45 protein-coding genes and 1 pseudogene (1 of these 46 running past the window's edge) are annotated in these 57,671 nt (G+C 64.3%); 10 read left to right on the plus strand and 36 right to left on the minus strand.

Annotated elements, in window-relative coordinates:
• Both AAHE99_RS21495 and AAHE99_RS21500 read right to left on the minus strand, forming a co-directional pair.
• Positions 1–411: pseudogene (locus AAHE99_RS21495) on the minus strand (hypothetical protein); the annotation flags it as partial.
• Between the two features lie 227 nt (positions 412–638).
• Positions 639–1,979 carry a sigma-54 dependent transcriptional regulator gene (locus AAHE99_RS21500; protein ID WP_342119401.1) on the minus strand — a complete coding sequence of 447 codons (1,341 nt, stop codon included), beginning with the start codon at positions 1,977–1,979 and terminating at the stop codon, positions 639–641.
• Between the two features lie 122 nt (positions 1,980–2,101).
• Between AAHE99_RS21500 and AAHE99_RS21505 the strand changes: the two genes are divergently transcribed.
• Positions 2,102–2,704, plus strand: a complete 603-nt coding sequence (locus AAHE99_RS21505) for a 1-acyl-sn-glycerol-3-phosphate acyltransferase (protein WP_342119402.1) — start codon at positions 2,102–2,104, stop codon at positions 2,702–2,704.
• On the opposite strand, the gene ureB is transcribed toward AAHE99_RS21505, so the two are convergent.
• The 12 genes from ureB to AAHE99_RS21565 all read right to left on the minus strand — a co-directional run bounded on the left by ureB (position 2,682) and on the right by AAHE99_RS21565 (position 22,847).
• Positions 2,682–2,930, minus strand: a complete 249-nt coding sequence (ureB, locus tag AAHE99_RS21510; protein WP_342119403.1) for an urease subunit beta — start codon at positions 2,928–2,930, stop codon at positions 2,682–2,684. The two genes, AAHE99_RS21505 and ureB, sit on opposite strands and share 23 nt — an antisense overlap.
• 93 nt (positions 2,931–3,023) lie before the next feature.
• The gene (locus tag AAHE99_RS21515) at positions 3,024–4,775 is read right to left on the minus strand and encodes a DUF885 domain-containing protein (protein ID WP_342119404.1); all 1,752 of its coding nucleotides are present in this window, start codon (positions 4,773–4,775) and stop codon (positions 3,024–3,026) included.
• Positions 4,776–4,819: 44 nt separating this feature from the next.
• The gene (locus AAHE99_RS21520) at positions 4,820–6,013 is read right to left on the minus strand and encodes a hybrid sensor histidine kinase/response regulator (RefSeq protein WP_342119405.1); all 1,194 of its coding nucleotides are present in this window, start codon (positions 6,011–6,013) and stop codon (positions 4,820–4,822) included.
• The gene (locus tag AAHE99_RS21525; RefSeq protein WP_342119406.1) at positions 6,010–9,051 is read right to left on the minus strand and encodes an ATP-binding protein; all 3,042 of its coding nucleotides are present in this window, start codon (positions 9,049–9,051) and stop codon (positions 6,010–6,012) included. Before AAHE99_RS21525 ends, AAHE99_RS21520 begins: the two co-directional genes overlap by 4 nt.
• A gap of 61 nt (positions 9,052–9,112) precedes the next feature.
• Entirely contained in the window at positions 9,113–10,723 is a 1,611-nt protein-coding gene (locus tag AAHE99_RS21530; RefSeq protein WP_342119407.1) for a methyl-accepting chemotaxis protein, read from the minus strand.
• A gap of 3 nt (positions 10,724–10,726) precedes the next feature.
• Positions 10,727–12,361 carry a 3-(methylthio)propionyl-CoA ligase gene (locus AAHE99_RS21535; RefSeq protein WP_342119408.1) on the minus strand — a complete coding sequence of 545 codons (1,635 nt, stop codon included), beginning with the start codon at positions 12,359–12,361 and terminating at the stop codon, positions 10,727–10,729.
• Positions 12,362–12,372: 11 nt separating this feature from the next.
• On the minus strand, positions 12,373–14,772 hold the full coding sequence (locus AAHE99_RS21540) for an efflux RND transporter permease subunit (RefSeq protein ID WP_342119409.1): 2,400 nt from the start codon (positions 14,770–14,772) through the stop codon (positions 12,373–12,375).
• A 10-nt stretch (positions 14,773–14,782) separates the two neighbouring features.
• Positions 14,783–15,817: a WD40/YVTN/BNR-like repeat-containing protein gene (locus tag AAHE99_RS21545; RefSeq protein ID WP_342119410.1), complete on the minus strand. Its 1,035-nt coding sequence runs from the start codon at positions 15,815–15,817 to the stop codon at positions 14,783–14,785.
• Between the two features lie 75 nt (positions 15,818–15,892).
• The gene (locus tag AAHE99_RS21550) at positions 15,893–17,248 is read right to left on the minus strand and encodes a DUF1329 domain-containing protein (protein WP_342119411.1); all 1,356 of its coding nucleotides are present in this window, start codon (positions 17,246–17,248) and stop codon (positions 15,893–15,895) included.
• 17 nt (positions 17,249–17,265) lie between these two features.
• On the minus strand, positions 17,266–19,107 hold the full coding sequence (locus AAHE99_RS21555; RefSeq protein ID WP_342119412.1) for a DUF1302 domain-containing protein: 1,842 nt from the start codon (positions 19,105–19,107) through the stop codon (positions 17,266–17,268).
• Positions 19,108–19,200: 93 nt separating this feature from the next.
• On the minus strand, positions 19,201–20,493 hold the full coding sequence (locus AAHE99_RS21560; protein WP_342119413.1) for an anaerobic sulfatase maturase: 1,293 nt from the start codon (positions 20,491–20,493) through the stop codon (positions 19,201–19,203).
• A complete protein-coding gene (locus tag AAHE99_RS21565; protein ID WP_342119414.1) occupies positions 20,490–22,847 on the minus strand; it encodes an arylsulfatase in 2,358 nt (785 codons plus the stop codon). The genes AAHE99_RS21560 and AAHE99_RS21565 overlap by 4 nt, the downstream gene beginning before the upstream one ends.
• A 164-nt stretch (positions 22,848–23,011) precedes the next feature.
• Here AAHE99_RS21565 and AAHE99_RS21570 point away from each other — a divergent pair, with 164 nt between their 5' ends.
• A complete protein-coding gene (locus AAHE99_RS21570; RefSeq protein WP_342119415.1) occupies positions 23,012–24,076 on the plus strand; it encodes an AraC family transcriptional regulator in 1,065 nt (354 codons plus the stop codon).
• Here the strand turns inward: AAHE99_RS21570 and AAHE99_RS21575 are convergent.
• From AAHE99_RS21575 to AAHE99_RS21615, 9 genes are all read right to left on the minus strand, one after another.
• A complete protein-coding gene (locus tag AAHE99_RS21575; protein ID WP_342119416.1) occupies positions 24,021–24,665 on the minus strand; it encodes a hypothetical protein in 645 nt (214 codons plus the stop codon). The two genes, AAHE99_RS21570 and AAHE99_RS21575, sit on opposite strands and share 56 nt — an antisense overlap.
• Before the next feature lie 7 nt (positions 24,666–24,672).
• Positions 24,673–25,503 (minus strand): alpha/beta fold hydrolase, encoded by an 831-nt coding sequence (locus tag AAHE99_RS21580; RefSeq protein WP_342119417.1) that lies wholly within the window; start codon positions 25,501–25,503, stop codon positions 24,673–24,675.
• Entirely contained in the window at positions 25,500–26,669 is a 1,170-nt protein-coding gene (locus AAHE99_RS21585) for a zinc-binding dehydrogenase (RefSeq protein ID WP_342119418.1), read from the minus strand. Before AAHE99_RS21585 ends, AAHE99_RS21580 begins: the two co-directional genes overlap by 4 nt.
• A 9-nt stretch (positions 26,670–26,678) precedes the next feature.
• A complete protein-coding gene (locus tag AAHE99_RS21590; protein WP_342119419.1) occupies positions 26,679–28,418 on the minus strand; it encodes an aldehyde dehydrogenase family protein in 1,740 nt (579 codons plus the stop codon).
• The gene (locus AAHE99_RS21595) at positions 28,415–30,196 is read right to left on the minus strand and encodes a hypothetical protein (protein ID WP_342119420.1); all 1,782 of its coding nucleotides are present in this window, start codon (positions 30,194–30,196) and stop codon (positions 28,415–28,417) included. The genes AAHE99_RS21590 and AAHE99_RS21595 overlap by 4 nt, the downstream gene beginning before the upstream one ends.
• Positions 30,193–30,585 (minus strand): hypothetical protein, encoded by a 393-nt coding sequence (locus AAHE99_RS21600; RefSeq protein ID WP_342119421.1) that lies wholly within the window; start codon positions 30,583–30,585, stop codon positions 30,193–30,195. The genes AAHE99_RS21595 and AAHE99_RS21600 overlap by 4 nt, the downstream gene beginning before the upstream one ends.
• An 80-nt stretch (positions 30,586–30,665) precedes the next feature.
• Positions 30,666–32,300: a SulP family inorganic anion transporter gene (locus AAHE99_RS21605; RefSeq protein WP_342119422.1), complete on the minus strand. Its 1,635-nt coding sequence runs from the start codon at positions 32,298–32,300 to the stop codon at positions 30,666–30,668.
• The gene (locus AAHE99_RS21610) at positions 32,300–32,869 is read right to left on the minus strand and encodes a TetR/AcrR family transcriptional regulator (RefSeq protein ID WP_342119423.1); all 570 of its coding nucleotides are present in this window, start codon (positions 32,867–32,869) and stop codon (positions 32,300–32,302) included. Before AAHE99_RS21610 ends, AAHE99_RS21605 begins: the two co-directional genes overlap by 1 nt.
• Positions 32,870–32,982: 113 nt before the next feature.
• Positions 32,983–34,431 carry a diguanylate cyclase gene (locus AAHE99_RS21615; RefSeq protein ID WP_342119424.1) on the minus strand — a complete coding sequence of 483 codons (1,449 nt, stop codon included), beginning with the start codon at positions 34,429–34,431 and terminating at the stop codon, positions 32,983–32,985.
• A 113-nt stretch (positions 34,432–34,544) separates the two neighbouring features.
• Between AAHE99_RS21615 and AAHE99_RS21620 the strand changes: the two genes are divergently transcribed.
• Together AAHE99_RS21620 and ku are read left to right on the plus strand one after the other, a co-directional pair.
• Positions 34,545–35,525 (plus strand): SDR family oxidoreductase, encoded by a 981-nt coding sequence (locus AAHE99_RS21620; protein WP_342119425.1) that lies wholly within the window; start codon positions 34,545–34,547, stop codon positions 35,523–35,525.
• 1 nt (position 35,526) lies between these two features.
• The gene (ku, locus tag AAHE99_RS21625; RefSeq protein WP_342119426.1) at positions 35,527–36,504 is read left to right on the plus strand and encodes a non-homologous end joining protein Ku; all 978 of its coding nucleotides are present in this window, start codon (positions 35,527–35,529) and stop codon (positions 36,502–36,504) included.
• Here the strand turns inward: ku and ligD are convergent.
• Positions 36,501–38,933, minus strand: a complete 2,433-nt coding sequence (ligD, locus tag AAHE99_RS21630) for a DNA ligase D (RefSeq protein WP_342119427.1) — start codon at positions 38,931–38,933, stop codon at positions 36,501–36,503. The two genes, ku and ligD, sit on opposite strands and share 4 nt — an antisense overlap.
• Positions 38,934–39,122: 189 nt before the next feature.
• Here ligD and AAHE99_RS21635 point away from each other — a divergent pair, with 189 nt between their 5' ends.
• On the plus strand, positions 39,123–39,467 hold the full coding sequence (locus AAHE99_RS21635; protein ID WP_342119428.1) for a hypothetical protein: 345 nt from the start codon (positions 39,123–39,125) through the stop codon (positions 39,465–39,467).
• Between the two features lie 72 nt (positions 39,468–39,539).
• Here the strand turns inward: AAHE99_RS21635 and blaSMB are convergent, their stop codons facing one another.
• From blaSMB to AAHE99_RS21670, 7 genes are all read right to left on the minus strand, one after another.
• The gene (blaSMB, locus tag AAHE99_RS21640; protein ID WP_342119429.1) at positions 39,540–40,382 is read right to left on the minus strand and encodes an SMB-1 family subclass B3 metallo-beta-lactamase; all 843 of its coding nucleotides are present in this window, start codon (positions 40,380–40,382) and stop codon (positions 39,540–39,542) included.
• Positions 40,379–40,999: a polyphenol oxidase family protein gene (locus AAHE99_RS21645; RefSeq protein ID WP_342119430.1), complete on the minus strand. Its 621-nt coding sequence runs from the start codon at positions 40,997–40,999 to the stop codon at positions 40,379–40,381. The genes blaSMB and AAHE99_RS21645 overlap by 4 nt, the downstream gene beginning before the upstream one ends.
• Before the next feature lie 160 nt (positions 41,000–41,159).
• Positions 41,160–42,572 carry an efflux transporter outer membrane subunit gene (locus AAHE99_RS21650; protein WP_342119431.1) on the minus strand — a complete coding sequence of 471 codons (1,413 nt, stop codon included), beginning with the start codon at positions 42,570–42,572 and terminating at the stop codon, positions 41,160–41,162.
• A gap of 1 nt (position 42,573) precedes the next feature.
• Positions 42,574–45,753 carry an efflux RND transporter permease subunit gene (locus tag AAHE99_RS21655; protein WP_342119432.1) on the minus strand — a complete coding sequence of 1,060 codons (3,180 nt, stop codon included), beginning with the start codon at positions 45,751–45,753 and terminating at the stop codon, positions 42,574–42,576.
• 3 nt (positions 45,754–45,756) lie between these two features.
• Positions 45,757–46,968 carry an efflux RND transporter periplasmic adaptor subunit gene (locus AAHE99_RS21660; RefSeq protein ID WP_342119433.1) on the minus strand — a complete coding sequence of 404 codons (1,212 nt, stop codon included), beginning with the start codon at positions 46,966–46,968 and terminating at the stop codon, positions 45,757–45,759.
• A gap of 105 nt (positions 46,969–47,073) precedes the next feature.
• Positions 47,074–47,919, minus strand: a complete 846-nt coding sequence (locus AAHE99_RS21665) for an alpha/beta hydrolase (RefSeq protein WP_342119434.1) — start codon at positions 47,917–47,919, stop codon at positions 47,074–47,076.
• The gene (locus tag AAHE99_RS21670) at positions 47,916–48,089 is read right to left on the minus strand and encodes a hypothetical protein (protein ID WP_342119435.1); all 174 of its coding nucleotides are present in this window, start codon (positions 48,087–48,089) and stop codon (positions 47,916–47,918) included. Before AAHE99_RS21670 ends, AAHE99_RS21665 begins: the two co-directional genes overlap by 4 nt.
• A 167-nt stretch (positions 48,090–48,256) precedes the next feature.
• Between AAHE99_RS21670 and AAHE99_RS21675 the strand changes: the two genes are divergently transcribed.
• Both AAHE99_RS21675 and AAHE99_RS21680 read left to right on the plus strand, forming a co-directional pair.
• Entirely contained in the window at positions 48,257–49,204 is a 948-nt protein-coding gene (locus AAHE99_RS21675) for a LysR substrate-binding domain-containing protein (RefSeq protein WP_342119436.1), read from the plus strand.
• Entirely contained in the window at positions 49,201–50,151 is a 951-nt protein-coding gene (locus AAHE99_RS21680; protein WP_342119437.1) for a D-2-hydroxyacid dehydrogenase, read from the plus strand. Before AAHE99_RS21675 ends, AAHE99_RS21680 begins: the two co-directional genes overlap by 4 nt.
• Here AAHE99_RS21680 and AAHE99_RS21685 read toward each other — a convergent pair whose 3' ends face one another.
• Positions 50,152–50,382, minus strand: coding sequence for a hypothetical protein (locus tag AAHE99_RS21685; protein ID WP_342119438.1), 231 nt, complete (start codon positions 50,380–50,382; stop codon positions 50,152–50,154).
• 71 nt (positions 50,383–50,453) lie between these two features.
• Here AAHE99_RS21685 and AAHE99_RS21690 point away from each other — a divergent pair, with 71 nt between their 5' ends.
• Complete coding sequence (locus AAHE99_RS21690) at positions 50,454–50,663, plus strand: hypothetical protein (RefSeq protein ID WP_342119439.1); 210 nt, start codon at positions 50,454–50,456, stop codon at positions 50,661–50,663.
• A gap of 158 nt (positions 50,664–50,821) precedes the next feature.
• Positions 50,822–52,567, plus strand: coding sequence for an esterase/lipase family protein (locus tag AAHE99_RS21695; RefSeq protein ID WP_342119440.1), 1,746 nt, complete (start codon positions 50,822–50,824; stop codon positions 52,565–52,567).
• Positions 52,568–53,553: 986 nt separating this feature from the next.
• Here AAHE99_RS21695 and AAHE99_RS26825 read toward each other — a convergent pair.
• The 3 genes from AAHE99_RS26825 to AAHE99_RS21705 all read right to left on the minus strand — a co-directional run bounded on the left by AAHE99_RS26825 (position 53,554) and on the right by AAHE99_RS21705 (position 54,399).
• Entirely contained in the window at positions 53,554–53,682 is a 129-nt protein-coding gene (locus tag AAHE99_RS26825) for an HNH endonuclease (RefSeq protein ID WP_446728945.1), read from the minus strand.
• A 155-nt stretch (positions 53,683–53,837) separates the two neighbouring features.
• The gene (locus AAHE99_RS21700) at positions 53,838–54,041 is read right to left on the minus strand and encodes a hypothetical protein (protein ID WP_342119441.1); all 204 of its coding nucleotides are present in this window, start codon (positions 54,039–54,041) and stop codon (positions 53,838–53,840) included.
• 19 nt (positions 54,042–54,060) lie between these two features.
• Positions 54,061–54,399: a hypothetical protein gene (locus AAHE99_RS21705; protein WP_342119442.1), complete on the minus strand. Its 339-nt coding sequence runs from the start codon at positions 54,397–54,399 to the stop codon at positions 54,061–54,063.
• Between the two features lie 291 nt (positions 54,400–54,690).
• On the opposite strand from AAHE99_RS21705, the gene AAHE99_RS21710 reads away from it, so the two are divergent.
• A complete protein-coding gene (locus AAHE99_RS21710) occupies positions 54,691–56,886 on the plus strand; it encodes an AAA family ATPase (RefSeq protein ID WP_342119443.1) in 2,196 nt (731 codons plus the stop codon).
• A 558-nt stretch (positions 56,887–57,444) separates the two neighbouring features.
• Here AAHE99_RS21710 and AAHE99_RS21715 read toward each other — a convergent pair.
• A protein-coding gene (locus AAHE99_RS21715) for a LysR family transcriptional regulator (RefSeq protein WP_342119444.1) crosses the window boundary here: on the minus strand, positions 57,445–57,671 show its end. 670 nt of this gene lie beyond the right edge of the window; 227 of the gene's 897 nt are visible here — the last part of the coding sequence; its start codon lies beyond the right edge, outside the window; its stop codon occupies positions 57,445–57,447.

Below are 57,671 nucleotides of genomic sequence, written 5' to 3' on the forward strand. Positions count from 1 at the left end.
CGTGGCGCCGCCCGCCGTACCGGCCGCACCGGCACCGCCATTGGCGTTGCCGCCATTGCTGGCGACATTGCCGATATTGTTGATGGTGTTGTTACTGACCGTGCCGGTCAGCGTGCTGGTTGCCGTGGCGGAGGAACTGTTGAAGGCATTGGTCATCGACGACGTGGCGGTAGCACCGTTGTTGGCGGCCGCCGCACCTGCCGCGCTGGCTGCCGCCGCGCCGGTGCTGTTGTTGTTGGCATTGGCCTGGCTGTTGTCGTTGTTGCGGTTGGAGTTGCTTTCCTGGTTGGCGCTCGATGTGTCATTGGCTTGCGCACCCGGTCCGGTCTGGCTGTTGGTCGGCAGCGTTTCCTGGGCCATGGCAGCGCCCATCGCCAAAGCGATGGCTGTTGCTAGCAAAGTTTTCTTCATCTCGTCCTCACTCTGATGTCGTGTTATTCGAAGCCCACAAACCTGGGGCCTGAACCCTTATCGCAAGCTTGATGCCACCCCGGCTAAACCATTGATATCGCTCGGATTTGGCCGACAGGCACGGCTGGCACAGTGCTAGCGGCGGGCGCCAATGTCACAGCGATGTGACGCGGCCGTAGCGCCGCAGGCCCGGCCGCCAGAGGGAACCACGGGGGAGGAAGGCGGTGTCACATCCGTGTGACACGCCGGATGCCGTGCTTGGCCATCAGGCGGTACAAGGTCATGCGTGAGACGCCGAGTTCGCGCGCAATCGCCGTGATGCTGAGGCCGGCATCAAGCCTGCTTTGCAGCGCCGTCCGTTCGGCGCGTTCGCGTGCGCTGTCCAGCGCTTCGCCCGCTGCCACGGCGGACGTGCCCGGCGCGTCGAGCTCCAGATCGTGCGGCTGGATCAGGGCGCCATCGGCCATGACGGCGGCGCGCCGCACCCGGTTCAGCAGCTCGCGCACATTGCCGGGCCAGTCGTGGCTGCGCATGGCGCGCAAGGCGCTGCTGCTGAAGCCGCGCACGCCGCGCGCGCGTTCGGTGGCAAAACTGTGGAAGACTTCGTCGGCCAGCGATGCAATATCGTCGCGCCGCTCGCGCAGCGCCGGTACCTGCAGGGTCAGCACATTGAGGCGGTAGAACAAGTCTTCGCGGAAATGCCCGCGCTCGACGGCGTCGGCCAGCTTGACGTGCGAGGCCGCGATCACGCGCGCATCGACCGGTACGCTGCGCGTGCCGCCCACGCGGTAGATGGTCTTTTCCTGCAGGAAGCGCAGCAGGTTGGCTTGCAGCTCGAGCGGCAGGTCGCCGATCTCGTCCAGGAAAATCGAGCCGCCGCTGGCCGACTCGATCAAGCCGGTCTTGCCGGCGCCGGCGCCGGTGAACGCACCCTTCTCGTAGCCGAACAGTTCGGACTGCACCAGCGAGGCCGGGATCGCGCCGCAATTGATCGGCACGAAGGGGCCATCGGCGCGCCCCGAATGCTCGTGTATCGCGCGCGCCACAAGTTCCTTGCCGGTCCCGCTCTCACCCCAGATCAGCACCGGCGCATCGGCCCCGGCAACCTTCAGTATCTGCTGGCGCAGCAAGGTAATGGCCGGGCTATGGCCGGTCAGCCGCAAGCCCTGGCACGCCTCGGCGGTTGGGGGGCGGTGGCCGAGCGCCGCCAAGCCCAGTGCATGGCCCAGCGTATGGCTGAGGCGCGCGGCATCCAGCGGCCAGGTGTGGAAATCGACGCAATGGTCGTGCACCAGCTGGCGGAACGGCGCCTGTTCCAGGGCTTGCGGCCGGAACAGCGCCACCCAGCGCGGCCGGCTGTGGCGGCGCAGGAAGTGGTCCAGCTCGCCCAGCGGTTCACGCCAGTCGTCCAGCACCAGCAGGCCCACCGGGAAGTGCTGGCCCTGCATGGCGCTGGCGGCCGCCGCCAGGCCGGGGGCATGGCAGACCTCGAATGCACTGACAGCGGCATGCAAATCGCCCGGCAGTGCGTGGGGAGGCCCCGTGATGCACAACACTTGCCTTGACATAATTTCACCTTGCGACTGCGCCGAAACGCGCGATAGAATACTGCCGCACAATTTTTCAGCACCAACTTTGGTTACCGTAAATAACTAACAGTTAATGGTGACAATAAAACAATGGGAAGAGCATGGATCAATATAAGCTAGAGGCGAACAACCTGCCAACACTTAAGCAGCGCCTGGCTTTACGCGTCCTGGGCGCTTTCGGCTGGCAAATGAAGTTCAAGCCGCTGCCGGCGCCGCGCGGCATCGCGGTGGTGTACCCGCACACCTCGAACTGGGACTTCCTGATCGGCGTGTTCGGCAAATGGGCGCTCAACCTGCCCTTCCGCTGGCTGGCCAAGCACACCCTGTTCAAGATCCCGCTGCTGGGCCGCTGGTTCTATTACCTGGGCGGCGCCCCGGTCGACCGCAGCGCGCCGCAAGGCCTGATCCAGGCCCAGGCCGATGCGATGATGAAGGAAGACTGGTACTGGGTCGGCATCACGCCGGAAGGTACGCGCGGCTACAAGCCTTACTGGAAAAGCGGCTTCTACCAGCTGGCCATGGCGGCCAAGGTGCCGCTGGTGCTGGTGTATATCGACTACCCGAACAAGACGCTGGGCCTGACCGAGCACGTGTGGCTGACCGGCGACGAGGAACAGGATATGGCAGCCATCCGCGCCGGTTTCGAAGGCCACCTCGGCAAACACCCGGAGCTGATGGCCCCTATCGTCTTGCGCCAGCGCTGAAGCCGGCCACTTCCGCATCGCCCTCCAGGCGCACCAGGGTCACGGTGTGCGCCTTGCCCGGCTCGAAGCGCAGCGCCGTCCCCGGCGCGATATCGAGCCGCATGCCATACGCCTTCCAGCGCTCGAACTGCAGCGCCGAATCGACTTCAAAAAAATGGAAATGGGAGCCGACCTGGATAGGACGGTTCCCCTGGTTCGTAACGGTTAGCGTGGTGCGATCAGTCATACGACTCTATCTGCAAATCTCGTGCCAGTATTTCAAGGTGATTCTCCCACTTTTTTCGCACCAGCATAAGGCGTTGCACCAAGCCGGTGCAGCTTACTCCTTCGGATAGGGGCTCTTGCCGCCGCTGGCGATGAAATCGTCGATGCGCGCATGCAGCACCGGCAGCGGCACCGACCCCAGTTCCAGGATGGTGTCGTGGAAGGCGCGGATGTCGAACTTGCCGCCCAATGCCTTTTCCGCCTTGGCGCGCGCTTCGAAGATGGCCATCTCGCCCAGGTAGTAGGACAGCGCCTGGCCCGGCCAGGAGATATAGCGGTCCACCTCCGTCATCACCTCATGCGCGGACAGCGCGGTGTTGTCCATCAGGTACTGCTGCGCCCGCTCGCGGGTCCAGCCCTTGGCGTGGATGCCGGTATCGACCACCAGGCGCGAAGCGCGCCAGGCCTGGTAACTGAGCATGCCGAAGATTTCGTACGGGGTTTCGTAGATGCCCATCTCGGTGCCCAGGCGTTCCGAGTACAGCGCCCAGCCCTCGCCGTACGCCGAAATATACGCGTTGCGGAACGGCGGCCGGCCCTTCTGCTCCAGCGCCAGCGGCATCTGGAAGGCGTGGCCGGGCGCCGATTCATGCAGGGTCAGCGCCGGCAGCGAGTACAGCGGGCGCGCCGGCAGGTTGTAGGTGTTGACCCAGTAGCCGCCGGGACCGCCGCGCCCGGAGGTGTAGAACGGCGCGATCTCCGGCGCCACCGGGATGATGGCGAAGCGGCTGCGCGGCAGGCGGCCGAAGTATTCGCCGACCTTGCCGTCGAACTTCTTGGCGACCCAGGCCGCGCGCATCAGCAGTTCTTCCGGCGTCTTGGCGTAGAACTGCGGGTCGCTGCGCAGGAACTTCAGGAAGGCCGGCAGGTCGCCTTCGAATTTGACCTGCTTCATGATCTCGTGCATCTCGGCGCGGATCTTGGCCATTTCCTGCAGGCCGGTCTGGTGGATCTGTTCGGCGCTCAGGCTGGTGGTCGTGTATTCAAGAATCTTGGACTGGTAATACGCTTTGCCGTCCGGGTAGCTTTCCGCCGCCAGTTCCACCTTGGCTTGCGGGATGTATTCGTCGCGCATGAACTTCAGCAGCGCGGCGTGGGCCGGGATCACCTTGTCGCGGATCGCGGCCAGCGCGGCGGCGCGCAGCGCTTCCTGTTCGGCGGCCGGGATCACGGCCGGCATCTGCTTGAAGGGCTTGAAGAACACCACCTCTTCCGGCTTGGCCTCGCTGACGGCGCTGATCGATTTGTCGCGCCCCTCCAGCGTCACCTTGGGCGGGGTGAAGCCGCGCGCCAGGCCGGCCCGCATATTGATGATCTCTTCCTCGAAGTAGCGCGGCACGTCGTTCAGCTGCGCCACGTAATGGCGGTAGTCTTCCGCCGTGCGGAAGGTCTTGCGCGCCTCGCCGGCCAGGTTGGACCAGAACGAGGAATCGGCGTTGAGCGGTTTTTCGTATTCGCGGAAACGCTGGTTGTCGAGCAGCGAAGTGATCTGCGCGCGGTACACCAGGTAGTTGATGCGCTCCCTGGACGAAAGCTGTTCGGGCTTGATGCTTGCGAGTTGGCGCAGCGTATCTTCCCAGCGCTTCTGGCGCTCCATCTGCACCGCCGGGCCGACGCGCGGCAGCTGGCTGTCGACGCCGCGCACATCGTCCTCATCGTCTTCCAGGCGCTGCTGCAGGCGCCATTTCCATTCCGCCTGGTGGATGGCGGCGAAGCGCGCGTCGGCGCTGCCGGTGGGCTTGGCCGCTGCGAAGGATGGGGAACTGAAGGCTGCTGCGATGGCGAGTGCTGCGACAATCTGTTTCATGGGGCTCCCGGAGCTGGGGTTGGTAACGGTTCCGGGAGTGTACCTTACGGCGAAAGCGCCGGCGCAGTCAATGGCAGCGTTATGCAGAAACAGGTGGCGCCCGGCTTGGAATCGACCGAAACCTGGCCGCCCAGCACATGGCTTAACAGGTTGTGCACCACGTGCAGGCCCAGGCCGCCGGTGCCGGTGCCCATGCGGGTGGTGAAGAAGGGATCGAAGATGCGCTGCTGCGTATCGGGCGCGATGCCGCAGCCGTTGTCGTGCACCTCGATGCGCACCTGTTCCCCATCCAGCTGCGCGGCATGCACGCGCAGCACGCCGCCGGCGCTGCCGATCTCGCCGAACGCGTGCACCTGGGCGTTGCGCACCAGCTGCTGCAGGATGTGGGCGACGGCGCGCGCGTAGCTGTCCATCTCCAGCGCCGGCGGCAGTTCCACTTCCAGGTCGATGCCCTGCTCGGCCAGGCTGGCCTTCATCGGCTGCAGCGCCTGCGTCACCAGCTGGCCCAGTTCGAAGCGGGTGCGCCGCTCCTGGGACTGGTCCACCGCCACCTGCTTGAAGCTTTCCACCAGCTCGGAAGTTTTGTACAGGCTGCGCAGCAGCAGGCCGGCCGCCTTGGCCGTGTCGGCGGCGAAGGTTTCCAGGTCGGAGCGGCGCACGCCCTCCCCGATCTGGCTGCCGAAGGCGCGCGCGCGGTCTTCCAGGGTACTGGCCAGCAGCACGCTGTTGCCAAGCGGCGTATTGAGTTCGTGCGCCACCCCGGCCACCAGCGCGCCTAACGCCGCCATGCGTTCGTTGCGCGCCACTTCGGCGCGCGCGCTGCGCAATTCCTCCAGCGTTTCCTTGAGCGCCTTCTGGGTGCGCGCCAGGCGGATATGGGCCTGGGCCCGCGCCAGCACTTCCTCGGTCTGGTAGGGCTTGGCGATAAAGTCCACCGCGCCGCACTGGAAGCCGCGCACCTTGTCGTCCATCTCGTATTGCGCCGACAGGAAGATCACCGGGATATCGCACAGCGCCGGGTCGGCCTTCAGCCGGCGGCACACTTCGAAGCCGTCGATGCCCGGCATATTCACGTCCAGCAGCACCAGCTCGGGCGGGCGCGCGCTGGCGCTCCACAAGGCCAGCTCGCCGTCCGGCGCCTGGCGCACCAGGTAGCCGGCATTGCCCAGCAGGTCGCTCAGGAGCTTGAGCGAGGCCGGCGTATCTTCCACCACCAGGATTTCCCCCATGCCGTTCATGCGGCAGTTCCTTTCATATCCACGGCGCTATTCAGCAATTCCCACAGCTGCTGGAACTGGTGCCGTTCCAGCATGGCGCGCAGGCGCTGGCCCTGGCCGGCGTCCAGGCTGTCGATGCGGCGCAGCAGCTGGTCGACTTGCTGCATATCGAGGTCGCGCACCGCGCCGCCGAGGGTGCGCAGCAAATCGGCCGGCAGGCTGGCCAGTTCGGCCGGGGCCAGCGCCGCCGCAGCGCCGGCCGCATCCGGCTGCGCTGCGCCGGCGGCCGGCACGCCGCCGCGGCGCACGAAGTGCAGGTCCAGCAGTTGCGCCAGCAGCGCATACAGCTGCTCCGACTGCACCGGCTTGCGCAGGAAGGCGTCGGCGCCGGTGGCCAGCGCTTCCTGTTTTTCCTCTTCGAAGGCGGACGCCGTCAGCACCAGCACGCGCGGCTGGGCCAGTGTGTCCTGCGACCGCAGCCAGCGCGTGACGGCCAGGCCGTCCAGGCCCGGCATATGCCAGTCCATCAGCACCAGCTCCGCGGCGCCGCTGGCCAGCAGCGGCATGGCGGCATTGCCGTCGGCCGCCTCCAGCAAATGGAAGCCGAGCGGCGCCAGCATGCTGCGCAGCAGTTCGCGGCTGTCGGCGTCGTCATCGACCACCAGGATGCGCCGCCCCTGCTCGCCGGGCGGCAGGCCGATCACCACGCTTTGGCCGGCGGCCGGCAGCGGGGCCTGCGCGCTTTCCTCGACTTCGATCGCAAAACTGAATTCGGCGCCGGCCCCCAGTTCGGAGCGCAGGCGCAGCTCGCCGCCCATCAGGCGTACGAACTCGCGGCTGATGCCCAGCCCCAGCCCGGTGCCGCCGCGCTTGCTGCCCTGGCGGGTCTGCTCGAACGGCTCGAAAATGCGCACCTGGTCGGCCGCCGCGATGCCGATGCCGGTGTCGCGCACGGCAAAGGCCAGGCGCCATTGGCCGGGCGCGGCCGGCTCGGCAGCGACCTGCAGCGTGATGCCGCCCTGCTGCACGAACTTGGCGGCGTTGGACAGCAAATTCAGCAGCACCTGGCGCAGGCGGGCACCGTCGGCCAGCACCGCGGCCGGCAACGGGCTGCAATCGAGCGCCAGGGTGACGCCCCTGCGCTCCGTGCGCAGGCGCACCATTTCCATCACCTCGTGCAGCAGCGGTTCCAGCGCCAACGGCTCCAGCGCCAGCTGGGCGCGCCCGGTCTCGATGCGCGACAGTTCAAGGATATCGTTGATCAGCCCCAGCAGGTGCTGGCCGGAGCGCTGGATGATGGCCAGGTGGCGCCGTTCGCCCTCGAACATGCTGGCCGACTCGGCCAGCATGCCGGCAAAGCCGATCACTGCGTTCAGCGGCGTGCGCAGCTCGTGGCTCATATTGGCCAGGAACACGCTCTTGGCCTGGTTGGCGGCCTTGGCTTCGGCCACCGCGTCCGACAGCGCGGCGGTGCGCTGCTGCACCAGTTCTTCCAGCCGGTTGCGGTGCGCCAGCAGCTCGGCCTCGGCCTGCTTGCGGGCGCTGATGTCTTCATAGCTGCAGCGCAGCCAGCGCCTGCCGCTGGCCGGCAGGCGGCGCAGCTTGACTTCGGCCGGGAAGGTGCTGCCATCGGCGCGGCGCACCGTGCGTTCGAACACCAGTTGCTCGCCGCCCCAGGCCCGTTCGGAATTGCTACGTACCGCCTGTTCGGGATTGGCCGTGCCGAACTGGGCCTGCGGATAGAGGGCGCTCGGGTGCATGGCCAGCAGCTGGGCGCGGGTAAACCCGAACAGCTGCTCGGCCTCGCCGTTGGCATCGACAAAGCGGCCCTGGTCGATATCGAGTACCAGGATCGCTTCCGGCGCGTACTCCACCAGGGCGCGGAAACGCTCCTTGCTGTCGCGGCTGGCCAGCTCGGCGCGCACCAGGCGGCGCCGCTGCACCAGCAGCACCGCCAGGAAGGCCGCCAGCAGCAGGAAGACGGCGGCCGCCCACAGCACCGGCGTGCGGTACGCCTGCCACAGCGTGGGCGGCCGGTTGACGAAAGTGGCGCCCTGCAAGGGCGCGGGGTCGATATTCCAGCGCTCCAGGGCGCGCCAGTCGTACAGGGCCAGCACCGGCCCGGCCTCGATCCGGGTCAGGCTGCCGGGCGTGCCGCGCCGTCCCTGCAGGATGGCCAGCGCGTGGTCGGCCAGCTCCACGCCGGACTGGCGCAAGCCGCGCACGGCGCCGCCCACTGCACCTTCCCCCACCACGGAGTCGAACAGCACGAAGACCGGCACATTGGCTTCGCGCATCACGTCGCGCGTGGCATCGATGGTGGGCAGGGTCATGCCGTCGCGGTCGCGGTTGAAAATGCCGGACAGGACGACCGTGTCCGGCGTCAGGTTGTTGATGTAGCGCAACTGTTCGGGCCAGCTCATGTTTTGCAGGAACTCCACCTGCACCGAGCGCAGCCAGGGCGCCAGCTCCACTTCGGCCTGGCGCTGGAAAGCGCGGTCGGCCTCCGACACGCCGCCCGTCACCACCACCCGCCGCGTGCGCGGCAGCAGCTGCATGATCTGGCGCATGGTGGCGCCGACGTCGGGCACGATGGCGTACTGGAAGATGCCGCGCCGGCTGCCCGCCAGCTGCACCGTGGAGGCGGCGCTATCGGCCAGCAAGGGCGTTTCCGGCGCCAGCGGCGCCAGTTCATGCAGGGCAAAATTCAACGCCGGCTGCTGCAGCGTCACCACCAGGTCCAGACGCTGCCCGCCGTACTGGGCCAGCAGCATATCGCGCCGGGCCGGCGCGGCGCGCTCGGCATTGGGCTGGTTAAGGTGCAGGTATTCGACATGGATCTGCTCGAGTGGCACGCCGCTGGCGCGCAGGCGCTGGATAAACGCTTCGGTGATGGCGTCAAAGCCGGGCCGTCCCGGGCCGTATGAATTCAGCAACAGCACGTGGGCCTGGCTGACCCGCAGCGGCGCGGACGCGGCCGGCGCAGCCAGCGCCACCGACGCCGCCCATGCCGCCAGTACCATGCCTGCCCACAGTTGCTTAAGGATTGTGCCGAACATTTTCCACGCGTTATCTGCCTGGAACGATCATACCCAATCCGTGGCCACCTGCAACCTTTTATCAGGCCAGGGCCAGCCCCCTGCCCGCCAGGCGGAACTGGCTGACCACCGCCGCCAGCTGTGCGGCCTGGTCCTGCATGGCGCCGGCGGCGGCGGCCGCCTGTTCCACCAGCGCGGCATTGCGCTGGGTCACTTCATCCATTTCTGAAATGGCGCGGTTGACCTGGGCGATGCCGCTACTCTGCTCATCGCTGGCCGCCAGGATCTCGCCCATCACCCCGGCCATGCGCTGCACGCTGGCCACCACTTCGTCCATGGTGCGGCCGGCCTGGCCCACCAGCTCCCCGCCGCGTTCGACCTGGCGGCTGGAGCCTTCGATCAGGCCCTTGATTTCCTGCGCCGCGCTGGCGCTGCGGCCGGCCAGTGCGCGCACCTCGGACGCCACCACGGCAAAGCCGCGCCCCTGCTCGCCGGCGCGCGCCGCTTCCACCGCGGCGTTCAGGGCCAGGATGTTGGTCTGGAAGGCGATGCTGTCGATCACGCCGATGATGTCGGCGATCTTGCCCGAGGAATGGCTGATGGCCTGCATGGTCTGCACCACCTCGGCCACCACGCTGCCGCCCTTGCCCGCCACCGCGGCCGCCTCCTGCGCCATCTGGTTGGCGCGGCGCGCGTTGCCGGCGTTCTGCTGCACGGCGCCGGTAAGCTCTTCCATCGAGGAGGCGGTTTGTTCCAGCGCGCTGGCCTGGTGCTCGGTGCGCGCGGACAGGTCCAGGTTGCCGCGCGCGATTTCGGCGGAGCTGGTGGCCATGCTGTCGGCCCCGTACCGCACCTGGCCCACCAGCGCGGCCAGCTTGTCGCGCATGGCGCCGATCGAGGCCAGCAGGCTGTCCTCGCCGGCGTAGTCGCTGCGGATTTCCACCGCCAGGTCGCCGTCGGCAATGCGGCTGGTGATGCTGCTGGCGTAGGCAGGCTGTCCGCCCAGCTGGTGCAGCAGGCCGCGCACGATGAAGGCGGCAGCCGCCGCGCCCACCAGCATGGCGGCGCTGCCCAGCGCCAGGATGTTGCGGCGCGCGCCCAGATAGGCTTCGGCCGACAACTGCGATTGCTGCTCCATGCTGGCGGCCTGCGCCGCCACCATGTCCACCAGCGCCTTCACGTACTCCTGCTCGGACAGGCGGATGGTGGCGTTCAGCATGCTGCGCGCCTCGGTCAGCTGGCCGGCCGTCAGCAGTTCGAACATTTCCTTCTGGCTCGCTTCGTCCACCGCGCTGGCCTTGGCGATATCGGCCAGCCGGGCGCGCACCTTGTCGTCCTGCTCGCCATCGGACAGCTGCTTGAGCAAGGCCTGGTTCCTGGCGCGCACCGGCGCGATCTGGCGCGCCACCGCCGCCTCGCCCTGGTATTCGGCGGCGATGATGGCGCTGCGCAGCAGCTGGTGGATGACGGCGACGTTGTATTTGACCTCGTTGGCCAGCGCCACCTTGCGGTACTGCTGCTGCAGGATGGCGTCGGTGCGCCCCTGCATGCCGCCCATGGTGAGCAGGGCCACCGCCATGATGGCGGCCAGCAGGATCAGCACCAGGCCGAAACCCAGGCCCAGGCGCTGGCCGATCTTCAGGCGCGCCAGCTGGAGCGCCAGTGCGTGCAACTTCTCGCGGATGCTTTGCATGGCTTACACCGGGAAGGAATAGTTGCGGAACTGCTCGCGCAGCTTCATCTTCTGCAGCTTGCCTGTGGCCGTGTGCGGCAGTTCGTCGACGAACACCACGTCGTCCGGCAGCCACCATTTGGCCACCTTCTGTTCCAGGTAGGCCAGCATGGCGCCGCGTTCCAGTTCCTGGTCGGCCTTGCGCACCACGATCAGCAGCGGGCGTTCCTGCCACTTCGGATGGGCCACGCCGATCACCGCCGCTTCCGCCACGGATGGGTGGCCGACGGCGGCGTTTTCCAGGTCGATCGAGGAAATCCACTCGCCGCCGGACTTGATCACGTCCTTGGCCCGGTCGGTGATGTGCATGTAGCCGTCTTCATCGATGGTGGCGACGTCGCCGGTATCGAACCAGCCATCCTGGTCCAGGATATCGCCGCCCTCGCCCTTGAAATAGCCGGCCGCGATCCACGGGCCGCGCACCAGCAGGTGGCCGAAGGCCTTGCCGTCGCGCGGCAGCTCCTTGCCCTCGTCGTCGGTGATCTTCATGGCGACGCCGAACACGGCGCGGCCCTGCTTGGTCATGATCTTCAGGCGCTCGGCCGGCGCCAGCGCTGCGTGTTTAGGCAGCAGGCGGCAGATCGTGCCCAGCGGCGACATCTCGGTCATGCCCCAGGCATGCAGCACGGTGGCGCCGAACTGCTGCTGGAAGGTTTCGATCATGGAGGCCGGCGCCGCCGAACCGCCGATCACCACGCGTCGCAGGCAGAGCTGGGCGCGCGGATCGAGGCTGGCCGACTCCACGTGGCGGAACAGCATCAGCCACACGGTGGGCACGCCCAGCGCCATGGTGACCTGTTCGTCGCGCATCAGCTCATACACGCTCTTGCCATCCAGCGCGGGACCAGGCAGCACCAGCTTGGCGCCGCTCATGGCGCCGGCATACGGCATGCCCCAGGCATTCACATGGAACATCGGCACCACCAGCAGGGCCGAGTCGCCGGAGGACAGGCCCAGGCCATCCTCGGTGCAGGCGGACCAGGAGTGCAGCACCGAGGAGCGGTGCGAATACAGCACGCCTTTCGGGTTGCCGGTGGTGCCGGAGGTGTAGCACAGCGAGGCGGCGCTGTTTTCATCCAGCCTGGGCCAGGCGTAGCTTTCCGGCTCGCCGGCGATCAGCTCTTCGTAGCACAGCAGGCGCGGGATGTCCGCATCGGGCATGTGGGCGCGGCCGGTCATGGCGATGAAGGCTTTCACGCCCGGCAGTTTCGGCGCCAGCTGCGCCACCAGCGGGGCGAAGCTGATATCGAAGAATAGGTACTGGTCGTTGGCATGCTGCACGATGTACTCGATCTGTTCCTGGAACAGGCGCGGGTTAATCGTGTGCAGCACGGCGCCCATGCCGGACACGCCGAAATACAGCTCCATATGGCGGTAGCCGTTCCAGGCCAGGGTGGCGACGCGTTCGCCGTGCATCACGCCCAGGCGCGCCAGGGCATTGGCAACCCGGGCGGCGCGGCGGCCCATTTCGCCGTAGGTGGTGCGGTGGATCGGGCCCTCGCAGGTGCGCGAGACGATTTCCGACTGCGGATGGCTGCGCAGCGCGTGCTCCAGCAGGGAGGAAATCAGCAGCTGCTGTTCTTGCATCATACCCAGCATGGGATAGCTCCTTAAGCTTTTTTCAGGAAGAAGTGCGACAAGGCCGGCACCAGCACCAGCGCGCCCACCATGTTCAGCGTGAACATGAAGGTCAGCAGGATGCCCATATCGGCCTGGAACTTGATTGGCGACCAGGCCCAGCACACCACGCCGGCCGCCAGCGTGATGCCGACCAGGCCGACCACCTTGCCGGTGAACTGCACCGCGTGGCGGTAGGCGTCGCCCAGCGAGGCGCCGGCGCGCTGCTGCGCCAGCTGTACCGACAGCAGGTACAGCGCGTAATCGACGCCGATGCCCACGCCCAGCGCAATCACCGGCAGCGTGGCGACCTTGACGCCCATGCCCAGCGCCACCATCAGCGCTTCGCACAGGATGGAGGTGAGCAGCAGCGGCAGCACGGCCACCAGCACCGCGCGCCAGCTGCGGAAGGTGATGAAGCACAGCGCGACGACGGCGGCGTACACGTACAGCAGCATGCGCGTGTTGGATTCCTTTACCACGATATTGGTGGCCGCTTCGATGCCGGCGCTGCCGGCGGCCAGCAGGAACTGGCGCTCCGGCGTGCTGTGTTCGCGCGCAAAGCCGTCGGCGGCCTGCACCACGCGTTCCAGGGTTTCCGCCTTGTGGTCGGCCAGGTAGGCGATCACCGGCATCATCGAGCATTCGCTGTTGAACAGGTCCGGATTGTTGGTGGAGGCTTGCTGGGCGCCGTAATTGAGCACGTCCTGGTTGCGCGAGATGGTCAGCCATTTCGGGCTGCCCTCAGCGCTGCCGGCGGTCACCTGGCGCACCGCGTCGGCCAGCGAGACGGTGGTCTGCACGCCCGGTACCTGCTGCAGTTGCCAGGCCAGGCGGTCGGCTTCCAGCAGGGTGTCGTATTTGAGGCAGCCTTCGGCCGGGGTTTTCACCATCACCGCGAACTGGTCGGACGACAGCGAGTAGTTGGCGGTGATGTAGCCGTTGTCGCGGTTGTAGCGCGATTCCTTGCGCAGTTCGGGCGCGCCGGGATCGAGGTCGCCGATCTTCAGGCGCAGCGACAGGGCGGCGCCGCCCACGCCCAGCACCAGGGCCACCAGCACCGCCGCGGTGGCGTAGCGGCGCTCGGTGAAGCGGTCCAGCCATTGCCAGGCGGCGCCCAGGCCACGGCCGTGCGACTCGGCGCGCTCTTCGCGCATGGTGCGCGCGGCGGCGGCCGGCGACACGCCGATATAGGACAGCAGCACCGGCAACAGCAGCAGGTTGGTGAAGATCAGCACGGCCACGCCCAGCGAAGCGGTCATGGCCAGGTCGCGGATGACAGGGATGTCGATGATCATCAGCACGGCAAAGCCGACGGCGTCGGCCAGGAGCGCGGTCAGGCCGGCCAGGAACAGGCGGCGGAAAGTGTAGCGCGCCGCCACCAGCAGGTGCGTGCCGCGTCCCACGTCCTGCATGATGCCGTTCATCTTCTGCGCGCCGTGCGAGACGCCGATGGCGAACACCAGGAACGGCACCAGGATCGAAAACGGATCGAGCTCGAAGCCGAAAGCGGCGACCAGGCCAAGCTGCCACAGCACGGCCACGATCGAGCAGGCCACCACCAGCGCGGTACTGCGCACGCAGCGGGTGTAGGCGAAGATCACGGCGGTGGCCACGGCGGCAGCGACGCCGAAGTACATCAGCACCTGCAGCATGCCGTCCAGCAGCTCGCCCACCAGCTTGGCGAAACCGACGATATGCACCTTGACCGGGTATTTGCCCTTCTCCAGCGCGCGCACCTTCTGTTCGAGCGTGTCGGACAAGGCCTTGTAATCGATCGGCTGCCCGGTGGCGGGATCCTTGTCCAGCAGCGGCACGAAGATCATGGCCGACTTGAAGTTGTTGGCCACCAGGCTGCCCACCACGCCGGAACGTGCGATATTGATGCGCAGCTGTTCCACCGACTGCTGGCTGCCGTCGTAGGCGTCCGGCATGACGGGGCCGCCCTGGAAGCCCTCTTCCGTCACCTCGTTCCAGCGCACATTGGCGCTCCACAGGGATTTCATCCAGGCGCGGTCGACGCCGGGCGTCAGGAACAGTTCATCGTTGGCCTGCTTCAGCACTTCCAGGTACTGCGGGTCGAACACGTCGCCCTTCGGGTTCTCGACCACGATGCGCAGCGAGTTGCCCAGGCCGCGCAGCGCCGACTTGTTCTCGAGGTAGTGCTTGATGTAAGGCTGGCTTTGCGGCAGCATCTTTTCGAAGCTGGCGTTCAGCGCGAGGCGGCTGACCGCCAGCCATGCCAGCAGCACCGTGGCGATGGCGCACAGCAGCACGACCGCCAGCCGGTTGTTGAACACCAGGCGTTCCAGGCGGCTGCCGGAACGCTGGTCGAAATCTTTCAGGTCGCGCACGACCGGCATCGTGTCAGGCGCGCAGGTTCCCATATCCATACTCATCTCTTTACTGTTTGACTTGCTGCTGGCGCAGGCCGCGCGCGCCGCCGATCACCAGGCCGTCCTTACCGTCCGACAGCACTGCCGCGGCGTGGCCGGGGCTGGCCGCCATGGGGACAAAGGTGGCGCCATGGTCGGCGCTGGCCAGCACATGGCCGCCCTGGCTGACCAGCACCAGGCGCTCGCCGGACAGCACCGCGCCCGCCGTCAGGCCGGCCGGCACCCGGGTGGCCACCTTCTGCCAGCTGGCGCCGCCGTCCGTGCTGCGGAAGGCATTGCCGCGCAGGCCGAAGGCGACTACCGCCTGCGGCGTGCCGACAATGCCGAAATAGCTGCCCTGGTATGGCGTCGGTATAGCGGCAAAGCGCTCCTGGCCGGCGCCCATGCGCAGCACCAGGCCCTGCTCACCCGCCACATACAGCGCGTCGCCGATGCCACGGATGGCGTTCAGGTGCAGGCCGCGCGGGTTGTCCGCGGCGTGCATCAGCGGCTGCCAGCTCTTGCCGCCATCGGTGGTGGCGAACAGCAGGCCGAAAGCCCCCACCGCATAGCCCTGGCTGGCGTTGCGGAACCAGACGTCGAGGAAAGGCTTGTCGGGCCCCTGCTCCACCATGCGCCGTGCCTCGTCCAGCAGGCGCGCCTCGCCGCTGCGTTCGTAATGGGCCGCCATGGCTTGTGCGGCCTTGCGGCCGTCCAGTTGCAGTACCCAGTTGGCGCCGGCGTCGCTGCTGTGCAGCACCACGCCGTCGTGGCCGACCGCCCAGCCCAGCTGCGGGGTCGGGAAATTCACTGCCGTCAGGTCGGACGCCACCGGTACGCGCGCCTGCACCCAGCTGGCGCCGTGGTCGTCGGAATACATGATGTGGCCGCGCTGGCCGACCGCGACCAGGCGCTTGCCGGCCGCCGCCAGGCCGTTGACCAGGGCGCGCTGCGCCAGCGGGCTGGCCGCAGCGGGGGTGGCCAGCACGTCCAGTGCTGGCCCGGCATGTGCGGGCAGGATGCAGGCCATGGCCAGGCATCCTGCGAAAATTGTCTTGTTCATTGTGCTGCTCGCAAAAAAAACGCCGGCCCGACCGTTTTCAGTCGGAGGGGCCGGCGCAAAGAGACACTGTGGAAATCAGCGCACCCCCGCGCCCGCCAGTGTCTCGGATGACCACTCGGATGGTTTCAGCGGATCGATGTATTTGACGCCGCCGTGCGCGCCGGACATGCCGCTGATGTTGTAGGCGCCGCTGACGAAGTCGTAGATCATGTGGTTGCCGGTCTGCGGCGCCTGCACGTCGTAGCTGAACGTCATATGGTCGAAGGAAGCGCGGTACAGGTTGCCGCGTGCATCGTATTCGTCCGATGCCACTGCCGCCCAGCTGTCTTCATCGATATAGAAGGTGCGCTTGCTGTAGATGTGGCGCTTGCCCGGCTTCAGCGTGGCCTCCACCACCCACACGCGGTGGGTTTCCCAGCGCAGCAGGTCCGGGTTGATGTGGTTGGCCTGCGTCACGTCGGACGGCTTGGTGTGGTAGGCCAGCTTGTAGGCGTTGTAAGGAACGATCATTTCCTTCTTGCCCACCAGCTTGAATTCGAAGCGGTCCAGCGCACCATTGAAGACCCAGGCGTCGTCATAGGTTGAAGCGCCGGCCGAACCAGGGTTCGGTGTGTCGTAGGCGACGTCCGGCGCCAGCTTGACGCGGCGCTGGCCCGGCAGGTATTGCCATACCTTGCGCGGCTGCACCAGTGGGTTGACGGCGTCGAAGGCCATCAGCGCCTCGCCGGCGCGGCGCGCAGGCGCCAGGTAATTCAGCTTGGTGCGGAAGAAGACGTCGCTCTGCTTGGCCGCTTCGTTGCGCTTCGGGTCGGCCAGCGGGAATTCCTGCCAGATTTCGCCGGTGGTGGCCAGGGTCGGGGTGCCGGCCGAGTCGACGTTCCAGGAGTCGTACTTGGTGAAGAAGGCGTGGCCCTTGTAATGCAGCAGGTGGTTCCACATCACTTCATAGCCGCTCTTCGGGATCGGGAACGGCACGCCAGCCAGCGCACCTTCCAGGCCCACGCCGCCTTCCAGGGTCTTGGCGTTGACCGCGTTTTTGGCAGTATTTTCCTGGATCGCTTTCGGGAACACCACGCTGCGGCGGGTCGGGTACACGTCGACGCGGTAGGTGGAGAAGCGCTTGAGCAGCTCCTTGGTGCCTGCGGTCAGCTTGTCGTCCTGGCCCTGCAGGTTCTTGGCGGTGATCTGCAGGCGCGGCTTGTCCGCTGCGTAAGGGTCGGGGCGCATGCCGCTGCCCTTGGCGATGGACGGGCCGTTGGTCAGGCCGCCGGTGTATTCAGGGATTACGCCATCCTTGCTGGCGGCTTTTTCGGCGCCGACCGCGGTCAGCGTCAGGCCGAGCTGCTTGGCTTCTTCGGGAGTGACGGCGGCGAAGGCCGGGGCCAGGGCGGCAGCCAGCGCTGCCGCGATTACGGTTTTCTTGAACATCATGGTCGAATCCTGTGCGGTCAGAAAGTGGTTTTCAGGGTCAGCGCGATAAAGCCGCGGTCTTTCAGCAGCGGGGTCACGCCAGCATTGGCCGACACGGCGCCTGCGGCGTCCACCGCGTACGGGCCGAAGAAGTCCACGTACTTGAAGTCGACCCTGTACTGCTGGTAGATGTCGAAGGACAGGCCTACCGAGTAGTTGCCCGCGCCCTTGTTGCCGCCCGAGTTGACGGCGGAATTGCCGGACAGGCCGCGCGCGTAAGCGACCGGCGCCGACAGGTCGACACCCGGGAACACCTGGAACCAGGTCGGCGTGAAGTTGATGGCCACGCCGGTGAAGTCCTTGCTGACCTTGTCGATCAGCTTGTAGCTGTCGCGGCCCTTGAACAGGTCCGCACCCTGGGTCACCTTCTGCCAGCGGTTCCACTGGAATTCCACGATCCAGCTGGAGGCATCGAACAGCGGCGTGGCGGCGGTGGTGCCGAGGAAGTTCAGCACGCCGTGCCAGGTGTTGCCGCGTGCGCCGCTGGTCTCGCCCTCGCCTGCCAGGCTGCCCGGCTTGACTACCAGTGCGCCGGCGGTGGCCGGGTTGGCGCCCAGCGCGGCATTCAGGCCGCCGATGACCGGTGCGGCGGTACCGGCCGGCATCAACACGGCGACGCTGCTGTTCAGGGTCATATTGCGGCGGTAGCTCAGGTCAGCACCGACAGACACGCCGGCCACGCTCTTGGACAGCGACATGCCGAGGATGTCGATATTGCCTGCATATTCCAGCTGGTAGCGGCTGGTGGCGCCCAGGGCGGCCGGGTAGAAGGCGCAGTTCGGGCCCAGCACGGCGGCACCCGGGATGAAGGCCTTGCACGCTGCGGCGCCGGCGGCTGCGCCACCCGCACCGCCCAACAGAGCGGTCGGCACGCCGGCAATACGCAGGTTCGCCTGCGGCAGCAGGTCCGAGGTTTCGCGGTAATAGAAGCCCGCGGTGCCGTCCAGCCAGTCCGGGCTCCAGCGTGCGTTCACGCCGAAATCGCCGCGCTTGGACGGCTTGCGGTCGGCAAAGCGCTGCGCCGCGCCCAGGCCCGGCAGGTAAAGGGCTTCGCCGCCTTCAAAGGCGTAATCGAAGAAACCGAGGTAGGAACCCGATTCCGGCAGGCGCGCCGGTTTCCACTTCAGGAAATACTGCGCCGCGATGCTCAGGCTCGGGGTTGGCGACAGCTGCGCGGAAACGGCTTCGCGCGGCAGGAACAGTTCCTTGGCTTCGGTGCCCGGCACCGAGTAGCCCTTGATCAAGTCAATCGCCGACTGGCCGTAGTTAACTCCGTGGATCGGCGACAGCAGGCTCTCGCCCCAGTACAGGGTGTGCTTGCCGGCGCGCACGGTAGCGGGCATGTCGGCGATCTCGAAATTGGCGAAGGCGAAGGCATCCAGCAGTTCGCCGGTGGCGCCTTCGTGGAAGCGGCGGGTGGCGGATGGCAGGCCCAGGGTTGGCACGCCGTTGACCAGGTGGTTGGAGGTCGCCACATTCCGGTTATCCAGGCTGTGGTAGGCGCGGTCCGCCCACAGCGCACCGCTGACGCGGAAGCCCATCTTCTTCTGGAACACCACATCCAGCTCGCTTAGCAGGTCGAGGCGGTTGGAGACGATGCCCTTGTTGAAATTGCGGTTGCCATCGTCCGAGTTCGCAGCCTTCAGCAGGGCTGCATCCTGGGAGTTGACGCGTTTGGCCAGGTTGTACTTGACGGTGTTATCGAAACGGATGCTGAGGTCCGGGTTGCCGGTATCAATTTCCCCCGCCTGTGCGGCGGTGGCGGCGCACAGCGCGGCCGCAAGGGCGAGCGTGTGCAATGCGAACGAACGATCGGTCATGCTGCAATATCTCCTCTGTATTTTTTGTAGGACTGCAGGATCATTTTGTGGCCGCGGGAACATGGCAGCTTGTCATTTCCCGTCAAGAGCCATTCATTTCCCGCCGGGTAGGCGGATTAACAACGGGCCCTTGAAGGCTTCCATGATCGTGGCGGCCGGCATGCCGTTGGCCACCAGCTGCGCCATGCCGTTCATGGCTTGCGTGATGTGGCCGAAATATTTTTCATAGCTTGGGCACAGGTAGTTCATGCCTGGCTCGCCGTCGGGGGATTCGGTGAAGCGGTTCTTCGGGCATTCGCCGTGGCAGGCGAACAGGTAGGGACAGCGGCGGCAGTAGCCGGGCAGCGCGTCTTCCTTGGCCGCGCCGAAGGCCTGCTGCGCGGGGCTGGCGGCCATGGCGGACAGCGTGTCGTGCTGTACATTGCCGACACGGTATTCGGGGTACATGAAGTGGTCGCAGGAATACACGTCGCCGGAGTGTTCCACGATCATGGCCTTGCCGCAGCGCTGGGAGAACAGGCAGACGGTGGCGGGCAATTGCAGCCATGACGCCAGCGCCCATTCGAAGTTCATCACATGAACGTCGCCGACGTCGTTGCGCACCCATTCGTCGAACACGGCGATCAGGAAATCGCCATAGCCGCCCGGCTCCACGCTGTCGGGCGTCACCGGGGCGGCGCTGCGGCTGCCCAGGTTGCGCGACAGTGCCGGCGGGCGGGCGAAATTGAGCTGGATACGGTGCGCGCCATCGGCCAGCGCCGGCGCCGACGTTGCGCCGGGGGCGCGTTCGACCACGGGATTGAACTGGATGAACTTGACGCCCTCCCCGCGCAGGAAGCGATAGATTTCCAGCCCGTGCGCGCTGCTGCGGCGGGTGACCGTGACCAGCACGTTGAACTCCACGCCGGCATCGCGCAGCAGCCGCAGGCCGCGCATCGCGTCGTCGAAGCTGGAGCGGCCCTGCTTGTCGGGCCGCTGCGCCTCGTGGATCTCGCGCGGGCCGTCGATGCTGATGCCGACGGTGAAGCGTTCGGCGGCGAGGAAGGCCACCCACTCCTCGTCCAGCAGCGTGCCATTGGTCTGCAGGCTGTTGCGGATAACCTTGCCGCCGGCGTACTGCCGCTGCAGCGCCACCGCACGCCGGAAGAAGTCCAGCCCCATCAGGGTCGGCTCGCCGCCCTGCCAGGTGAATTCCACTTCCGGCGACGGCTGGCCTTCGATATAGCGCTGCACATAGGCGCGCAGCACTTCGTCGTCCATGCGGAACTTTTCGCGCGGCGGGTAGAACTGCTCCTTCTCGAGATAGAAGCAGTAGCCACAATCGAGGTTGCATAGAGGCCCGATGGGCTTGGCCATCAGGTGCAAGCCTTGCTGTGCTTCGTTCATGGCAAGTACTTCACGTCCACTGAATGCACCTTGCCGTTGAAGGCGAACGGTGCGCGCTCGGCATAGGCGCGCGAGACCGGTGCGCCCAGGTCCATGCCGACGTCGAAGGTTTCGCTGGCGGTAAACAGCAGCGGCACGGTGAACGGCAGCTGGCCGCGCCCCGCCTCGCGGCCGTTGACGCGCAGGACGATGTCGGCCGGCGCGCCCGGTTTGGCGGCTACCAGGCGGGTCTCCACCTCAATGGTGGCGCGGCCGGCAGGCAGGCGTTCGCCGGCACGCACCTGGGTGCGGCGCATGATCAGGCCATTGTATTCATATACCAGTTCGCCCCGGTCCATGAACAGCGACAAGCCGCCGCTGGAACCGCCCAGCGCATACAGCACGCCGCTGCCCTGCTCCGGCAAATCGGCCTGCACGGTGACGATATTGTTGCGGGCCTTGATGTTCGGCGCGACCGTCTCGGGCAGCCGGCGCGCCGCGTCGGTGAAGTGCCAGGCGGTCAGGCCGCTCGACTGGCGCTGCTGCGGGTTGAGGAAGACAAAGGCGCCGCCGCCAACCGGGTTGACCTTGTTTTCCAGGGCTTCCCTGGCGAACAGCGCCTGCATTTGCGCCAGCCTGGCCGGTTCCTTCGCAGCCAGGTCGACCGCCTGCGAATAGTCGCCATCGAGTTTGTACAGCGCCCACTTGTCCTGCGCCGCATCCCAGTTCAGGAAGCCGGCGAAGTTCGGCGCCCACGGCAGGCGCGGGCCGGCCACGGATGCCATCCAGCCGTCGTGGTAAATGCCGCGCGAGCCCATGAACTCGAAGTACTGGGTGCGTTTGCGGCCCTTGGCTTTGGCGTCGCCAAAGGTATAGGCCATGCTGACGCCGTCCATCGGATCCTGCTGGTAGCCGTTCACCGACTTCGGCTGGACGATCTTCAGCACGTCGTAGATGGTCGGAGCGATATCGTTCACGTGGTGGAACTGCGGGCGCACCGCGCGGTCGGTCTTGATGCCTTTCGGCCAGGATACCGCCAGCGGCGTGCGGGTGCCGCCGAAGTAGCCCGCCATCAGCTTGGTGCCCTGGAACGGTGCGGAGCTGGCCTGGGCCCAGGCGGCGGCATACATATTGTCCACCTTCGCGGTGCCCAGCGCCGGCAAGCCGCCATACGACTCCAGCACCGCCATGTGGTCGGCGACGCGCGTCGGGATCTGGTTTTGCGCCACCAGCTCGGAAATCGAACCGGCCAGGCCTTCGCTGGAAGCGCCATTGTCGGACATGACATAGAACACCAGCGTGTTGTCACGCAGGCCGAGGCGCTCGAGCTCATCGATCACCTTGCCCGCCTGCGCATCGGCGTGTTCGAGGAAGCCGGCGAATACTTCCATCAGGCGCGCCTGGAACTTCTGCTCCTGCGGCGACAGCGAATCCCAGGCCGGCAGTCCTTCCGGACGCGGATTCAGCCTGGTATCGGCCGGAATCCAGCCCAATTCCTTCTGGCGCGCGAACACGCGCTCGCGGTAGGCATCCCAGCCGCTGTCGAACTTGCCCTTGTACTTGTCGGCCCATTCGCCGAACACATGATGCGGGCCATGCACAGCGCCGGGCGTCCAGTACATGAAGAATGGCTTGTCCGGCGCATAGGCCTGGCGCTGCTGCAGCCAGCCGATGGCCTGTTGGGCCAGGTCTTCCGTCAGGTGGTACTTGCCGCCATGCGGCGGCTCGACCGCCACCGTGTTGCGGTACAGACGCGGCTCGTATTGCGAAGTCTCGCCGCCCAGGAAGCCGTAGAAGGTATCGAAACCGTGCCCGGTCGGCCAGCGGTCGAATGGCCCCATGCTGGTGGTCTGCAGGGCCGGCGTGTTATGCCACTTGCCGAAAGCGGCGGTGTGGTAGCCGTAATGCTTCAGCACTTCCGGAATGGTGGCGGCGGTCTTGGGGATGACGCCGGAATAGCCGTCCCAGTCGTTGGCCGCTTCCGCGATCTGGCCGTTGCCAACGCGGTGATGGTTGCGGCCCGTGAGCAGCGCGGCGCGGGTGGCGGAGCTGACCGCCGTGGTGTGGAAAGCGTTGTAGCGGATGCCGGTATCGGCAATGCGCGCCAGGGTCGGCATGTGGATTTCGCCGCCCACCGCGTCGGCCTGGGCGAAGCCGGCGTCGTCCAGCATGATCACCAGGATATTCGGCGCGCCCGGCGCCAGGCGCTGCGGCTGCTGGCGCCACTGGTGCTTCGAGGTCTGCATGGTCGGCCCGGCCACGCTGGCCGACGGCGTTGGCGGAAATGGCAAGGTTTCTTGCGCGGCAAGCGGGCTTGCCGCGGCGCCCAGGGCAGTCAGCGCGCCCAATGCGCGCGTTGGGATGTGTGGTGGCATGCTGGTGTCGTCTCCATTCTTTTTTGCGCACCGCGCACGCGGCAACGCTCATGCCATTTTTGTGGCTGGCGCGGCACACCGTATGTCATTTGCCGACAACACCCTGTCATTTTCCGACACTGGCCGGATATCATGGCAATCAGCTAGCTACAATTGACTTCGCGATGAAGCCAAACGAGATCTCCGTACCCGCCCGTTATTTCACCCAGCTTTTCGACCATCTCGAAAGCCGGGGCATGCCGTGCCGCGACGTGCTGAGCGCGGCCCAGGTGCGCAGCCTGAACGACCCGCAAACGCGCCTGACGCAAGCCCAGGTCTGCTCCCTGCTATCGGAAGCGACGCGCCTGACGGGCCGCCATGACCTGGGTTTTGAACTGGGCAAGCTGATTAAACTGAATTCGCACGATATCCTCGGTTACGCCTTCATCAGCGCGCCCACGCTGGACCACATCATCCGGCTGGCGTCGCGCTATTACCGGCTGATGAATCCCCTGTTTACGCTGCGCTACCTGCGCCATGCCACCGCAGCGGAACTGCTGTTCCAGCCGGTGGTGACGCTGCCGCCCGAGGTATTCGCCTTCTATTGCGAGATGCTGGCGGTTTCGGTGCACAGCCAGATCATGGCGATCACCCAGGGCCGGCAGCCCCCATACGATGCCTACTTCCCCATCCCCGCGCCCGGCCACCTGGTGCGCTACCGCGAACTGAAAGGCATGCGCCCACATTTCGGCGATATCGCCATGCAGGGCGTGCGCATCGTGATCGATCCATGCATGCTGGACGTGCCGCTGGCGATGGGCGACCTGCGCGCGCTGCGCCAGGCCGAGGAGCGCTGCAAGCAGCTGATGCATTCGTTCAGCGAACAAGGCAACTGGGTGGAGTGGGTGCAGATGATGCTGCGCGGCGCCGAAGACAGCCAGCCGACGCTGGACGAACTGGCGGCGGTACTGAATATTTCATCGCGCACCCTGGACCGCCACCTGGCGCGCCAGGGCATCAGCTTCCGCGAACTGTCGCTCGGCATCCGCAACGAACGCGCCTGCGACCTGCTGGCCGATGCGCGGGTGGCGATCTCGCAGATCGCCTACCGCCTGGGCTACACAGATGTGGCCAATTTCAGCCGCTCTTTCAAGAAACTGAACGGCGTTACGCCCAGCGAGTACCGCGCGCGGCTTACGCCGGGCTACGCGCCCGCCGGATTGCCCGCAGCCAGCCAAATGCCAGCATGATCGCCAGCGCGGCGGCGCCGGCCAGCACGCGCACGTCCGGCGTGATGCTTTCGCCGTCGGTCGGGACCAGGGTCACGTCCAGCGACGCGAATTTGTACGGCATGATTTCCAGGTATTCTGGCTTGCTGATCAACTCCAGGAAGGCGCGCCGGCTTGGGTAGCGCACCAGCAGCACCCGCGACCAGTTTTCCGCAGCGCCGGCATCCATCAGGGCGTTGCTGCCCTGGCCTCGCTGCACCGCGTTGGCGCCGACGGTCAGCTGCAAGCCTTGCGCCAGCGCCATCTTCAGCACCGCTTTTTCGTAAAAGGCATTGGCTTCCGCCGGCGTGCCGGCCGCGAGCTGCACGCCGGGCCATGGCTGCAGGTGCTCGTGCATGCGCATCAGGTTGAGCATGTAGAAGGGCTTGCCGTCGTCGGCGCGGCCCCAGGCGTCCAGGCGCTTCAGGAATTCGCCGCGCATCGGTTCCGGCATGGCATTGCCCTGGCGCAGCGCGCGCATGAAGCCGTCCACCTCGGCGCCGCTCAGGGCCGCGCCGGGCGACTGCCAGCGGCACACCGCGAAGAACAGGGAAAGCAGTAATGCAAACATAAGCAACTCAGGCCGGTAAGTTTTCATTCAGGTTTTCTTTCAATATATCCAACAGCATGGCGTTAATGACGCCGGGCGCTTCCAATTGCATCCAGTGGCCAACGCCTGGCACTTCCAGGTAGCGGAATCCCACCATGCAATAACGTGCGCTGGCCAGCATCTGGCGTCGTGTCAGGAAGCGGTCGCCGTCGCTGTAGATGCCGACCACGGGCATCGTTAACGCGGGGTAGTCGCGCCGCCACAACAGGTGCAGGTTGGCGCGGTAGTAATTGATGGCGGCCGCCAGCCGGCCGGGGCGCGCCAGGCGCTCGATCCAGTGCGGCGCTTCGGCGGCGTGGCCGGCCAGGATGCGGAAGCCCGCCCATCCAGCGGCGCGCAGCAGCCATTCGGCCACGCCGCGCAGCTGGAATACGCCGACGTAGTAGCCCTTGGCTATCTGTGCCAGGCCGCCGCCCGCGTAGGCGCGCGGATGGCCGACCGACATGGCAACCAGGCGCTGCACGCGCTCCGGGTGGGCCATGGCGAGCTGCCAGCCGATCACCGCGCCCCAGTCGTGCGCCACCACCTGCACCGCCGGCAGCGCCAGCGCATCGAGCAAAGCGGTCAGGTCGGCCAGCAGGTGCGGCATGGCATAGTCGCCCACCGCAGGCAGCAATGCGCTGTCACCGCAGCCGCGCAGGTCGGGCGCGATCGCGCGGTAGCCGGCTGCCACCAGCACCGGCACCTGCTTGCGCCAGACATCGTGGCAATCGGGGAAGCCGTGCAGCAGAAGCAGCGGCGGCCCGCTGCCTTCGTCCAGCACGTTCATGGCGATGCCGTTGACGTACATGCACTTCATGCCGCCGCCAGCCCGCCGATACGGCGCGGGTCGATCAGGATCTTGGCGTGGCGCTCAGGGTCACGCAAGGCGTCGAAGGACTCGGCCACGCCGGCCAGTCCCGTTACGCCAGTCACCATTGGGGCGCAATCGACCTTGCCTTCGGCGATCATGTGCAGGGTATCGCGGTATTCCAGCGGTGAATGGCCGAACACGAAGCGCAGTTCGATCTCCTTGTGGATGGCCAGCGCCGGCTCGAAGCGGTCCACCTGCATGCAGACACCCGCCACCACGATGCGCGACATCAGCGGCGCACCGTCGATCAGCTGCTGCAGAACGCCTGGCACGCCGACGCATTCAAACACCACCGGACGCTTGGGGGCGCCCACGCCCAGCCGCTCGACCAGGCGCCATGCGGCATGCCACGGCACCGGCAGCTTGCCCAGCTTTTCACGCGTGCCGAGCGACAGCTCCAGCAATTGCGGCAGGTCGCGGATGAAGGCCTCGCCGGGGCGCGGCGCAAACGGCGAGCCCTCGGCCGGATCGACCAGCACATGGGCGCCGCACTGGCGCGCCTTTTCGCGCCGGCCGGCGGAGAAGTCGCTGGCGACGATAATGCCGACGCCCATCGCCTTCAACAGGCAGATCACCGCCAGGCCGACCGGCCCGCAACCCACCACCACCGCAACGTCCTTGCGCCGGATCTCGCTGCGGCGCACCGCATGCCAGCCCACGGCCATCGGCTCGGTCAGCGCGGCCAGGTCGGCCGGCAGGCCATTCGGCACCGGCACCAGCGCCGATTCCTGCAGCAGCATGCGTTCGGCGTAGCCGCCGGTGGCGCGCGGCGACAGGCCGGCCAGGTGGATCTCCTGGCCCAGGCGCAGCAGGGGCTGCGCCACCACCCGCGTGCCGGGCTTGATCCTGCGCTCGCTGCCAGGGCCGTAATCGAGCACCTCGCAGCACAGCTCGTGGCCGAGCACCACGGGCTCGCTGGCCACAGGCAGCACATGGCCGTAGCCAACCTTGCGGCCCACCGCATGGAGCTCGCCGCAATGGTGGCGCATATGCAGGTCGGAGCCGCAGATGCCGCAGCGCTCCACCGCCAGCAGCGCCTGGCCTGGTTCCGGCACCGGTTCCGGCAGATCCTCGACGCGCAACTGCGCGTCCTGGCAAACCACAGCTTTCATAGTGCCTCCTCAGCCGCGCAAGGCATCAAGGAAGATGCCCGGTAGTTTGAACCACGAAGGCCGGTGCTGGAAGTCCAGCAGGCGGCGGCCAATATGCTGGGCGCGGCGGTTGTTGACGAACCATGGCGGTTTCGGCAGCAGCGTCATGCTGCCGCCCAGCAGGTTGCGCGGGAACGGGCGGAATGGCGCTTCCACCACCGTGCGCTGCGGACGGTCGAACAGCCAAGTGTTATGCACGCTGCCGATGCCGCTTTGCACATCGTCCAGCGTATGGCCCGGAAAGGCGCCCCACGGATTGGATGGCAGCAGGTAGCCCAGGCCGGTCCAGGCGTTGACGGCAATGGTGCCGTAGCGCAGCTCCTGCAGCAAAGCGTCCCAGCGCTCGCCCAGCGCGCGGCGCGTGGCCGGGTGGATGATGATGTTGGCGCCCAGCGTACCGCGCAGCTCCCTATTGGCGTAGTCGATGGCGCGGCGCAGGAAGGCCTCGGCATCGGCGCCGCCGTCCAGCAACTGCTCGCACAGGGTCGGTGCGAACACTTCCTGCAGCTTGGCCGGGTCCTGCTGTCCGGCCGGCGGCAGCGGCAGCACCTGGCGCTCGGCTAGCGCATCGCTGGCGTTGACGGATTCGCCCGGCCCGCGCGCCGTACCCGCGGCCAATGTTGCCTGGCGTGCGGCCGCGCCGGGATAATACGGCTTGCGGTCCGGCGCGGCGGCCAGCTGGCGCCGCACGTCCATGCGCAGGCTGCTGGTGTGCTCCCAGTCCTGCGGCAGGACCAGTACCTGGCATGCGACGCAGTTGAAGCCGGAGTTATGCAGCTTCTGGGTTGCGATGTGCGCGGCCTGGAATTCAATGTCCGCCCTGCTCCAGGGCCCCGGCACCACAATGGTCGGGGACACCGCACCCAACTCGCTGCTGATGGGGCGCGTATTGAGCGGCTGGTTGATCGAGCGGCGCGCCTGGCCCTGCAGGCCCGGCCCGAACACGATGGCATCGTGCGTTTCCTGGCTGCCTGTGATGTGGATGGTATCAACCAGCTTATGCTGGCACAGGTAGGCGCCGGCTGCACCGTCGCCGCGCACGAAGGCGACGAAGGCGCGCTCTTCCAGCGGTGCGAAGATATGCTCCAGCACAGGCAGCAGGTAATCGTTGACCGGGTTGAGTTTGACCAGGCACACCGCTTTTTCGGCATACAGCTTGTGCAAGGCATCCAGCGGCGCGATGCTGGCGATATTGCCGGCGCCTAGCACCAGCCCAAGTTCGCCCTGCGCCCGCTCCGGTTCACGGTAGGCCGCGCCGGTATTCTGCGCCAGGTTGGCGGCGCTGACGCCCGGCTGCATCCAGACTTCCGACGTCACGCCCGACAGCAGCAGGCGGTCGAAGATACTGTGCGGGAAGACGCGTACCGCCAGCTGCCCGCCCGGCAATTCGCGCTTCGGCAGCTGGTCCAGCGCAGGCTGGCCATTGCGCATGATGGCGCGCAGCGATTCCAGCAGGCCATCGCAGGCCGCCAGCAGCGCCCAGGGGCCGGAGGTCCACTCTTCGCCCTCCAGCGGCGATCCTGGCTCGATGCCCTTGGCGGCGCTGGATAGCTTGATCCACTGCGGCGCCACCGGGGCGATACGCTCACGCACTTGCTGCAGCAGTTCGATGCGTTCGCCGATCGCCAGTGCGGCCCAAGGGCCGCGCGAGCGGTGCAGGCGCTGCAGCGCGAAATCCAGTCCAGGGAAAGCGTTGTGGCCGTCGCTCATCGCTTGGCCTCCGCTGCCGCGAGCCGATCCTGCTCGCCGCCAATCGGGTTGATGCAGATGAAGCTGTCCACGCCGTCTTCCATGCCGTAGGCCGGCAGGTTGGAAGTACTGGAGCAGGCCCGCCCATCCTTGGTGAATACCCAGTCGCGCAGTACGGTGACGCGCGTCGGGCTCGGGTAGGCCAGGAAGGTGTCGGTCTTCGGGAAGTAGCGCAGCATGCGGTCCGAATTGTTCGCCGCGATCCATACCTCGCCGGTCTGCTGGTGCACGTTCAGCGCATACGGCACTTCGTGCTCGTTGGCCGCCAGCACCGGTAGTTTGCGCGAGGTGAATTTGGCGGTTTTCGGGTCGAAGGACATCAGGCCGCCATCGTCGAAGGCGGGAATCCAGAGCGTGCCGTCGGCAGCGAAGCGCGGCCGGCGCGGGCCTTTCATCGGCGTGTCGTACTCGGTGATCTCCAGCGTTTTCGGGTCGATGCGGCCGATCTTGCTGGCGTACAGCTTGGCGTACCAGATGCTGCCGTCCACCGGGTTGACGTCGATCCCGTACGGGAACGCCATCACGCTGTGCCCCAGCCACTTGTGGTGCGACAGGCCGAGGTGCAGGTTTTTGCCGGGGAACCAGCTGGCCAGCTTGAGCACCGATGGGAACAGCATATCCGTGACCCAGCGGAAGAAGCCATTGGATGGCAGGCGCATGGTGGTCATCTGCTCGGTGACGGGGTCGAAACGCGTGACCTGGTTGGACGCTACGTTGGTGAACCACAGGATGCCCTGCTTGTCGGCGCGGATGGTGTGCGGATACAGCACGTCGCCCGGCACGTCGTACATCTTGAACTGCTTGGTCTCCGGATGGAAGGACAGCAGCTTGCCCGACAGGGCCGCGGTGATCCAGATGCGGCCATCGCGCGTCTGGGCCGTGCTGTGCGGGCCGTGCTTGCCGGTGAAGATGCCGATCGGCAGCTGCATGCCGGCGAACTTGCCGCCAGCCGGCAGGTCGATCTCCGGCAGCGGATATCTTTCAATCTTGTGGGTTTTGCGGTCCAGCACCCAGATGATGTCGTGGCCCTCGTCGGTGCCATACAGCTTGTCGTCCTCGCCGACATCGGCGTCGTGGATGAAGGACATGGCGTCGCCCACCAGCCACTGCTCCACTTTGCCGCGCGCCAGTTCGGCCGATGCAGCCTGCTTGTGGATGGCGTCGACCGGCTTGCCGTCAAATCCTTTCGCCAGTACGCCGCTGATGGTCTTCACCTCCCGCCCGCTCAGCATGCCCAGGTAGCCTTCCATGCGCTGGATGGTCGCTTCCCAGGCGCTTTGCGGACGCGCCGAACGCGTCAGCGCGTTACCCACCTGGTGGCAGTACATGCACTGGCTGACGAAAGGCTTGCGGTCCTCGCCGCTGGCCCACGGCAGGCGCGCATTGTGGGCCGATGCAGGCAGCGCATCCGACGCATCGGCAGCGCTGGCGTGCGGTTTCATCGCCAGGTCGGTGTGGCGGGCCGCGTTGCGGTCCACGCCGAATTCCGCCAGGCTGTCGGCCAGGCCGGCAATGCGCGAGCGCAGTTTCAGCTTGCCGCCGAAATCGGTGACAATGGCATAGCTGCCATCGTCCGCCGTATAAACAGACTCCTTGCGCAGGCCGTCTTCGCTCCACACGGTGACGGTGGCGCCGCCAATCGGCGCGGCATACGGGCCCGTGACCTGGCCGGTCAGGATGGCCGCCTGGGCGGCGCCGCCGAACAGTGCGGCAATAGCGATCAATGGCAGCTTTTTCATGCGCGCGCTCCTTTCAGCCAGCCTGGCAGCACAGCGCTGAAATGCATGCTGGCCAGCGCGAACAGCGACAGGACGCCCATCAGCGGTCCGCCCAGCAGCAGGTTGGCGCCCAGCATGGCGGCGGAAATGGTGAGTTTAGGCAGGTGCAGGGCGTCGCCCAGCCACAGGTCGAGGATCAGGATGACGGCGGTCAGCTGGTTCAGCACCAGCATGCCTTTGAACCATTTCAGGCCGCATCCGCGCCACAGCAGGACGGCGGCCGCCAGCAGCGGCAAGGCAGGCAGGTAATAGGCATAAGCATCGAGCGCCAGCCAGGCCATGATGGCCGCGCTGGCGCCGAACAGCAGTGAAAAGACTGTCGCTTGCAGCGGCCGGGCGGGTAAAGCCATGAGGAGTCTCCTTGTTATGGGTTACAAGGATTTTCTCCGGCTGGCCTGGCGCGAACTTGTCATTTCACGCCAAGCTACAATCATTCCCCGACAAGCTTGTCGCAGGCGATGGCGGTACTGAGGTGGATCTGGCCATTCAGCCTGGCCGGCAAATCGGAATCGCGCAGGCGGTCCATGACCGGACCTTTGACTTCGGCCAGGTGCAGGCCGATGCCGCGCCGCGCCAGGCTGGCATTCAGTTCGCCCAGTGCGAACAAGGCGGTGGTGTCGATCGAACTGACGGCCGACATGACCAGCACCAGGTTGCGCGCCGTGGGATGGCTGCGCAACTCGTCTTCAATACGCTGCTGCACCGCCTCCACATTACCGAAGAACAGGTTGGCGTCGATGCGCAGCACCAGCAGTTCGGGACGCGTTTCGGCCGGATAGCGCTCGATATTGCGGAAATGCTCGCTGCCGGCAATGCGGCCCAGCACCGCGATGTGCGGCCGGCTGGCGCGCCAGATCAGGGTGCCCATGGACAGCGCCACCCCCACCAGCACGCCCGCTTCCACCCCCAGCGCCACTACGCCGGCGCCGGTCACGAACCAGGCCAGCGCGTCGCCGCGGTCGTAGCGCCATGCGGTGCGCAGCGTATCGAGTTCCAGCATGCCGAGCACGGCGACGATGATGGTGGCCGCCAGCACCGGCATCGGCAGCAATGCCAGCCAGCCGGTCGGCGCCACCAGCGCCATCGCCAGCAGGCCGGCGGTGATGATGCTGGCCAGCGGCGTTTGCGCGCCGGCCGCGAAATTGACGGCGGAGCGCGACATGCTGCCGGTGACCGGGAAGGCGCCCGACACCATGCTGGCCACGTTGGCCGCACCCAGGCCGATCAACTCGCGGTTGCTGGCCAGTTTTTCGTTGCGCTTCAAGGCCAGCGACTGCGCCGCCGACATGCTGATCAGGAAGATCACAAAGCCCACCAGCATGCCCGGCTGGAGCAGTTGCTGCCAGTGGCCGTGCGACATGGCGAGGTTCAGTTGCGGCAGGCCGCTCGGCACCTGGCCGGTGGTTTTCACGCCCATGGTTTCCAGCCCCAGCACCTGCACCAGCAGCAGGCCAAGCAGCACCACCAGCATCGGCGCCAGGCGCGCGCCCATATCGGCTGCGCCAGGACGCATGCCGCAGGCGCGCAGCAGCGGCGCCAGGTGGCTGCGCGACAGCACCAGCAACAGCACGGCGCCCAGGCCCAGCGCGGCGCTCGGGCCGTGCCAGTGCGGCAGGTCGGCCCCCAGCAAGGGCTTCAACTGGCCATATGCAATGACCAGCGCCGAACCGACCGTGAAGCCGCTCATCACAGGACGCGAGAAGAAGTTAGCGAGAAAACCGAGGCGCAGCACGCCGCACAGCAGCAGCACGGCGCCCGACACCAGCGCCAGTTGCGCCGCCAGCACCGTGTACAGGCCGGAACCGGCAGGCGCCATCTGGCTCACCACGGCGCCGGTCATCAGCGACACGATCGCCATCGGCCCAACCGATTGCGTCATGCTGGTGCCGAACAGCGCGTAAACAATCGGCGGCAGGATGCTGGCGTAAATGCCGGTCACCGGCGGCAAGCCGGCCACCAGCGCATAGGCCATGCCTTGCGGGATCATCATCATCGCCACCACGATGCCCGCACTGATATCGCCCGGCAGCAGCGCGCGCCGGTAACTCCGCAGCCAGGCCAGCATCAGCCGCCCTGCTCCAGCGTGGCCAGCACCGCAGCCAGGATCTCGTCGGATTGCTTGGGGTCGGCCACCGAGCGCGCCAGCACCAGGCCGCCGACCAGCGCGGCATAGGTGGTGATGGCGTCGCGGCGCTGCTGGTCCGGCGCGCCGGGCAGCGCTTCCGCCAGCGCGGCAATCTGGGACTGGAAGCTGTCGGCCATGGCCTGGCGCACCTCGGGACCAACGCGCGACACATCAGGGCCGAGCGAGGCCAGGGCGCAGCCACTGCCCGGATTGTCGCGATGCTTGGCGGTCAGGTACATCTGCGCCAGCGCGGCGCGCGGGTTGGCGGGATGCTCGGCCAGCTTTTCGCGCCAGCGTTGGGCGGAAGTTTCCATGGCCTTGGCGAAGGCTTCCGCCAGCAAATCTTCCTTGGAGGCGAAATGGCCGTAAAAGCCGCCGTGCGTCAGGCCGGCGCTTTTCATCAGGTCGGCCACGCCGATGCCGTCGTAGCCCTTTTCACGAAACAGGCGGGATGCCGTTTCAACGATGCGCTCGCGGTTCTGGGCCGCTTGCTCCCTGCTAACACGCATGATTTTCTCCTTGATTATTTTTATTATGGATGTAATATATCACACGTGGATGACGATCATCATCTATAAATCGTGCTTTCGATGGCGGTCCATCACCATGGCCGCCATCCTTTTTAGCGCGCCATGGCCAGTTCGACGCAATTGCGCCCTGCCCGTTTGGCCCGGTGCAGAGCGGCCTCCAGCCGCGTCACCAGTTCGCTCGCGCCTTCGTCGGGCGCCAGCTGGGCCACACTGAAACTGGCGGTGACCGTATCGGCGCCCGGCAATTCCGTGGCGGCGATGGTTTCGCGCAGCACTTCGGCCAGTTTGAAGGCGTCGATCGCCACGGTATGGGTAGCCACCACCATGAATTGCTCGCCGCGCATGCGCGCCAGCGTATCGGAGCTGCGCAGGCGGGACTGGACCGTGCTGGCGATGGTCGCCAGCGCACGGTCGCCGGTGGTATAGCCGTACAGCTCATTGATGGTACGGAAGCTGTCGATATCGAAGGCCACTACCGCCAGCGGCAGGCCATAACGGCGCGCACGCCGGATCTCGCCATCCAGCACCTGTTCTCCCTGGCGCCGGTTGGTCACGCCGGTCAGGCCGTCGAACGGCGTGACCTGGGTCAGTTGCAGGCCCAGCGCATCGTTCTGCTGCCGCAATTCGCTCATCACCATGCCGAAACTGATCAACTGCGCGGCCGAACCAAAACAGGTGAAATGTTCGCGGCTCATTACCAGCGGACGGTCGAACAGCATGCTGACGGCGCCCAGCAGCGGCCCGCCAGGCTCGCCGCGCAGCGGCATGGCCAGCATCATATGCACGCCCTGCTCTTCCAGCAGCGCGGCAAACTCGGGATCGCCGGCTTTGGATGGCGCATCAATCAGCACCAGCTCACCGCGCAGCGCCGGCGCATCGAGCAGGTCGTGGCGGCCCGCCAGCACGTCGTGCATATCGAGATCGATGCGCGCATCCTGTCCCACCAGGTGCAGCATGCCATCGCTGCCTGCGCGCAGCAAGGCGGCGTGGCAGATGCCGGGATAGCTGCACAGCGCATTGCAGACGCGCGCGCCCATGCCCTCCAGCTCTTCGGCGCCGTACAGGGCGCGCTGCAGGCTGCGCTGGATGGCCAGCAGATCGTTCAATTCCGCTTCGCGGTCCAGCAAATGCTGCTGGGCCGAAGCCAGCGTGTCGGCCGCGGGCGCCATCAGCGCGGCGACGGCGTCGCGCAGCTCGGGCGCTTGGACTGGCGTAACCAGGTAGGACAGCGGCCCCTGGGCCGTCAGCTCGGCCATGGTGGCGGAACGGGTATAGGGGCACAGCACCAGCACCGGCGCACCAACCCGGCTGCGCACCAGCGCCGCCAGCTCATTCCCGGCCGGCATGGAGGCGCCATTCAGGTCGATGACCAGTAGTGAAATCTTGTTTTGTGAAAGCGCGTGGCGCGCGCTCGCGATGCTGTCCGCGGTCAGCAAACGGTCGAACGATTCGCCACAGGCAGCCAGGAACTCCTGGCGCCGGGCAGCATCGGGATGGAGGAATAGGCCGGTACGGTGACGACGGCCAGCAGCATTAGCCATGCGGTCAAGTGTGCCACAAGTTCAATCCATACAACATCCCTTTTATGTGAGGAAGCGCACGGTTAGCAACGCTGCTGCGGCAAATACTGGTCTTCCGAACACAGGAGGTCGTCATGGACATTTCGCAACGGACCAGCGCCGGCAACCAGCAGCGGGAAATTCAGCAGGAGCAGGACCAGCGCGATGCCCAAAGGCCCAAAGGCGGCGAGCAAAAGACGCCCGCGCAGGCCGGGCACCAGGATTATCCCGCGCCGCCGCTGCCCGGCCAGCACCTGGACAAGCCAGGCCTGGAACACGAAATGCAATTGAAGCCGCAGTTCATGGCGCCCGACTATTGCGGAAGCGGCAAACTTGCCGGGATGGCAGCAGTGATTACGGGCGGAGATTCGGGCATCGGTCGCGCCGTGGCGGTACTGTATGCGCGCGAAGGCGCCGATGTGGCGCTGATCCACTTGCCGGACGAGCAGCAGGATGCTGGCGAGACCAAGAAATACGTTGAAGCCGAGGGCCAGCGCTGCATCCTGATCCCCGGCGATGTGCGCGAGCCGGCCTTCTGCCGCCATGCCGTTGAGGAGGTGCTGCAAGCCCTCGGCCGGGTCGACATCCTGGTCAATAATGCGGCGTTCCAGGAACATGCGGACAAGCTGGAAGACCTGTCCGAGGAGCGCTTCGACCTGACCATGAAGACCAATATCTATGGTTACTTCCACATGGCGAAGGCGGTGCTGCCGCACCTGAAACGCGGCAGTTCCATCATCAATACCGGTTCGGTCGTCGGCTTGCGCGGGTCGAAGCACTTGCTGGACTACTCCACCACCAAGGGCGCGATCCACGCATTCACGATGTCGCTGGCTTCCAACCTGCTGGAGAAAGGCATCCGCGTCAACGCGGTGGCGCCCGGGCCGGTGTGGACGCCGCTCAATCCTGCCGACCAGTCGCCCGACAAGATCAAGGAGTTCGGCTCCCAGACCGATATGCATCGTCCCGCCCAGCCGGAGGAGATCTCGCCGGCCTTCGTGTTCCTGGCAGCGCCCTGCTGCTCCAGCTACATCAGCGGTATTGTGCTGCCGATTACGGGCAGTGTTGGAGAGTGATATGGCACGCGCATTGTGGAAAGGCGCCATCAGTTTTGGACTGGTCCACATCCCGGTGGAGCTGCACAAGGCAGTCGAGTCGCACGACCTGGACCTGACCATGCTGGACAAGCGCGATTTCTCGCCGATCGGCTTCAAGCGCTACAACAAGGCCAGCGGCAAGGAGGTCACGTGGGACAATATCGTCAAGGGCTATGAATACGCGGATGGCGAGTACGTGGTGCTGAGCGATGAGGACCTGCGGCTGGCCAACCCGAAGGCGACGCAGACCATCGATATCATGGCCTTTGTCGACGCCGATTCTGTGCCGCTGACTTTCTATGAAACGCCCTACTATCTTTCGCCCGGGCGCGGCGGCGACAAGGTGTACGCCCTGCTGCGCGAGACACTGCGCAAGGCAGGCCGCATCGCCGTTGCGACGGTCGTGATCCGCACGCGCCAGCACCTGTGCGCGCTGGTGGCGGTGGGCGATGGCATCATCATGAATACCTTGCGCTATGCGACGGAAATCCGCAGCCCCGAAGAACTCAAGCTGCCGGGTGATGCCGGCATCACCGACAAGGAACTGAAGATGGCCCTGTCGCTGGTGGACGATATGAGCGAAAAGTGGAATCCCAAGGAATACCACGACACCTATCGCGAAGACGTACTCAAACTGGTCGAGAAAAAGGTGGCGGCGGGACAGACCCATACCATCACAGCGCCTTCCGACGAAGCGCCCGTGCCAAAGGCCAGCAATGTGGTCGACCTGGTGGCGCTGCTCAAGCAAAGCCTTGGTTCGCGTGGGCGCAGCGACGCGACAGAGGAGGACGAGGAACCCGCTCCGCGCGCGCGGCGCAGCACTGCCGCTGGCGCCAGCAAGTCGCGCAGCGCGACCAAATCAGGCACCGCAGCTGCCAAACGCACTAGCGCCGCGAAGTCCGCCAAAGCAGCATCGAAACCCGCCAAAGCCGCGACCGCGCGCCGCAAAGCCGCCTAGACTGAGCCGATCGCCTTCATGGCTGGCGCCAGCCCAACGGCGGCCTTCGCATAATCCGCCCAGGGCGCGTTGCCGACATCCAGCCGCGTATGCGCGGTGGACACCGTCCAATGGTCGCCGCCGCGCAAGGCGGCCAGCTCCTCCCATCCTACCGGCACCGAGATCCCCAGCCCCGGCCGTGCACGCGCCGACCATGCCGACACGGTCGTCGCGCCGCGCCCATTGCGCAGGTAATCGATGAAGATCTTGCCGACCCGGTTGCGCGGCCCGCTCTTGAAGGCAAAGCGCTCCGGCAAGGTCGCAGCCATATGCTCCACCACCTGCTTGCTGAACGCCTTCACCGTATCCCAGTCGTAGTACGGCTTGATCGGCACCACCACGTGCAGGCCCTTGCCGCCGCTAGTCTTGAGGAAGCAAGGCAAGCCCAATTCCTCCAGGAAGGCGTGCATCAGCTGCGCGGCCTCCTGCATCTGCGCCCATTCGACGCCGCTGCCGGGGTCCAGGTCGAACAGAATGCGGTTGGGCTTTTCGTAGGTGCGGCCGAAGGCATTCTGCGTGTGGAATTCGATCACATTGAATTGGGCCGCGGAGAGCAAGGCCTGCGTCGTGCCCACTTCCAGCATGGGTGGATGGTCCGGATCCAGCTCGCGCGGGAACTCCTTCAAGCCGCGCAGCTTACTGACGTCTGCGTGCTTCTGGAAGAACAGCTCGGATCCGACGCCGTCCGGCGCGCGCAGCAAGGCGATGGGGCGGCCGCGCGTGTGCTCTAGCATGAGCTCCGCCACCAGTGCGTAGTAGCGCACCACATCGATTTTTTTAATGCCGCTGGCCGGGTCGACCAGGCGGTCGGGATTGGTCACTTTAAGTGAGGCGGGAAGTTTGCTTTGCACTGTCTCCTCCTCCAGGTGTGCCGGTTCCTCGCGGCGGATTTCGCCGGCCTGTTTGTCCTTGCGCAGGCCCTGGAATACGGCGTGCCGCACGGAGCCGCCGTGCGTCCATTCGCCGAAGCTGACTTCCGCCACCAGCTGCGGCTTGACCCAGTGCGCCTTGCGGGCGATGGCCTTGCTGGCGGCAAAGGGATTATCGTCTGACTTGAGGCGCTTCAGCTTATCAGCAAGTTCGCGCAGGGTCTTGTCGTTGAAGCCGGTGCCGACGTTGCCGGCGTAATGCAGCTCGCCATCCTTGCCATAGACGCCCAGCAGCAGCGAGCCGATGCCGGTGCGGCTGCCTTGCGGGTCGGTATAGCCGCCGATCACAAACTCCTGCCGCTGCGCGCATTTGAGTTTGATCCAGTCGCGTGAGCGGCGTTCGGTGTAGGTGGAGTCGCGGCGCTTGCCGATGACACCTTCAAGGCCCATCTTGCAGGCGGCGGCCAGCACTTCTTCCGGCGGAGCCTCGAGGATCGCGCTCAGGCGCACCGTTTCGCCCTTCACTCGCGCCAGTGCGCCTTCCAGCCTGGCGCGGCGCTCGATAAGGGGCAGTCCGCGCAAGTCCTCGCCGTCCAGGTAGGGGGCGTCGAACAGGAAGTAGACAATGTCCTTGGTGCGCTTGCCGTCGAAGGCTTGCTGCAGCAGGCCGAAATCGGGGCGGCCTTGCTCGTTGTGGACGACGATTTCGCCGTCGTACCAGCCGTCGGGAAGCTTGGCTTTCGCCAGCGCTGCTTGCAGGGGTTCGAGCTTGTGGGTCCAGTCGTTGCCGTTGCGGGTTTGCAGGCGGATATCCTTGCCTTCGATGCGGGCCAGCAGGCGGTAGCCGTCGTATTTGATCTCGAACAGCCAGTCTTCGGGCGTGGCGGGGGGACCGTCGACCAGCGTGGCCAGTTCGGGCTCGATCGATGCCGGCAGCGGCGCTGCGGCGGGGGCCGGCGCTGGCCGGGCGGGCGTGCCAAGCTGCTTGACGCTGTCGGGCATCTCGTCGACCACGCTGAATTCGGCGGCCGGGCGCACGTATTGGTCCTTTTCCTTGATCAGCAGCCAGGGTTCCTTGTCTTCGCCTTTGCCGCGCATGCGCACCAGCGCCCAGCGGCCGTGCATCTTGTGGCCATGCAGCAGGAACACCATCTTGCCTGCGCGGTAGCCCTTGCGCGGGTCTTCCAGCGGCTCCCAGGTGCCGCGATCCCAGATGATCACCTTGCCCGCGCCATACTGCTTCTCCGGGATGGTGCCTTCGAAATCATTGTAGGAAATGGGATGGTCTTCGACATGCACGGCCATGCGCTTGTCGTGCGTGTCGTAACTGGGGCCTTTGGGAACCGCCCAGCTCTTCATGGTGCCGTCGAGTTCAAGACGGAAATCGTAATGCAGGCGCCGCGCCCAATGCTTTTGGATGACAAAGGCCAGCCGCCCCTGTGCCGGCTGGCCGCCCTCCTCGGGCTCGGGCGTAATGCTGAAATTCCGCTTCGCCTTATAAACCTTTAGCGCGTCCTTCATGCCGCCAATGTACGGGCAGCGCCGGACGGCGACGGTTAGGCAGCGCACTTTGTAAGCAGTTTTGCCAGATGTAAGGAGTTGTAATACCCGTCAACTAGCCCGGCAGCGGCGCCGTTTTTGGCTCAGTGACACGGCAATAGTGCACGACACGCGAAACGATTTATACGATTTTTACCAAGGAGCCTGACCATGAAAAAGACCATCGCCACCCTGATCGCCGGCCTGTTCGTAACCGCTGCTTTCGCCCAGGCTCCGGCCCCTGCCGCCAAGCCAGCCGCTTCGGCCTCGCACGCCGCTAGCGCGGCTTCGGCTGCTTCCGCTGCATCGGCTGCTTCCGCGGCTTCCGCCGCCTCGGCAGCATCGGCCGCCAAGCCAGCGACTCCTGCGACCCCCGCCACTCCAGCCACCCCGGCTGACAAAGCCGGCAAAGCCACTCCGGCGACGCCTGCCACGCCTGCCACGCCTGCCACTCCCGCCACGCCAGCCGCTTCGGCCAAGCACGCCGGCTACGACGTGAAGAAGTCCACCAAGTAAGCTTTGCCCTGCCGGCACCGCGCCGCCTGCCTGCCGCCTCCAAAACGGCATGCAGTGCGGGCGGCCGGCGCCTTAGCGCTTTTCGCTTGCCAAGCGGGTTTCCAGGCGTTTCAAGCCAGCCGCAGCGATGGCGCCGCAACCCTTGGCATCAACGTAAGCCGCACTTCCCTCCTTCGCCGCACGCTGCTGGCGTCCCCACATATCATTCACTTCCGGATGCGCGGCGATCGCGATATCGCAAGCCATCTTCTGCACGGCGGCAATGCTGCCCCGCAGCTGCGCCACGATCTCCGGATGGTCGGTGAAGCGATAGCTGTCCGCCGACACCGCCGTCAGGCTATCCACGAACACCACCGTCTTGCACTGCGCGCCCTCGCACGATTGCCAGCTCCAGGTGGTGCCACCTGCGGTATGGCCCGGCGTGCTATGTGCGGTCACCGCCAGCGGGCCGGCCTTCACCACCTCGCCGTCGCTGACCGCGTTGACCTTGGCCGAACCGGGGAAGTTCGACAGCGAGCCGAATTGCGGGTCCACCTTTGGCGACACGCCGGTACGCAGCGTCTCCACATTGTCCTTCCCGCCCAGCACCGTGGCGCCGGTCATCTTCTGCAGCGCCGACAAGCCGCCTGCATGGTCTTCGTGCGAGTGCGAGCTGAGGATGAACTTGACGTCTTCCAGCTTATAGCCCAGCGTGCGGATATTGGCTGCGACCACCTGCGCGCCCTTGGCGGTTGTGCCATCCACCAGAATGTGGCCCTGCGGCGACGTGACCAGCACGGCGCTGATGCCGGCAGTACCGACGTAGTGCGTATTGCCGTAAATCGTAAACGGCTGCTGCGGCGCGCTCCAGTCACGGTCCTGCGCGTTGGCGACGGTCGCGAAAGCGGCCAGGATAAGGGATGCGATGACCTTCATTTTTCTCCTTTGGGGGTGATGTACAGGCCGGAGTGCATTTGCGACCCACGGTCGCCACGCCGGTAGCTGCGGTAAATTGGTTCGCCGTCGGCACCGCGCTTGCAGCAGGTGCAGCCGCCGACGTGTTCGATTTCCTGCACGCCTGCCGCGCGCAGCTGCTGCTCGGCGATGGCGCGCAGGTCGAGGTGGCGATAAGACGGCACTGCGGACGGGCCAAAGCGGCGCGCAAAGTCGTTAGCCATTTCTTCGCTGACTTCATAGCATTCGGCGCAGATCGTCGGGCCTACCGCTGCCACAACGGCTGAGCTCGTGTCCACCAAAGAGCCTGACCCCAGGGTTGACACGAGCTGGGCTATGGCGGTGGGGATGATGCCGTCGTAGAGGCCGCGCCAGCCGGCGTGGATGGCGGCGATCTGGCTGGCGTCGCGGCGGGCCAGCAATAGCGGGACGCAGTCGGCGGTGATGATGCTGACCGGGATGCCGGGGACGCTGGTGCTGAAACCGTCGGCGTCGCCGACTTCCTGCTGGGGCGCGGTGATGGCTTCGACGCGGGTGCCGTGCACCTGGCGCTTCATCGGGCGCTGCTCCCAGACCGGGGCCAACGCGACGGGAATCAACGACTCTGCACTGCCGAAGCCGTGCACGAGGCCGGGGATGCTGCCCAACAACTGGGATGTGACCATGTTATCCTTTGTGTGACATTTGTCGCAAGCATAGCGAAAAAAGACGGCGCCTGCAAGTGCAGTGCGCCGTCAAGGGCTTACCAGTGATGACGGATTAGTTCCAGTCGCCGCCCAGGGAGCGGATCAGCGCAACGGTGGTCACGGCGCGGTCGCCGCGCAGTTGCACGGCGTTGCGTTCCACCGCGGCCAGGTTGCGCTGCGCGTCCAGCAGGTCGAGGTAGCTGGAGCGGCCGGCGTCGTACAGCTTCTGCGCCAGGTCGGCCGAGCGGCGGGCCGAGACCAAGGCGTCGTCGATCTGGGCGGTCTGGCCGCCGAGGATGCGCAGGCCGGCCAGGTTGTCTTCCACTTCGGCGAAGGCGCTCAGCACGGTCTGGCGGTAGCCGGCGACCGATTCTTCCAGCGCGGCATCGCTGCGCGTGACGTTGGCGCTATTGCGGCCGCCGTCGATCAAGGGCATCGACAGCAAGGCGCCCAGCACCCAGGAGCGGCTGCTCCACTTGAACACGTCGCTGAAGTGGCCGGCCGCACCGCCGCCGCTGGCGGTGATGTTCAGCGCCGGGAACATGGCGGAACGCGCAACGCCGATGCGGGCGTTGGAGGCTTCCATCGCCTTCTGCGCAGAGGCGATGTCGGGGCGGCGCTCCAGCAGCGAGGACGGCAGGCCGGCCGGGATCGCAGGCAGCAGGGACGAATCCAGCAGCGGGCTGTTGCCCGCCGTGTAGGCTGCTGCCGGCTTGCCCAGCAAAACGGCCAGCGCGTGCTCGGTGGTGGCGCGGCGGCGCTGCAGGCCGATGGCTTCAGCGCGGGTGGTTGCCAGCTCGGTCTTGGCGCGCGAGAGATCGAATTCGCCAATGTCGCCCAGGTCGAAACGACGCTGGGTAACCTTGACACTCTCTTCGCGCAAACGGACCGTCTGCTCCACAGTCGCCAATTCGGCGTCCGTGGCGCGCAGGCGGAAATAGGTCTGGGCGACGTCGGCTTGCAGCGACAGCAGGACGGAGCGGTAATTCGCTTCCACCTGTGCCGCGTCGCCGCGCGCTGCCGAGACATTGCTCGATACGCGGCCGAACAGGTCCACCTCATAACTCGCGCTCAGCGAGGCGTTATAGGCGGTCTGGATCGGCTGTTCGACGCCAGCGCGGGAGCGCTGGGCGCCGATGCCCACGCCGACTTGCGGAATGCGGTCCGCTTCGGCGATGCCGGCGATGGCGCGTGCCTGCTTGACGCGGGCGGCCGCCACGGCCAGGTTGGCGTTGTTACGGGTGGCCTCGGCGATCAGCTCATTCAAGGCCGAATCGTTGAAGGCCAGCCACCATTCGCCGCGCGGCTGGCGCTCGGCAGGCTGCGCCTGCTTCCAGCGCGTGCCGTCCGGCGCCGTCACCACCTGCCCTTCCTTGAAGGCGACCGGGGTGTCGACTTGTGGTTGCTTGAATTCAGGTGCGGCGCACGCGGTCAGCAGCAGTGCTGCCAGCAAAGGCGCCACGCCTTTCGCAATCATGCTTTTCATATTAGTGGGTCCCTTCCAGTTGCGGGGCAGCGTCGGCTGCCGGGGCTTTCTTTTCGAGGCGCTTGGCCAGGGTGCGCAGCAGGACGTAGAACACCGGCGTCAGGAACAGGCCGAAGAAGGTCACGCCCAGCATGCCGGCAAACACCGCCACACCCATTGCGTGGCGCATCTCTGCACCGGCACCGACCGAGAACACCAGCGGCACCACACCCATGATGAAGGCAATCGACGTCATCAGGATCGGGCGCAGACGCAGGCGGCAAGCTTCCAGCGCGGCTTCCAGGATGGTGCGGCCGTGGTCTTCCAGTTCCCGCGCAAATTCCACGATCAGGATCGCGTTCTTTGACGCCAACCCGACCAGCACAAAGAGCGCGATCTGGGTGAACACATTGTTGTCGCCGCCGGTCAGCTTGACGCCCACCAGTGCGCACAGGATCGACATCGGCACGATCAGGATCACGGCCAGCGGCAGGGTCCAGCTTTCGTACTGGGCAGCCAGCACCAGGAACACCAGCAGCACGCACAGCGGGAACACGTAAATCATGGTGTTACCAGCCAGGATCTCCTGGTAAGTCAGCTCGGTCCATTCATAGCCCATGCCCTTCGGCAGGTTCTCTTTGACGATCGCTTCCAGCGCGGCCTGTGCCTGGCCGGACGAGAAGCCTGGCGCCGGAGCGCCGTTGATCTCGGCCGATACGTAGGCGTTGTAGCGCTCCACGCGGTCCGGGCCATAGCTGTCTTTCACGCGCATCAGCGACGACAGCGGAATCATCTCGCCTTTGTTGTTGCGCACTTTCAGCTGGGCGATCTGCTCGGCCTGCGAACGGAACGGGGCATCAGCCTGCACGCGCACCTGGTAGGTACGGCCGAACTGGTTGAAGTCGTTCACGTACAGCGAACCAAGGTTGATCTGCAAGGTCTGGTAGATGGTCTGCAGCGGCACGCCCAGTTGCTTGGCTTTGGCGCGGTCCACGTCCGCGAACAGCTGCGGCACGTTGATCTGGAAGCTGGAGAACACACCGGCCAGGCGCTTGTCCTGCCATGCCTTCATCTGGATCGCCTGGATGGTCTTGTACAGCTCATCGTAGCCTGCGTTATTGCGGTCTTCGATCATCATCTTGAAGCCGCCGGTGGTGCCCAGGCCATTGACTGGCGGTGGCGGGAACACCATCACGAACGCGTCCTGCACGGCGCCCATGCGCTTGTTGATTTCCGCGGCGATCGCCTCGCCCGATTGGGACGGGTCGGTACGCTCGTGGAATGGCTTCAGCGTGGTGAACACGATACCGGCGTTCGGTGCATTGGTGAAGCCGTTGATCGACAGGCCCGGGAAGGCGACCGAAGCGTCCACGCCTGGGATTTCCTTGGCGATGTCGGACATCTTGCGGATCACCTGGTCGGTGCGCTCCAGCGATGCGGCATCCGGCAGCTGGGCGAAGCCCACCAGGTACTGCTTGTCCTGCGCCGGCACGAAGCCGTTCGGCACCACCTTGAACATGATGCCTGCGGCAGCCGCCAGCACCAGGTACACCACGATGGATGCGGACTTGCGCTTCAACACGCCTTGCACGCCGGTTTCGTAGCTGTGCGAAGCGCGGTTGAAGAAGTTGTTGAACCAGTTGAAGAAGCGGCCGAACAGCTTGTCCATCACGCGGGTCAGCGCGTCTTTCGGTGCGTTATGCGGACGCAGCAGCGTTGCCGACAGGGCCGGGGCCAGCGTCAGCGAGCAGAATGCCGAAATAACGGTCGAAATGGCGATGGTCAGCGCGAACTGGCGGTAGAACTGGCCGGTCAGGCCGGACACGAAGGCGATCGGCACGAACACGGCGCACAGCACCAGCGCAATCGCGATGATCGGGCCGGACACTTCTTTCATGGCCTGGATGGTCGCGTCGCGGGCCGACAGGCCGTTGGCGATATTCCGCTCCACGTTCTCCACCACCACAATCGCATCGTCGACCACGATACCGATGGCCAGCACCAGGCCGAACAGCGACAGCGTGTTGATCGAGAAGCCGAAGCCGATCATCACTGCGAAGGTACCGACGATCGACACCGGCACCGCCAGCAGCGGGATGATCGATGCGCGCCAGGTTTGCAGGAAGATGATCACCACCAGCACCACCAGGGCCACCGCTTCCAGCAGGGTGTGGATCACGGACTTGATCGACTCGCGCACGAACTGGGTCGGGTCATACACGATGTCGTAGGAAACGCCTTCCGGGAAGTCCTTCTTCAGCTCTTCCATCTTGGCGCGTACATTGGCCGACAGTTCCAGCGCATTGCTGTTCGGTGCTTCGAAAATACCGATACCGACCGCCGACTTGTTGTTCAGCAGGGAGCGCAGCGAGTAGCTGTTGGAGCCCATTTCAATACGGGCCACGTCTTTCAGGCGGGTCAGCGCGCCGTCATCATTGGTCTTGACGATAATCTCGCCGAATTCCTCGACGGAGCTGAGGCGGCCCTGGGTGTTGACGGTCAGCTGGAAGTCGGCCGACTTGGATGGCGCAGCGCCGATAACACCGGCCGCCACCTGCACGTTCTGTTCGCGGATCGCATCGACCACGTCGGACGCGGTCATATTGCGGCCAGCGACCTTCTGCGGGTCGAGCCAGACGCGCATGGCGTAGTCGCCGGCGCCGAAGATCTGCACGTCGCCCATGCCTGGAATACGGGCCAGCTGGTCTTTCACGTTCAGCACGCCGTAGTTGCGCAGGTACAGGTCGTCGTAACGGCCGTTCGGCGACAGCAGGTGCACCACCATCGTCAGGTTAGGCGAAGACTTCACCGTGGTCACGCCGATCTGGCGCACCTCTTCCGGCAGGCGTGGCAAGGCGCGCTGCACGCGGTTCTGCACCGCGGTTTCAGCCTTGTCGACGTCGGTGCCGATCTTGAAGGTCACGGTCAGCATCAGCGCGCCATCGGAGGTGTTTTGGGAGGACATGTACAGCATGTTCTCGACACCGTTGATCTGCTCTTCGAGCGGCGCGGCGACGGTTTCCGCAATCACTTTCGGGTTCGCGCCCGGGTAGACAGCGCGCACCACGACCGATGGCGGCACCACTTCCGGGTATTCGGAGACGGGCAGCTTGAATATCGAGATCAAGCCCGCTACGAAGACAATGATCGATAGAACCGCCGCGAAGATCGGTTTATCGACAAAGAAGCGAGAGAAATTCATGGATTATTCCTTGGAGGTTTTGGCTTCGGTGGCGGCGACTTTCTGCGCGGCTGCCAGCGGGTCAAACTTCATATCAACCATTTCGGGCGTGATCGGTGCACCAGGGCGCACGCGCTGCAGGCCGTTGACGACGATCTTCTCGCCGGCTTTCAGGCCGCTGCGCACCACGCGCAGGCCATCCACGTTCGGGCCCAGCACCACTGGGCGGTATTCCGCCTTGTTGCCGGCGCCGACCACGAACACGAACTTGCGGTCCTGGTCGGTGCCCACGGCGCGGTCGTTGATCAGCAGCGAGTCCTGGGTGGCATTGCCGCCGCCCAGCTGGACGCGGGCGAACAGGCCTGGCACCAGGGCGCGGTCCTTGTTGTCGAAGGTGGCGCGCATGCGCACGGAACCGGTGCGGGTGTCGAGCTGGTTGTCGACGAATTCCAGCTTGCCCTCATGCGGGAAGCCGGCTTCGTTGGCCAGGCCAACCTTCACGGTGACCGGCTGGCCTTTGTGGGCCTGGCCGCCGACGCGCAGGTAGGTGTCTTCGTCGCCGTCGAAGCTGGCGTAGATCTTGTCGACCGACACCACGCTGGTCAGCACGGCGTTCGGATCGACCAGGTTGCCGAGGGTGATCTCTGCCTTCGACACACGGCCGTTGATCGGGGAAGTTACCTGGGTATAGGACAGGTTCAGGCGCGCGGCATCGGCGGCGGAAGCGGCAGCGCGGGCGCTGGCGTCCAGTTCCTTCAGTGCCGACGCGCGTTCGTCGAATTCGCGCTGTGCGATGGCCTTGTCGGCCAGCAGGCGTTCGGCGCGGGCCAGTTCCAGTTTGGCCAGGTCGGCCTTGGCGCGCGCCGAATTGGCGGCGGCTTCGGCGCGGCTGGCTTCTGCCTGGAATGGACGTGCGTCGATTACGAACAGCACATCACCTTTTTTCACCTCACTGCCCGGCTTGAAGTTCACCGCCGTGATAAAGCCGCTGACGCGTGGACGGATTTCCACGCGGTCGATGGCTTCGATACGGCCCGAGAATTCCTGGGTTTCTGCGATTGGCTTCTGCACTACGACTGCAGCTGATACCGGCGGACCGCCGGCGGCAGGCGCCTGGCTTTCGGCCGGCTTGCTGTTGGCGTTGCAGCCGGACAGGATGGCTGCTGCCAGCCCGCCCATGGCCAGTGCAGCGACCAGCGGTCGCACAAGAGTGGATATTTGATTCATCTTTTTCATTGTTAACCTCTTGGGGGTGAAAATCGGTTGAAAAATTCAGGCAAAAAGGGGCCCCTGTGCCTCGCAGGCACTTTTTTTCGGTACTTCTGTTTTAAGGAAACTGCTTTACGCCGCCGGGGTTTCCGTCCCGTCGATGGAACTAATAAATCCAGCCATCTCTTTCAGCGCAAAGCTCCTGCACGCGCATTCATTCCTGGCTCCCGGCTCCTGCAGTGGGGCCGGTGGCATGCGTCTGACTGTGGTTTTGACTCCGCAGGCGATCAATTTCGCCCCGTATTGTTCTGCTTCATCCCGTAACGGGTCGTCCTCGGCCGACAGGATCAGGGCCGGCGGTAAATTCTTCAGGCGGCTCGATTGCAGCGGCGACGCGTATGGGTGGGCGCGGTCGGCGGCATTCGGCAGGTAGCCGCGATAGGCCGCGGCACAGGTATTGGCGACCTTCATCTGGTCCGGGCAGTTCGGCAAATCGCGCATCGAACAGGTGGACAAGCCCGGATCAAGCATCGGCATGATCAGGATCTGGCCGGCCAAGGCCGGGCCGCCCCGGTCGCGCGCCATCAGGGTCGACACGGCCGCCAGGTTGGCGCCAGCCTCAATGCCGGCGGTCAGCAGCAGCTTGCCGCTCCAGGACAGCTTGGCCTTGTTCTTCTTGGCCCAGGCCAGGACTGCATGCGCATCTTCGACCGCCGCCGGGAACGGGCTGACAGTCGCCAGGGTGTAATTGGTGGCCAGGATCACGTGGCCGGGATTGCACGTTACCAGGTGGCGCAGGAATTCGTCCGCCTCCTCCAGGTCGCCGGCTACGAAGCCGCCACCATGGAAGAAGACGATCAGCGCATCGCGCTTGGCGGACGAATTCCCGGCCAGGTAAAGACGTGCGGACAGCGGGCCCTGGGCGCCGCGGACTTCCAGTTCGCGGATTTGCAGGTCCGCCGGGGTTTGCGCGGTCATTTAGCCGCCTCCGTGTTGGCCGATGCCAGCATGGCCGACGCGGTTGCCGGGTGGGCGCCGAAACCTACCTGGGCGCCGTGCGAGAACTCGTCGGTATACAGGACACCCGCCAGGGCCACCGCGGCCAGGGCCAGCGATACCATTGCAAAGAATCCATCTCGGTTAGTCATGATTGCTCCTTTCATTTGAAACTAAAGCCACTGTAAACTTTCCCATCGCGGGAGGGTCAAGCGCTTTTTTATGCTGCAATACGGTAATAATAAACTTCAACTAGAATAAGAAAAATACATTAATGTTGAATTGATTGTTCAGAATCTCGAACAATGAGGCGGAACTGATGAATAAGCTCCAAGCAATGGAAGTCTTTGTGCAGGTGGTCGACACTGGCGGCTTCACGCGTGCGTCGGAAAACCTGCAGCTGCCCAAGGCCACGGTTTCCACCCTGGTGGCCAGCCTGGAAACCGCGCTGTCGGTCAAGCTGCTGCACCGGACCACGCGCCAGGTTTCCGTGACGGCGGACGGTGCGGCCTACTATGAGAGGTGCCTGCGCATCCTGGCGGACGTGAAGGATGCCGAGGAGTCGCTGTCGCGCAGCCGTTTGAATCCGAGCGGCCGGCTGCGGGTCGATGCGCCGACCGGCTTGTCGGCCGAGTTGCTGGTGCCGTCCCTGCCCTCCTTCTTTGAGCAATACCCGGATATCCAGCTGGAATTGAGCAGCACCGACCGCGTCATCGATTTGATCGAGGAAGGTGTCGATTGTGCAGTGCGGGGTGGCCAATTGAGCGATTCCAGCCTGATTGCACGGCGCGTTGGCATGCTGAATTTTGTCACCTGCGCGGCGCCTTCCTACCTGGAACGCTACGGCACCCCAAGCCACCCGCGCGAGCTGGAGCGCCACCTCTGCATCAACTATTTCTCGTCCAAGTCGGGCCGGGTCTATCCCTGGGATTACACGCGCGACGGCGAACGCATCGAAATGACGCTGCCAGGCCGGGTGGCGCTGAACGATTCCAACTCCTATATCCAGGCCGGGCTGGCGGGACTGGGCATCATCATGATGACGGATGTGCAGCTGGCCAGCCGCGGCGCCGGCGGCCGCCTGGTGCGGGTGCTGGAGGATTGGGTGACCGATCCGCTGCCAATCCACGTGGTGTACCCGCAGAACCGGCACTTGTCGGCCAAAGTGCGGGTATTTGTTGAATGGGTGGCGGACCTGATGGCCGGGCATCCGAATATGCGCTTGCGCCCTCTGGCAGCGCAACTGCCTGTGGAATTGACCGTATGACTGAACGTATCGTATTCCTGGACCGCGACAGCATCATCGCCGATATCCGGCGGCCTGGCTTTGCCCATGAGTGGGCTGAGTACCCTGCCTCCACCGCCGCCGAAGCGGTCGAACGCCTGCAAGGCGCGACTATTGCGATCAGCAATAAGGTACCGCTGCGCGCCGATGCGCTGGCGGCGCTGCCCGAGCTGAAGATGATTGCAATTGCCGCTACCGGCACCGACAACGTCGACCTGGCGGCGGCGCGCGAGCGTGGCATCGTGGTGTCCAATATCCGCGGCTATGCCCACGCGGCGGTGCCGGAGCATACCTTTGCGCTGATCCTGGCGCTGCGCCGCCAGTTGCTGGCTTATCGCGCCGATGTTGAGGCGGGCATGTGGCAGGAGTCGCCGCGTTTCTGCCTGTTCCACCATCCGATCCGCGACCTGCATGGCAGCAGGCTTGGCTTGTTTGGCTACGGCGCGCTGGGCAAGCAGGTGGCGCACCTGGGGCGGGCGTTCGGCATGGAGGTGGTGGTGCATACGCGCACGCCGACCGACGATCCGGACGTGCGCAATGTGGGCTGGGACGAGCTGCTGGCGACGTCGGACGTGCTGAGCCTGCATGCGCCGCTGACGGATGCCACACGCAATATCATCGGCGCGGCTGAACTGGCGCGCATGAAGCCTGACAGCATCCTGGTGAATACCGCACGCGGCGGCCTGGTGGATGAGGCGGCGCTGGCGGACGCCTTGCGGCGTGGGGTGATTGCAGGCGCCGGGTTCGACGTGCTGTCCAAAGAGCCGCCTATGCCGGACAATCCGCTGCTGCAACTACGGCTGCCGAACTTCCTTCTGACGCCGCATTCGGCCTGGGCTAGCGGGCAAGCCATGCAAGGCCTGGCTGACCAGCTGATCGACAATATCGAGGCCTTTGCCGCTGGGCAGCCGGCCAACCGGGTCGGCTGATTACTGGGCGTCGAATTCGGCGGCGGCCTTGGCCGACCACAGCGCTTCGTTGTAGGTGGCAAACGGGATGTCGTAACGCTCGACCGAGCCGTCTTCGCCGATGAAGTAGGTCCACCATCCGGCCGGGTCCGGCACCAGGGCGATATCCTTCGGCTTGCAATGCTCATGCAAGTCATCGCCCGCTTCCAGGGTGATGATGCGGGTCTTGCGATGCCTGATCAGGGTGGCCATGACGCATTCTCCTGTTGGGTGATGCAGCCATTGTAATCCGTTAGCCAGCCAACGGACACATAGTCCGGCGCGTGTCAGCCTGCAGCAAGGAGGACGCCACCATGAACCAGATCACCACCCCGCCCACCCTCAATCCCGGCGACGAAGCGGCACCCGGCACGCCGGGCAGCGGCGAAGGCATCTGCCCCGTGTGCAGCGGCTGCGGCAAGACACCCGACGGCAAGCCCTGCCCCAACTGTGGCGGCACTGGCCGCATTGTTGAGGGCATAGGAGGCGGCTGAAAATCTACACCATGTGATAAACGGCCACGCAAGCCATTCCAATAAAAATCAAGGGCGGGCAGAAGCCGGGAATTTCTACTTAAGCCCGGTACTAATTTTGGGGTACCGTCACCAGCTCTCACTCGATGTAACCGCGCGAGTTTTCTAGGGCAATCCCTTTGCAATTTTTATGGGGCGTGGCTATTCTGGAGAATTCATCGGCCTCGGTGGAGTTTGTTATGAGCCTACAACCAGGCAAATCCCGACGCAACGTCACAACTCCTGAGCCTGCCGTCTGGATTGGACTTTCATGTGCCTTAGGTGGGGTAATACTTCTGTGCGTTGATGGAGAAAAATTCGGACATAATCCTCTAATAGTCTGGTGTGGTGTATTAGTCGGAATAGCGACCACGCTCCTTCATTATCGAGGCCGTGATTATATACTCGGGGTGCTCTGGATAATGCCGGCGTGCGCGATAGTCTCACTGTTCGTGCCAAGTGAAGCAGGATCCGGTAGGGCTCTATGGCAGGGCCTATTCACTGGGTTCTGCCTCGTCGTGATTTTTGGGATTCTGTCTGGTTGCCTCAGCGAGATAAATGCTTGGATTGCATGGAAGATGGTGGTTCTCCAGCGTCATGACGCCTATGAGAAGGCTAACTGGGCCAGTCACACCGAGTCCGCATTTGAAACAGCGTTCTTATTGAATGAGAAGGTGATTGTGACACTAGTACATGGCACGTTCGCCGCGGATGCTAATTGGAAGGAACGCGGCTCTCCATTGTATGAACACATTCGAAGGGAGCTTGGCGAGCAGTCCGAGATCCATGCCTTCGTCTGGTCGGGTGGGAATTCGCATGCGGATCGCGTCGGAGCGGGCAAAGCACTTGCTGCACATTTGGCGCAGCTCTCGGAATTAGCGCCAGACAAGAAGCACCTTATTGTCGCCCACAGCCATGGAGGGAATGTCGTATTGTATGCTCTCAGACAGCGGCCCGCACTGATTCCTACAATCGCGGGCGTAGTTACAATGGCGACACCATTTATCACCGTGAGAAGGCGAAAAATCCGGGATGCTATGCAAATTCTTTCGTGGCTAGCCCCGCCATTTTTAGTGCTGCTTACCGTTGTAGTATTCGGCCAATTTACTCCATTAAGACAGTTTGGTGGCTTGGTGACGATATCTGGGATGGCCATTCTACTTCTAGGCTGGAAATCAGTTCGTCGCTGGATGGGTGGTCCGTTGGCGATCAGCTTATGTCAGAAGCAGAGGCGCATTGCCGAGCAGTTGGACAATCGGCCGCCGATGCAGGTTCCTCTTATTTATGCATACGTGTCGTACGATGAGGCCGGGTTAGGGCTGAAGTCGCTGCATCTACTTGGTGGCTTAGGACATAATGCGCTCTTATTGCTACGCTATTGCCTTTTTATCGGGCTCATATCGAACATCGTAGTAGGTTTGACGCTGGCGATCGCCAGTGAGTTCAATCCATCTCTACGTCGAGTTTATAATGTTACAGTTGAAAAACTCTCGTACGGGTCTGCTGTTGTAATTTTGTTGTACCTCGCGTGTGTGGTTTTTGCGGCCGTCTGGCCTTGGTTAGTGCGCGGCCATAAACTGGGCTTCGGTAGGGATTCGATATGGACTGATTTCCTACTCGACATTGGCGCCAGCATTGCGCCACCGCCGGGCATGCATGGCACGCCCATCGGCGTACATGTTGCGAACTATTCCGGATTACGACATAGCTACCTGTACAGCAGTCCAGAGTTTCTGGCCGAGTTGTCCGAATGGTTGGCTGGTACAACGCTTCGCAAGCCCATACTTTCACAGAAGGGCTCAATGCGCTTTGAACGCTGGGCTCCGTTGTTAGCTGGAGCTGCATACTTGGCCATCGTTTTGACGACATTTTATAGCAATCACTAGAGTGTCCTGGAAAGCGAGCCGTTCAGCATAACCCAGCAAGTTATAGGACTAGTGTGCTGTCAATGCGACGGTGAATGCGGAGCGGGAAAAGATGGACTGATGTTAGCGCTAAACGTGACGTGGTGATTTCGGCGATTGCGTGCCGGTCTTCCGCTTTCTTAGTGCAGCGGCGGCAATTCGCTCTGCCTGTGTTCCTCGATTTTCCTTGATTACCGGATTTCCTGCGATGCAGGGGAATTCACCAACCATACAAAGTAGTCGGGAGCCACCCAGCCGCCACCATATGGATTTTGGAGCCATACTCGCGTTCCTTGATCGCTCAGCGCCAAAGCGCCAGCGTGCTGTCGGGCCGTAAGCCGCGATATCGGTTCGGATCGTCGTTCGTGCGCCACCGGCGCGCGACACGCACCGAAAGGTAGTCATTTATCGCTGTGACTAGTTCACGTTTCGTCGGGTAGATGCAGCGCTGGCGCAAACCTTTCGTAACCCCGGCTGAGAGCGAAACCTCGGGCCGAATCGCCCGTACGGGAACAGCACATCGGCGGCCTCAATCTGGGCGATCTCGAACACACACGTCCCAGTATGGATGCCGAGCAGCAGGACAAGCATATCGCGCTCCGGATCGCGGCTGGTGGCTTTTGTAACGCGGAGACGGTGCCGGTACTGGCCGGGCTTCAAGACTGTGCTGCTTGGGGCATAGTGAATCCTCCGAATAGGGTGCGAAACTGGCTTTATTCAGAGTGAGAACCAACTAGGCTCTTTTTCCAGTCTCCCACCGCATGAACCCTCGGATCCTCAGAAAAACCGGCAAGCGGGCATTCTCCGAACGGCCATGCAGCCCGTTGCCGGCCAAAAGTATCAGGTCGTTATACCCCAACTACATAGGCGGCAAACCCACCTCGCCCCGCATTGCCCCCCGCTTCGGATGATCAGTGCAGCGGCATTTGCTGGCCGGTGGGGCGCACATTGAGCAATCAACGGACGGTTCATGCGCCCTTCAACTGCCTATGCACTAATCGATGGCAATTCGCGCAAAGACATTGAAGTGAGTCGAGGGAAGTCTTGTGCCCCCGTTCCATTTGGCTTACCTGAGTTTCACTATGGTGGACTTCAATACAAGCCTCTCCTTCGAGGGGTAAAACTCAACAGGATCGAGCTTACAGTTTTCGCACAACAGCCTTCCGTGGTCTTGTTTGAACCGAGAGCGTTTTGCTTGCGCAAGGCCTTGGCCTTCCTTTCGTCGCACGCGAATCATTCGCGTTTCCGGCGGTCAGTGCTTTTGAATGGATCTTGTCGTATTGAGACCACGCAGGTTCGTATGCTCGGTAACGGTGTACCTTGCGATCACTTTGCCATCGGGAGTTACCTCCTCGTACTCATCGATCTCAGTCTGTCCCAACGTCCCTTTCGTGCGCGAAAACACGTGGCGCAATTCATTTTCTGGGGCGATCCCCAGTTCGTCTTTCAAGCTCATAATTGTCTTCGGATCCAAATTAGTCGAAGACGATTCGTGCCTGAGCACCCGGAACAGTCAGCTTCTGCTTCGCTTCGTCAGGTGAACCAATCTCGATCTGGTGGCCACTGACGTCAACGTACGCAATGCGTACTTTCTGATTGAAACCGATGCCGAAAGCCTTCTGTGCGTGATCGATCCGATTAGCTTGGTCCTCCCACGGCATCCCAACAGCTAACGACTTAGTCGCCATTCCGAGGGCGGTCACAGCGTGGTCCCACGCGATTCCCGATTCGAAAACCTGTATAACAACCTTCGCCGCCAATTCGCCAATCGCTTGGACTTCTTGTGCAGTAATACCTTCAGGGAGCTTACTCATTTCAACCTCAGTTTTGTTTAAACCAGCACCATGCCAGCTTTCTTATTAACTTAGGCCCGTCGCACGGGCCTTTGTGCTCTTATGACGCGTTTTCCTTGAAGTCCTATTGTTAATTCTGTGTGGTCAACTTCAACTCGAACCTGGCGGCGTTCTCCATCGATATTTCTTGGCCCTCTGTTCGTTTCATTTCACTAGTTAATGCCAGCGCCCAATTAAGATTGCGTCTGCGCATTACTGTACCCTACTATCGGTAAATTGAGCAGGCAAACCGCCCATAACAGAGACGCCGAGATGATCGAATCCATTGAACTGGCCAACGCCGCCACTTACGCCTCAGCGCCCGAAAGGATGGTCTCGCTGAGCAAGATGAACTTCATCTTCGGCGCCAACGGCGTGGGCAAAACCACCATCAGCCGTGTAATTCACGATCCCGCAGGGTTTGGCTCCTGCAAGGTGAATTGGGTCCGGGACCAGAAGTTGCAGACCCTGGTTTACAACCGAGACTTCGTGGCCCGCAACTTCAACGCATCCGCCCGCGTTAAAGGCATATTCACACTGGGCGAAAAAGACGCGGACAACGAGCGCGCGATCGAAGAAAAGAAGAAAGGGATCGACGCGCTCTCCACTGAGATCGGCAGGTTGAACAACACGTTGCGCGGACCAGACCAGTTGTCAGGCAAAAAAGGCGAGCTCGCGGCGCTCGACGCTGAGCTGGTCAAAGCCTGCTGGAAGCAAAAGACTGCTCGCGACGCGGCGTTCGCCCCCGCGTTCGAAGGGGTTCGCACGTCAAAGGAGAACTTCAAAGACAAGGTCCTCGCTCAGCAAAAATCGAATACGTCCGACTTGTCCACGTTGGCGGACCTGACTGAGCGAGCCGAGACCATCTATGGACGGCAACCGACCATGGAGAGCGCGGCCCCGTCCCTGGGAGGCGACGCCCTGTTCAAGCTCGAAGGCTCAAAAATACTCGGAAAAAAAGTCGTCGGCAAACAGGATGTGGATATCGCCGCGATGATCAACCGGCTGGGGAACAGTGACTGGATCAAGCAAGGCTTGCCCTTCTACGCCGCCAATGAGGCCCACTGCCCTTTCTGCCAACAAAAAGTGCTTGCAAGCTTTGAGCAGAGCATCGCAGAATATTTCGACGAGTCCTTTACCGAAGATACGGCTGCGATCGCGAAGCTGCACTCTGATTACGCCATCGAGTCCGTTCGCCTCCAAGTCCAATTGCAAGCTGTCACGAACAGCGCCTGCAAATTTCTGGATCAGGAGAAGTTTGCCGTCACCCGCGCAGCCATTGAAGCCACATTGTCGGCCAACACGCTGCTTCTGGAACGCAAGGCGGCTGAGCCCAGCCTCAGCGTGACACTGCAATCCACGCGGGAGCTAGTGGAGGATGCGCGCGCGCTCGTCACGACGGCTAACGTGGAGGTTGGCAAGCGCAACGCGCTGCTCCGCAACTTCGCGCAAGAGAAGCAAAAGCTCACCGGACAGGTATGGAAACACCTCATCGACGTGGACCTCAAGGACGACTTGGCGGAGTATGCACGCAAGAGCGTCAGCGTTCAACGCGCGATCGACAGCTTGACGGAACAAATCACGAGAAAGTCGGAAGAAAAAAGGCAAGCCGAAGCGGAGCTTAAGGCGCTTGAAAAAAGTGCGACAAGCATCCTGCCAACCATCGCCGCGATCAACGCTTTGCTCAAGTCTTTCGGCTTCCACTCCTTCACGCTGGCTCAGGCCGAAGGAAATCATTACAAGCTCGCCCGAGAAAACGGAGACGATGCTCAGGAGACCCTTAGCGAAGGCGAGAAGTCCTTCGTCACCTTCCTGTATTTCTATCACCTGCTCAAAGGTAGCGAGTCGGAGAGCGGCATTTCCATCGATCGTGTAGTGGTGTTCGACGACCCGGTGTCTAGCCTGGATGCCGATATTCTGTTCATCGTGAGCAGTCTCATCAAATCGGTTTTCGAGGAAGTCCGTGCGGGCGGTCAGATCAAACAGGTTTTTGTCCTGACGCACAATGTCTATTTTCACAAAGAAGTCACGTTCAACCCGGATCGTCGCGACAAGGCCATGAAAGAGGAGACCTTCTGGGTTGTGCGCAAGACCTCCGCAGGATCGCGCCTGGAAGCTCAACCAGACAACCCAATCAAGACCTCCTATGAACTGCTGTGGGCCGAGCTGCGCCGAGAGCCGAAGAACAGCTTCACGATCCAGAACACGCTGCGACGCATCGTAGAGAACTACTTCAAGATTTTTGGCGGCATCGACCCTAAAACGATTTGCGAGAAATTCGAAGGTCGCGAGAAAATGATTTGCGCTTCTCTTTTTTCATGGGTGAACGACGGGTCGCATTTTGTGATGGACGATCTTTTCGTTTCGCTAGAGCCCGGCGCCATCGACGCTTACCTGGCTGTCTTCGAGCAAGTCTTTACCCGGATGGGCCACGAGCCGCACTACAAGATGATGATGGGACGCGAGTGACCTTCTGCGGGAAGGGTGAGCACGACTCGTCGCATTGGGCGTGGTGGATGTGAACTGACACAGCAGATCATTGTGAGTCCTCCCGTTTGAGGCGCGATGCCGCCGATTATGCGCAATCATTAATCGCCAGAGGAGTGCGCTAGCCTGTTTTAAAAAGCTTCGGCCGTAGGATCCAATGCGGCGGATCACCGAACGTGCACATCTCGCACTGGACTGCCAAGTACTGAATTTCCGTCTACCTTGGGATTCTCATCTGCAAAATAGTCACGCCGACGATTCAGCGGAAACTAGCTGGCACTGATGATGGACTTGCTTTCACTCCCTTGCTCGTCAGCGTCAACACGGTCATTCGGCTTTACCGGCCAGCATCTCATAACCAATTTGACGATATCGTCCTTGACGTGAGCATTTGAAATGGCATGCGCCAGAAAATCCGGAACGGCATGGCAAGCCGTAAGCTGTCCGAAAAATCAATCACCTATGCAAAACAGCATTACAGTCGGGCGTTTCTTTAAGTTGCAAGCACCTCACGAGTCGGAGCCACGCTCCGCCCAGCGCCTACGCCGCGCCCAGGCGCTGGCGCAGGAAGTCGATGAATAGCCGCGTGCGCGCCGGCAAATGGCGCGTCTCGGTCAGCGCATGCACCAGCACCGGCTCCATATGCCAGTCCGTAAGCACGCGCTGCAGACGGCCGGCCTGCACTTCCTGCTTGGCCATCAGGGGATCGAGGGCTGAAATACAGAGGCCATTGGCCGCCATCGACATGCTGAGCGAGGCGCTGTTGG

Source organism: Pseudoduganella sp. OTU4001, from assembly GCF_038440195.1.
Taxonomy (GTDB): domain Bacteria; phylum Pseudomonadota; class Gammaproteobacteria; order Burkholderiales; family Burkholderiaceae_D; genus Rugamonas.

Bases quoted from the DNA above. Each gene is read 5' to 3' on its own strand.
- AAHE99_RS21660 (WP_342119433.1), bottom strand. From the start codon at position 46,968: ATGAAAAAGATGAATCAAATATCCACTCTTGTGCGACCGCTGGTCGCT.
- AAHE99_RS21535 (WP_342119408.1), bottom strand. From the start codon at position 12,361: ATGCTGGGTATGATGCAAGAACAGCAGCTGCTGATTTCCTCCCTGCTG.
- ureB (WP_342119403.1), bottom strand. From the start codon at position 2,930: ATGACTGATCGCACCACGCTAACCGTTACGAACCAGGGGAACCGTCCT.
- ku (WP_342119426.1), top strand. From the start codon at position 35,527: ATGGCACGCGCATTGTGGAAAGGCGCCATCAGTTTTGGACTGGTCCAC.
- AAHE99_RS21585 (WP_342119418.1), bottom strand. From the start codon at position 26,669: ATGAAAGCTGTGGTTTGCCAGGACGCGCAGTTGCGCGTCGAGGATCTG.
- AAHE99_RS21560 (WP_342119413.1), bottom strand. From the start codon at position 20,493: ATGAACGAAGCACAGCAAGGCTTGCACCTGATGGCCAAGCCCATCGGG.
- AAHE99_RS21530 (WP_342119407.1), bottom strand. From the start codon at position 10,723: ATGCAAAGCATCCGCGAGAAGTTGCACGCACTGGCGCTCCAGCTGGCG.
- AAHE99_RS21570 (WP_342119415.1), top strand. From the start codon at position 23,012: ATGAAGCCAAACGAGATCTCCGTACCCGCCCGTTATTTCACCCAGCTT.
- AAHE99_RS21565 (WP_342119414.1), bottom strand. From the start codon at position 22,847: ATGCCACCACACATCCCAACGCGCGCATTGGGCGCGCTGACTGCCCTG.
- AAHE99_RS21520 (WP_342119405.1), bottom strand. From the start codon at position 6,013: ATGAACGGCATGGGGGAAATCCTGGTGGTGGAAGATACGCCGGCCTCG.
- AAHE99_RS21555 (WP_342119412.1), bottom strand. From the start codon at position 19,107: ATGACCGATCGTTCGTTCGCATTGCACACGCTCGCCCTTGCGGCCGCG.
- AAHE99_RS21550 (WP_342119411.1), bottom strand. From the start codon at position 17,248: ATGATGTTCAAGAAAACCGTAATCGCGGCAGCGCTGGCTGCCGCCCTG.
- AAHE99_RS21505 (WP_342119402.1), top strand. From the start codon at position 2,102: ATGGATCAATATAAGCTAGAGGCGAACAACCTGCCAACACTTAAGCAG.
- AAHE99_RS21545 (WP_342119410.1), bottom strand. From the start codon at position 15,817: ATGAACAAGACAATTTTCGCAGGATGCCTGGCCATGGCCTGCATCCTG.
- AAHE99_RS21705 (WP_342119442.1), bottom strand. From the start codon at position 54,399: ATGAGTAAGCTCCCTGAAGGTATTACTGCACAAGAAGTCCAAGCGATT.
- ligD (WP_342119427.1), bottom strand. From the start codon at position 38,933: ATGAAGGACGCGCTAAAGGTTTATAAGGCGAAGCGGAATTTCAGCATT.
- AAHE99_RS21680 (WP_342119437.1), top strand. From the start codon at position 49,201: ATGACTGAACGTATCGTATTCCTGGACCGCGACAGCATCATCGCCGAT.
- AAHE99_RS21670 (WP_342119435.1), bottom strand. From the start codon at position 48,089: ATGACTAACCGAGATGGATTCTTTGCAATGGTATCGCTGGCCCTGGCC.
- AAHE99_RS21675 (WP_342119436.1), top strand. From the start codon at position 48,257: ATGAATAAGCTCCAAGCAATGGAAGTCTTTGTGCAGGTGGTCGACACT.
- AAHE99_RS21700 (WP_342119441.1), bottom strand. From the start codon at position 54,041: ATGAGCTTGAAAGACGAACTGGGGATCGCCCCAGAAAATGAATTGCGC.
- AAHE99_RS21525 (WP_342119406.1), bottom strand. From the start codon at position 9,051: ATGTTCGGCACAATCCTTAAGCAACTGTGGGCAGGCATGGTACTGGCG.
- AAHE99_RS21605 (WP_342119422.1), bottom strand. From the start codon at position 32,300: ATGCTGGCCTGGCTGCGGAGTTACCGGCGCGCGCTGCTGCCGGGCGAT.
- AAHE99_RS21650 (WP_342119431.1), bottom strand. From the start codon at position 42,572: ATGAAAAGCATGATTGCGAAAGGCGTGGCGCCTTTGCTGGCAGCACTG.
- AAHE99_RS21615 (WP_342119424.1), bottom strand. From the start codon at position 34,431: ATGGCTAATGCTGCTGGCCGTCGTCACCGTACCGGCCTATTCCTCCAT.
- AAHE99_RS21620 (WP_342119425.1), top strand. From the start codon at position 34,545: ATGGACATTTCGCAACGGACCAGCGCCGGCAACCAGCAGCGGGAAATT.
- AAHE99_RS21710 (WP_342119443.1), top strand. From the start codon at position 54,691: ATGATCGAATCCATTGAACTGGCCAACGCCGCCACTTACGCCTCAGCG.
- AAHE99_RS21595 (WP_342119420.1), bottom strand. From the start codon at position 30,196: ATGAAAAAGCTGCCATTGATCGCTATTGCCGCACTGTTCGGCGGCGCC.
- AAHE99_RS21635 (WP_342119428.1), top strand. From the start codon at position 39,123: ATGAAAAAGACCATCGCCACCCTGATCGCCGGCCTGTTCGTAACCGCT.
- AAHE99_RS21540 (WP_342119409.1), bottom strand. From the start codon at position 14,772: ATGGATATGGGAACCTGCGCGCCTGACACGATGCCGGTCGTGCGCGAC.
- AAHE99_RS21685 (WP_342119438.1), bottom strand. From the start codon at position 50,382: ATGGCCACCCTGATCAGGCATCGCAAGACCCGCATCATCACCCTGGAA.
- AAHE99_RS21610 (WP_342119423.1), bottom strand. From the start codon at position 32,869: ATGCGTGTTAGCAGGGAGCAAGCGGCCCAGAACCGCGAGCGCATCGTT.
- AAHE99_RS21515 (WP_342119404.1), bottom strand. From the start codon at position 4,775: ATGAAACAGATTGTCGCAGCACTCGCCATCGCAGCAGCCTTCAGTTCC.
- AAHE99_RS21590 (WP_342119419.1), bottom strand. From the start codon at position 28,418: ATGAGCGACGGCCACAACGCTTTCCCTGGACTGGATTTCGCGCTGCAG.
- AAHE99_RS21665 (WP_342119434.1), bottom strand. From the start codon at position 47,919: ATGACCGCGCAAACCCCGGCGGACCTGCAAATCCGCGAACTGGAAGTC.
- AAHE99_RS21600 (WP_342119421.1), bottom strand. From the start codon at position 30,585: ATGGCTTTACCCGCCCGGCCGCTGCAAGCGACAGTCTTTTCACTGCTG.
- AAHE99_RS21500 (WP_342119401.1), bottom strand. From the start codon at position 1,979: ATGTCAAGGCAAGTGTTGTGCATCACGGGGCCTCCCCACGCACTGCCG.
- AAHE99_RS21575 (WP_342119416.1), bottom strand. From the start codon at position 24,665: ATGTTTGCATTACTGCTTTCCCTGTTCTTCGCGGTGTGCCGCTGGCAG.
- AAHE99_RS21655 (WP_342119432.1), bottom strand. From the start codon at position 45,753: ATGAATTTCTCTCGCTTCTTTGTCGATAAACCGATCTTCGCGGCGGTT.
- blaSMB (WP_342119429.1), bottom strand. From the start codon at position 40,382: ATGAAGGTCATCGCATCCCTTATCCTGGCCGCTTTCGCGACCGTCGCC.
- AAHE99_RS21580 (WP_342119417.1), bottom strand. From the start codon at position 25,503: ATGAAGTGCATGTACGTCAACGGCATCGCCATGAACGTGCTGGACGAA.